The organism is Pseudomonas sp. EggHat1 (genome assembly GCF_014892995.1).
In the GTDB taxonomy this organism is placed as follows: Bacteria; Pseudomonadota; Gammaproteobacteria; order Pseudomonadales; family Pseudomonadaceae; genus Aquipseudomonas; species Aquipseudomonas chaetocerotis.
Genome location: NZ_JACKQK010000007.1, coordinates 172004 through 229674, shown reverse-complemented (window position 1 = coordinate 229674; position 57671 = coordinate 172004). Strand labels below are relative to the sequence as shown.

The following is a 57671-nucleotide window of genomic DNA, read 5'->3' as shown; positions in this document are numbered from 1 at the left end:
TCACCCTGAACACACCAGACGGCACCACGCAGATCGACCACGTATTCCTCTCGCCCTACGGCATCTTCGTGCTGGAAACGAAGAACATGAGCGGCTGGATCTTCGGCAGCGAGAAGCAGGCACAGTGGACGCAGAAGCTCTACAAGCGCACGTTCAAATTTCAGAACCCGTTGCGGCAGAACTACAAGCACCTCAAAGCCCTGGAAGCCACCCTTGGCATTGATCCCGCGCACCTGCACTCGGTGATCACCTTTGTCGGCGGCAGCACCTTCAAAACCGAAGTGCCGGCCAACGTGACCCAGGGCATTGGCTTTATCCGCTATATCAAGTCATTCCAGCAGCCGGTATTTAGCGAGGCTGAAGTCGACGCCATGCTGCACGCCCTGCAAACCGGCCGCCGCGCGCCGACCCTCGCCACTCACCGTGAGCATGTGCAAAACCTGAAGCACCGGAGCAATCCGACAGCCGAGAGGCGGTGCCCGAAATGCGGTAGCGCGCTGCTGGTTCGGAGGGTGAAGACCGGACCGAAGGCAGGGCAGCAGTTTTGGGGATGCTCAGCATTTCCCAAGTGCCGGACGATGCAGAGCTTATAGATGCAAAGGAAAGCAGAGAATCATGGTCTGTCCCCAAATACTGGCATTCTTTAATGGTAGGTCTTCAGCGCCCCGCCGCTGCGCTGTAGGTGCTGGCAGTGTAAGATCAGACGCCTAGGGTCATAGATAGCCTCTTTGACCGACCATAATGGCTACGGAGGGCGAAGAATGCTCAGTGTCTTGAAAGCATCACTTGGCGTTGGATGTGGTTTGGGGGCGCTAGCAACCGGTCTGCTCTATTCTTTCTATCGCGAATGGATTAAGTCAGATCTTTTAAATCACCTACCCCCTGAGCTGCTGTACAAGTCGTATATCTATAGTCTAGGGGCTACCGTATTCTGTTTCATAGTGCTGATTGTGGCGCATGTAGGATCGAAGTCTAGTGGTGTCACTGCAACTGCTGACAATGGCGGCACCGCTGTCAACTCGACAGGCAAAGGAAGTGTTAACGTAACCGTTAATAGGCCCAAATGAGATGACTGAATCTCAGACAGCCGAAGCAAATAACGGCGGAATAGCAGTAAACAACAATGGTGGTGAAGTGAGCGTCACCATAACCGCCCTCTCAAAAGTAACCTCCATATTAAATCCACTGTTAATTAAAATTATCGAAGCATACAAGCCTGAAGAATCAATCGATGGTGAAATCGTCGACTATCCTGGAGTAGACGAGAAGCTTGAATATAACGCTGTAGCTGCGTATGCGGAAGACATTCGAGAATACAGTGGTTACATGGGCCTGATAGAGGCCTTAATTGAGAGCATTGATAACGAAGACCCAGGTGCGAAGAGCCGGTTTCTCTGGGCCATTCAACAAAAGTACAAGCAAGCAAAGAAAGAACTGCTTATAGAAGGCAGCATTCGCACAACAAACAAAAGCGAAATTTTTGAATTTATTCAAAATAATTCTGACCGAATTCTACTCAAAGTCTCGAAACTTATTGATGAAACTTTTGAAGGCTTTGACGGCGCCACCATTGAGATCGTGCACTCAGCCAAAGAGCTCATAGTTTGCTACGGCTTTATAAATTGCAAAATTTTAGAGCCACCGAAATGATTTTAAGCAATGCACAATCCCCCGCCAAAAGCCTATATATAATAGGCGGACAAATTCTCTCCACCCTTAAAAACAACAACTTTAGCGAGATGAGCCCACTGCTTTTGCATCGTGAGTTCAATCTAGCCTATGACGAAGTCTCTTTTGCATACTTCATGTATGCTCTAGATTGGCTTTTCATCGCTGGATGCATTGAGCTAACTAAATCCGGCGATATTAGTCTATGCAACTGAAGCTACTATCTGTATTCGATGGCGAGAAGGAAATTCGGCGCATTGAATTCAAAGACGGAATAAACATCATCACCAACTCAGGTGCAAACGGAAATCAGGTCGGTAAAAGCAGCTCTCTTAGAGCCATAAATTTTTGCCTCGGCGGATCCCACGACAGCTTTTGGGTTGACCCCGACAATGGCAAAATAAATGAGCAAATAAAAGACTTCCTTACCAAGGGAACAGTTCGATTTGAGCTTACACTTAAGCTTGCCTCCGGCCTACATAAGCTCAGCAGAACTCTTTTCGCACAAGCTCAAAAGAATCGCGACGTAATAAAGAGCCAAAATTTTATCAATGGCGCTCCTTTCCACGGCAGCGAAAAATACAAAAATGAGGTCGCAAAATTATTTGGCTACCACCGAAGTCAACCGCCTTACGGTGCCATTAAGAATAAATTCTTCAGAATTAATCGCCAGACATGCAACAGCTCAATCAAATATTTGACCGCCTACACAAGCGACAATGAATACTCATTGATATATTCATACTTGTATGGATTTGACGGAATCAATAGTATTCAGGATCTAAACCTTATTGATGACGAAATCATATCCGAGAAAGAGCGCATTAAGGCGCTGCTTGGCGGCCATAAAATCGAAGCTTTAGAATCCACCCTTAAAGAAATTGACTCCCAAATTTCAGACTTAGAATCCCGCGAGGATGACTACGACATTGTTGACAGCCAAAACCATGCAATTTCGAATCTGAAGCAATCCAGGCAGGATGTGGCACTAATTTCTACAAAAATTGCCAACTTAGAAACAAAATTATTTTACAATCAAAAAACAATCGAAAGATATAAGCACAACATTGTTGAAGCTGATATTAATGCGATCTCTGCACTTTATAACGAAGCAAAAGCAGTAATCCCCAACCTAACTAAAACCCTTGAGCAGACTATTGAATTCCATAATTCGATAATGCTTAGGAAAGCGCAATACGTTGAAGAACTGAGCAAAGCGGTTAGAGATGAAATTTATGACTTAAAAACTGAGCTCGGGAATAAGCTTGATACCGAAAAGAAGGTTGTCAAAGATATTTCAAGGGATAGCCAGTTTAGCGGATTTATCCTAATCGAGAAGGAAATTCAAAATAAGCGCGAGGAGCGAGGAAGAATAACCTTCATTGTTGACGAAGTAAGAAACTCAGAAAAAACAATAAAAGAAAAGTCAAAAAAACAAGAAGACATTCGTAAAGATATTGCATTAAGGCATACGGACTTCGATGCCAAACTAGCAGCATTCAATAAAAGCTACCGTTTCATAACCAAGAAAATATTCGGCTCACATTATAATGAGCTGTTAGCAAGTGACGACGGCTTCGGAAAGCTACGATTCTCCATCAAGAATGAAGAGCTAAACACTGGTGACGGCGCACCAAGAGCTGCCGCGATGGCGTTTGATATGGCTTACGTTGACTTTGGCAATAAAAGAAGCTCAAGATTTATCTCGTTTACAGTCCAAGATTATCTAGAGTCGGCAGACGAGGAGAAATTAAAAACGCTCTTCATGATTGCAAATTCGAGAAAGATCCAAACAGTCGTCTCGATCCTTAGTGATAAATTATATGGCTTGAGCAAAACCTTCCTGAAAGAGAATGTAGTGCTCACGCTTTCTGCTGATGACAAATTTTTCAAGATCAAATAATTTAAATGATTCTCTTTACCATATATCGTACCTAGCAAACATTAAACCCTCCTCAATATCCATGCCTTTATATCTAGCGGGACGCTAGCCCACAAAACTGGAACCAATGTGTAGTGGGTTACACATAGTGTTCAAAGCGAGGGGATTGCGCGCAACCTTGCTCCATTCGCATACTTATTCACCGAAATCGGGGACAGATTTATTTTCCTCTGATAGTGGTGCATCACTACCCGTCGCTCTGGCTCTTCCTTTTGTCCCGGCCATCATTATTGCCAGCCAACTCATCCTCAAAGCGCTGCACAAAGCTGCTCAAGCTGATGCCCAGCACCTGACAAATATCCCGGAGCTGGATCAGATCCAGCCGGCGCAGCCCACGTTCAACGTCGCTGACAAACGACTGTGGGCGGTCAAGCGCTTTGGCGAAGTCGTCCTGGGTCAGCCCTGCCTCGACCCGACACTGTTTGAGCAATTTCAAGAAAACCAGGTTTTCGTCTCGATAAACCGACTTTTCCACAGGAGGCGCATCCGTCCGTTGACAGGACAGTCACGGTATATCTACTCTCCAGATATCTGATTTTCAGATATAGAAAACCAAGTAGCCGGGAGGCCTTATGGAAGATGCCTTTATCCCCATCGTACTGATGCGGCACAACCGCCCGCTGCGCGGGGTGATGATCGACCGCCAGCCATGGGTCTGTGCCAGGGAGTTTGCGCGGTTGCTGGGCCATCGCCACCCAGAGCGCATCTGTCGGTTGATGGATGCCGACCAGGTGCGGACGGTGCATTTCCAGCTGGCCAGTGGGCAATTGGAGACGGTGGAGGTGCTCAGTGAGTCGGGCATGTACAGGGCGTTGTGGCGCTTCTCGCATCCGGAGAACCGTCATCTGCGTCGCTGGCTTAGCCATGTGGCCTTGCCGGCGCTGCGCGACAGTGCGGCGCGGGCCGATCATGAGCCATCCCGCTGTCTGATGGCCTGGGACAATCAGCAGGTCAATCTGCTGGAGTGGCAGGGTGAGCTGTGGATCGCCCTGGGCGAGTTGCCGCGCTTCCATCGGCAGCCCCACTCAGCAGCGCGCGAGCCTCAATCGTGGTTGGCGCGCTGGTGGCGAGGGCGTTTACGAGCCGGGGCAGCGCGCGGATCACCGGTCAAGTGGTGACAGCGCAGCGCCTGATCGCCGCCATCAGGATGGCGCGCATGGTGCGATGCGTTTCGGACCCCTGCCATGTAAACGACACACTTTTCCTTGAACCTTTGCCCTTATTGGCCAGTCGGCTTTTAGAACCGTCGCGCTTCGCGGCGCCAGCAAAGGATGCGTGTTATGCGAGACCGCACCAGCAGGATCGCCGTTTCACCACCGCACCTCGAACAGCTATGGCAGCGTTATCAGCGGGTGCGCGCTGCCAGCGAGCGGCTTTGCGAGCCGCTGGAGGCCGAGGACTACGTGATCCAGAGCATGGCGGACGTCAGCCCGCCGAAATGGCATCTGGCGCATGTCACCTGGTTCTTCGAGGCCTTCGTACTGCAGCCCTTCTTGCCGGGCTATCGTCCGCTGGATGAGCGCTACGACCATCTGTTCAATTCCTATTACAAGACCCACAGCACGCCCTTCGAGCGGGCGCGGCGCGGGTTGTTGTCGCGGCCGACGGTAAGCGAGGTGTACGCCTATCGCAGCCATGTCGACCTGGCCATGGCGCAGTTGCTCCAGTCAGGCAGTGAGCTTGCCGACGAGGTGCTGCAGCGGGTCGAGCTGGGGCTGGAGCACGAACAGCAGCATCAGGAGCTGCTGCTGATGGATATCAAGCACATCCTGGCGCAGAACCCCTTGCGCCCGGTCTATCGTCACGACCTCAAGCCGGGCGGCACGGCGGCCGGCGAGATGCGCTGGATCGAGTTTCCCGCCGGGCTGCGCCATGTCGGCCATGCCGGCGATGGCTTTGCCTTCGACTGCGAGCGACCGCAACACCGGGTGTTCGTCGAGGCCTTTCAGCTGGCCAGTCGGCCCGTGAGCAATGGCGAGTACTTGGAGTTCATCCGCGATGGCGGTTATCGCAGCACGGCGCTGTGGCTGGCGGACGGTTGGGACCATATTCAGCGCGCTGGCTGGCAGTCACCGCTGTATTGGCTGCGTGAGGGCGATGACTGGCTGGAGCTGACCCTGGGCGGCCCGCGCGAGCTGGATCTGGATGCGCCGGTTTGTCACCTGAGCTACTTCGAGGCCGAGGCTTTCGCCACCTGGGCGCAGGCGCGTTTGCCACGCGAGGAGGAATGGGAAGTGGCTGCGCAGGACGAACCGCTGTGGGGCAATTTCGTCGAGAACGATCACCTGCAGCCGGTGGCGGCGGGCGCGGGTGATGGCCTGCAGCAGCTCTATGGCGATGTCTGGGAATGGACGGCCAGCGCCTACCGGCCCTACCCCGGCTTTCGGCCGCTGGGCGGCAGCCTGGGTGAGTACAACGGCAAGTTCATGTCAGGGCAGATGGTGCTGCGCGGCGGCAGTTGCGCCACGCCTGAAGACCACGTGCGCCCCACCTATCGCAATTTCTTCTACCCCACGATGCGCTGGCAGTTCTCCGGCCTGCGCCTGGCCAGGGAGCTCTGAGCATGGCATTGGCAATCCGTACCCACGAACAATCCATCAGCCCGGAACTGGAGTCGTTGCGCGAAGAAGCGCTGCGCGGCTTCGCAGCCAGCCCGAAGGCGATGTCGCCGAAGTTCTTCTACGATCATCGCGGCTCGCAGCTGTTCGAGCTGATCTGCCTGCAGCCGGAGTACTACCCGACGCGCACCGAGGAAACCATTCTGCGCCTGGCGGCGAGCGATATCGCCGAGCTGGCCGGGCGCAACGCCAGCCTGGTGGAGCTGGGCAGCGGTGCCAGTCGCAAGATCCGCCTGCTGCTCGAAGCCCTGCGCCCGGCGCGTTACCTGGGCATCGATATCTCCCGCGATTTTCTGCATGGCAGCACCCGCCGCCTGGCGGCCGACTATCGCTGGCTCGACGTGCACGCGCTGTGCGCCGACTTCAGCCAGCCCTTGAAGCTGCCCACCGAGGCGCTGGGGCAACGGCCGCTGGCGTTCTTTCCCGGCTCCAGCATCGGCAATTTCGACCCGGACGCGGCGCGCGCCTTTCTGCGCAACCTGCATCAGGCCCTGCCGGCCGGCAGCGGCTTGCTGATCGGCGTGGATCTGGTGAAAGACCACCAGGTGCTGGAGCGCGCCTACAACGATGCGGCCGGGGTCACTGCGCTGTTCAACCTCAACCTGCTCGAGCGCATCCGCAATGAGCTGCACAGCGATATCGACCCGCGTCGCTTCCAGCACCGGGCCTTCTACAACGAAGCCGAGTCACGCATCGAGATGCATCTGGTCAGCCGGCAGGCGCAGCGGGTGCGCATCGAGGATCGCGTGTTCGAGTTCGCCGCTGGCGAAACCCTGCACACGGAGAACTCCTACAAGTACACGCCGAGCGGCTTTCGTGATCTGGCGGGCGCATGCGGCTTCGCCTCGGTCGCCATGTGGCGCGACCCGGCGCAGTTGTTCAGCGTGCACTTTTTGCGGCGGGAATGAGGGGGCTTCGCCAGGGGCGAGATAAGCAAATTGCTGCGTGATCTTCTGCCCTCTCCCCCGGCCCCCACCCTGTGCCCCAGCCCTTCGCAGAGCTCAGGTCGCAACAGCGGGCGAAGCGGTGCTTCGCTGTTTCCGCTGTAGCCCCATGAATGGGAGAGGGGAGCGAAGCGCTTTCGACATTAGTAGGCGAGCGCGCTCGGGACAGGCCTCAGTAGCGTAGGGTGGGTTAGCGGCGCCGAATGCCGAGTCTTGCAGACGCAGATGAAGGGGGTGCGCCGCGTAACCCACCAGACGATGGACGGCGTTGCGCCGATGGTGGGTTACGCCGCAGCCGGCACTGCGAGTCGATCGGCAATGTCACAGGCGGCTAACCCACCCTACGAGAGCAGCGCTCGGCGCCGCTTGCCCAAACACATCAGCCAATAGGGCCTCAGCGTTTGGCGATGATGTACACCGCGTGCACGATGCCGGGGATGTAGCCGAGCAGGGTGAGCAGGATGTTCAGCCAGAACGCGCCGCCGAAACCGACCTGGAGAAACACGCCCAGCGGCGGCAGCAGGATGGCGATGAGGATACGGATAAGGTCCATGCGGTACTCCTTTACATTCCATAAGGGGTACCTGAACAGACTGCGGCTGACGCCTTGCAGTTCACTAGGGGCGACCAAGCCAGCGGTAATACTGAGAACCTGCCACTGGCGCCGCCAGGGATATGACTCTAGTCTGGCGCCAATATGAAGGCGCCCAGCATGTCTGAACAGTCACCACACGAACGCATCATCGTCGCCGACGATCATCCGGTTTTCCGCGATGGCCTGTGTCGTATCGCCCAGCGCGTCTTCCCCCAGGCATGCATTCTCGAAGCCGGAGACATGGATGAGGTGCTGAGCCTGGGGCACGCTGGCACGGCACCGAGCCTGTTCATGCTCGACCTGCTGTTCCCCGGCCAGTCGCCGCAGGCCATCAGCGCGCTGCGCCAGACGTTTGCGCGCAGCTCGATCGTGATCGTGTCGATGGTCGACAACCGCGAGTTGATCGATGAAGTGATGGCGGCAGGCGCGGACGGTTTCATCGGCAAGGCGACGCCGCCGGATGAGATCGCCGCTGCCTTGCTGGCCGTGCGCGCCGGGGAGTTCGTCCTGACCCTGGGCCCATCCGGCGTGCCGGCCTTCGCCGAGGACCGCCATCTGCTGGAGCAACTGACGCCACGTCAGCAGGAGGTCTTGCGGCTGGTGGTGCGCGGCCTGTCGAACAAGGAAATCGCCCGCGAGCTGGCGATCTCGCCCTTCACCGTACGCATCCATGTTTCCTCGCTGCTGCGCACGCTGGACGTCAGCACCCGCGCCGCAGCCGCCGCCAAGGGAGCCAAGGCCGGGCTGGTGTGAGCATCACGCAGCCTTGAGCTGGAGTTTCAACGCCACCAACAGCGAACGCAGCTCGGCGGGCTGCACCGGTTTCGACAGGATTGGAATATCGCTGTCGCCCACCTGCTCCTGCACACGACGCACGTCGTGCCCGGTCATGATGATCGCCGGCACCTTGCGCCCACTGCTGCGCCGCACGTGCTGGATGCAGTCGGCCCCCGACGCTTCGGTGCCGAGGTCGAAGTCCGTCACCACCAGATCGAAATGCGCAGAGGCATCGGGCAGCGTGCTGAAGGTGGCGACTTCGCAGCCCCATTTCTGCAGCAAGGTGGCGGTGGCCATAAGCACGTTCTGGTCATCCTCGATCAGGCACACGCGCAAGCCATCGAGCATGCGCGGCGCCTGCAGGCTGCTACCGTTGGCTGAGGACATCGCGCGCGGCGCCTCGACGCGCTGCAGGCCGTCGATCACCGCCCGCGTGCCGCGTGCCTCCACGGAGCGAATGCTCACGCGCATGTCCATCAACGCTCCCAGACGCCTGACGATGGCCAGGCCGAGGCCCATTCCCTCGACATCGCTGTCTCGCTCCTGACGCACGCGGTAGAACTCCTCGAAGATGTTGTCGAGATGGCCGGCGGCGATGCCGCGCCCTTTGTCGTAGACCTCGATGGCAACGCCTGCCCCCCGGCGACGACAGGCGATCAGCACTGGTTTTCCTGGCGCATATTTCAGGGCATTGGACAGCAGGTTCTGCAGCATGGTGGTGAGCAACACCGGGTCGGCGCGCACATGCAGCGACGGGCAGCGCAGGCGCATCTCGACTCCGGCCCAGCGCGCCGCCTCGGCATTCTGCTGGATGAGTTGCTGCAGCAGGCCACGCAGCTCCAGCGACTCCAGTTGCGGCACCACCTTGCCGCTGTCGAGCGAGTACATATCGAGAATCGTGCGAAACAGACGTGCAACGCTGTGCAGAGATTTGTCGATGTTCTCCACCAGGTGCCGCTGCTCGGTGCCCAGGCTGCTGTCGCGCAGGCAGGCGGTGAACAGGCTGATGGAATGAATGGGTTGTCTCAAGTCGTGGCTGGCCTGGGCGAGAAACTGCGACTTGGCCCGATTGGCAGCCTGCTCGGCCTCGGCCGCCTGGCGCGAGCGCTTGAGCAGCACGTGCATGTAGGCCGGCGCCATCAAGGTGGTGAGCAGCAGCGTGACGATCAGGTAGGGCTGCGATTGCCAGTACGCCGACAGGCTGGCGGCCATACTCAGCGACAGCAGCGCCAGCAGGGTGGCCAGCAGCAGGTAGCCGGAACCGTAGCGCAAGCCATAACCGATGGTGACCCAGATCAGGATCGCGTAGACCGGCAGCATGGCCGCGCCGCCGCATGCCAGGACCACCGTGATGCCGGCATAGTCGGTGAGCATGGTGATCAGACGGCGCCCGCGATAGCTGCCCGGACGACGTCGGATATCGAACCAGATCAGTGTGGCGGCGACGCTGAAGACACCCTCCAGAAGAAAGACCTTCCATACCAGCGCCGGATCGATCAGCGCGAGATGGTAGAGGATCACGATGTAGCAGGCGGCGACCGACATGAAGATCATCCGCACCCCGGCCTGGGCGCGTTCGGTGTCGTAAACGGTGGAGGCGTTCCGGTACATGACATTTCCCTGCTGATGACAGCGCATGTGGTCGTATCGGCACCTTAGGCCGGAGCCTGCAGCCAGCGCAAGGAGCTGCCTGGTAGGCACAACGACACTAGTACACCCGTACTATTTCGCGCGTCCCCACCCGTTCCTAGAATCCGGGCAACGCCTCGGCACAGGGTCGGGGCCCGGTCATAGAAGGGAATGTCTGATGAACACCAAAGGAACCCTGGGTGTCCTGATGAGCGTCGCCGTGCTGGCTTCGCTGAGCGGCTGCCTGGCGCAGAACACGCAAACCCAGGGGCTGCAGAACACCCAGTTGGCCAACGATCCATGCGCGCCGAGCGCGACCAGCAACCTGATCGCTACCGGGCGCAGCCTGCTGGAGATGGCCAACACCGTGCTGGAGACTCAGCAGAGCTTCAATGGCAACTCGGCGACCTATGCAAAGCGCATGGAAGTTGCGGAGAACGCGCAGAAGGTCAACCAGGGCCATAACGTGCTGAATGACGTGGAGAACCTCGCGGGCATAGGCCAGCAGCCCTGCGTGCCCGCTGCATCTAACAGCGCAGCACGCTAGCCGGCACTCAAAGTCGCACGTCGAATTTGTCCAATAGCAGCTCGGTCGGTATGTCGGCGCTGACCAGCTGGTTGCGTCCGCGCTGCTTGCCGCTGTACAGGCGACGATCAGCGGCACGGTAGAGCTCGGCGGCGCTGCGGCCGTCCACGGGCCAGGTGGCCAGGCCGAAGGTGGCGGACAGCGCGATCTGCTCACCGTCGTACTCAAGCGGCTGTTCGGCGATCTGCTTGCGTAGTTTGTCCACCAGCGGGTCGGCGCCAGTGCTGTCGGTATGACGTAGCAGCAGGCCGAACTCCTCCCCGCCCAGGCGACCGAGAAAGTCGGTCACGCGCAGGCGCTGCTGGAGGATCTGGCAGATGTGCTGCAGCGCCATATCGCCCGCCTCGTGCCCCCACTGATCGTTGACCTGCTTGAAGTGATCGACGTCGAGCAGCACCAGTACCAGATGGCCGTTGCTGCGTTCGGCCTCCTGAATGCTGCGTTGCAGGGCGTGCTGGAAGCTGCCACGGCTGGCCACGCCGGTCAGTGAATCGGTCTGCGCCAGGCGCTGCAACTCCTCGTAAGCCTGCATGCGCAAGCCATCGTAGATGTGCACGAACACCAGGATCAGCACGCCGCACAAGGCGGCGTTGCCCAGATCGATCAGGCCGTGTGTATCCAGGGTCAGGTGGTTGTCGGCGAAGTACAGCAAAAGCCCGGCGAACATGAAGGGGGCGGTGAGCAGGAAAGCGCGCTGCTTGCCCAGCAGCAGGTAGGCCAGCAGCGGGATCATGTACAGCCAGACGAACGCCGCCGCTGAGGCGTCCGGCATGACGATGATGTAGAGGATGAAACAGAAGGTCGGGATCAGGTACAGGTAGATCCACAGGTACAGATGACGGGCACGCTCGATGCGCCAGGCGCCGAACAGCAACAGCGCAGTGCACAGCACTTCGACGATGGCGAAGGGGTAGTTGCCGGCCAGGGCCTGCAGCACGGCAAAGCCGCCCAGGGTCAGGCCGGTGGCGAGCAGGATGGTGCGCATCAGCTTGCGCTTGCCCGACTCGCGCAGCCCTTCGCAGTGCCCTGCGCCTACATCCCTGTGATCGTTATAGTTGCCGTCACTCATCTTGGTGCCCAGCGCTGCCGCCCTCAGCGGTGCGCAGCCCCCCGCTGCGCACCATCAGGCAACTATAGACGGCCTGGCCTGTTTTACACCGCATAACCCAGCACGCGCGGCAGCCACAGGGCGATTTCCGGGAAGATCGCCACCAGCAGCAGGGCGCTGGACATCACCACGACGAATAGCGCGGCCCAGCCGACGGTCTGTTCCAGGCGTATCTTGGCGACCTCCGCCGTGACCATCAGGTTGATCGCCACCGGTGGGGTGAACTGGCCGATGGCGATGTTCATCGCCAGCAGGATGCCGAACCACACCGGGTTCCAGCCGAAGTGCTGCATCACCGGAATCAGGATCGGCATCAGGATCAGGTAGATGGAGATGGCATCGAGCAGCATGCCGGCCAGCAGCACGGCAAGCATCACCAGCGCCAGCAGCACCCAGCCGTTATCCGACAGCGAGATCAGCCATTCGGCCAGATGACGGAAGGTGCCGAGCATGGTGCCGGCCCAGGCGAAGATGCCGGCCAGGGCGATGATCAGCATGACCACACCGGAGATCACCCCGGCTTCGCCACACAGGCGCCAGAGGCTGCGCCAGTCCAGTTCGCGGGTGACGAACAGGCCGATCAGCACACCGTAGGTCACGCCGACCACGGCAGCTTCAGTGGGGGTGAACAGCCCGCTGCGCAGGCCGCCGAGAATCAGCACCGGGGCGAACAGCGCTGGCAGCGCCTGCTTGAAGCTCTCGCCCAGCGGCGGACGCTCGCCCTGCTCCGGGGACTCCCAGCCGTAACGGCGCGACAGCAGCCAGGCTGGCAGCAACAGCACCAGGCCGGCCAGGATGCCGGGGAACAGGCCGGCGGCGAACAGCGCACGCAGGTCCACGCCTGGCACCACGATGGAGTAAAGGATCAGCGCGATCGACGGCGGAATCAGAATCGCCGTCGAGGCCGAGGCGGCGATCAGCGTAGCCGAGAAGGGTTTGGGATACCCCGCCTTGGTCATGCTCGGCAGCATCACCATGGCCACGGCGGCGGCATCGGCCGGGCCAGAGCCACTCATGCCGCCCATGATCAAGCACACCAGCACCGCGACCATGGCCAGGCCGCCATGACGCGGGCCGATCACCGCCTGGGCGAAGCGCACCAGGCGCAGCGCGACACCGGCTTTCTCGAACACCAGGCCGGTGAGGATGAACAGCGGAATGGCGATCAGCGGGTACTTGGCCACGCCGTTGTAGGTGTTGGTGCCGAGGGTGGCGAGCATGTCCGGCGACAGGCCGGCGATGATACCGATGGCGCCGGATAGGCCGAGGGCGAAGGCCACCGGCACACCGAGTGCCAGCAGCACGGCGAAACTGAGGATCAGCCAGAGATCAGGGCTCATCACTGATCCTCCCGCGCAGGCGATCGAAGGTCATCTGGGTCAGGCGCACAAACAGCAGCAGCGCCAGGATCGGCAGCCAGATCACGTACCACCAGTTGGGCAGGCCAAGGCCGGGCGACTCGGAATCCCACTGGAATTCCTCCCAGGCGAACTGGCCACCGAACCAGCACACCAGCCCCAGCACCAACACGCCGGCCAGCCACTGCAACAGGATCAGCGGCGTGCGCAGACGCGGGAACATGCGCTCCAGCAGGCCGATACGAATGTGCCGGTTGCTGCGCATGGCCACCGAGGCGCCGGCGAAGGTGAGGATGACCAACAGGAACACCGAGATTTCCTCGGTGAAGGCAAAGGATGCATCGGTGAAATAACGCACCACGACGTTGGCCAGGCTGATCAGACTGATGATCACCAGGGCCAGGGTGGCGAGCACGCGCTCCAGCGGCGCGTCGATTGGCTTGCTCATAAGAACCTCGAACGACCGACTTGGCGTTGTTCTACAGAAGTACCGCTGGCCCTCTCCCCCAGCTCCCACTCTGTGCCCCAGCCCTTCGCAGAGCTCAGGTCGCGACAGCGGGCGAAGCAGTGCTTCGCTGTTCCCGCTGTCGCCCCATAAATGGGAGAGGGGAGCGGATCGGTGTCGCGCGACAGACTTGCAGCATCACGCTCCGAAGCCCTTGGGCTTCCGGTCAGATAAAACGAATCAGGGCTGGGCCACGGCCTTGCGCGCGGCGTCCATCAGCGCATCGCCGATACGCGGTGCCCATTTCTCATGCACGCTGGACGTGGCTTCGACGAAGGCCGCGCGCTCGGCGTCGCTCAGTTCGATCACTTCCACGCCGCGCTCACGCACGTCGACCAGGCGCTGCGCCTGGGCGCCGCGCGACAGTTCGATCTCCCACTTACCGGCGTCGATGGCGGCCTGGCTGAGCAGCTCGCGATCTTCTTCGGGCAGGGATTTCCACACGCGCTGGTTGACGGCGAACACCAACGGGTCGGCCATGTAGTCCCACAGGGTCAGGTACTTCTGGCCCACCTGGTCGACACGCGCCACGTCGAATACCGACAGCGGGTTTTCCTGGCCATCCACCGCGCCGGTGGTCAGTGCCGGCTTGGCGTCGGCCCAGCTCATTTGCGTGGGGTTGGCGCCGAGGGCGGTGAAGGTGTCCTGGAACAGCGGCGAGCCGACCACGCGAATCTTCAGGCCAGCCATGTCAGCCGGGCTGCGCACCGGCTTGGACGAGTTGGACAACTGGCGAAAGCCGTTCTCACCCCAGGCCAGCGGCACGATGCCGCGTTGCTCGATGGCAGCGAAAGCCAGCTTGCCGGCTTCGCCCTGGGTGATGGCGTCGAGGTCGGCATCGTTCTTCATCAAAAACGGCAGGGAGAACAGGTTGAGTTCCGGCACCTGCGGCGACCAGTTGATGGTCGAGCCCACAGCCATGTCGATCAGGCCGGAGCGCATCGCGGAGAATTCCTTGGTCTGGTCACCGGCAACCAGCTGCGCATTGGGATACACGCGCAGGGTGATGCGCCCCTCGGAGCGCTCGTTGACCAGATCGGCCCACTTCTGCGCGGCCTGTCCCCAGGGGAAGGCGTCGGAAAGTACAGTGGAAACGGAGTATTCACGCGCCTGCGCGGTGGCGCACAGGGCCGTCAGCGCAGCGCCGGCGGCGAGCGCGGAGAAGAGTCGCTTGAGTTTCATCGGGGCGTCCTTGTATGGATCTTGGTCATTGTCGTTGTGGCACCGGCAAAGCGGTGCGGATCCAGCGGCGGGCGGATGGCTCGCCTGGCGCGCCTGGTCGGCACGCGAAAGGGACACGGCAGGTGTCACGGCTGCCGGGCAGGCCTTGTGGGCGATCGGCAGGTGCCGGCGGGTTACGCGCGGCCGCCCAACTATTCCAGAAGCGCGCAGCGAATGCCATTGTCCGATGACTGTTGACGTTGCCCGGCCTGATCGGCGCTGCCCATAATCACCGGCATCTCACTTCCGGACACTCGCCCATGGCCATTTCCCGCGACGACCTCGACCAGCACGGCCTGATCATCGGCGTGTCGCCCGAGCGCTTTCGCGCGGTGGCCATGCCGCTGCTGTTCGATCACCTCGATGCGCAGTGCGAAGGCACCATCGCGGTCAATCGCCAGGCACGCATCGTCTGGATCAACGACAAGTACGCGCAGAAGGTCGGCATCGCCGATGCGCGCACGGCGCTGGGCAAGGAGATCGAGGAAGTGCTGCCGGCCAGCCGCCTGCGCGAAGTGGTGGAAAGCGGCCAGCCGAGCATGCTCGACCTGATGGCCTTCGGCAGCGAGCACTTCGTGGTTACCCGCATTCCGCTGCGCGACGAGGACGGCACCCTGGTCGGCGCGCTCGGCTTCGTCTTGTTCGACCGAGCCCGTCATCTCAAGCCGCTGATGGCCAAGTACGCCAACCTGCAGACACAACTGCTCGCCACCCAGCATGAGCTGGCCAAGGCACGACGGGCGCGCTACACCATCGCGGGTTTCATCGGCGCCAGCAGCGCGGCCAGCGAGGTAAAGCGCCAGGCACGCCGCGCCGCGCAACTGGACGCGACGGTGCTGATCCGCGGCGAAACCGGTACCGGCAAGGAGCTGTTGGCGCAGGGCATCCATAACCTGTCGCCGCGCGCCAACGGCCCATTCGTCGCCGTCAACGTCGCGGCGATTCCGGAAACCCTGGTCGAGGCCGAACTGTTCGGCACGGCACCCGGCGCCTTTACCGGCGCCGACCGCAAGGCACGCATCGGCAAGTTCGAAGTGGCCAACGGCGGCACGCTGTTTCTCGACGAGATCGGCGATCTTCCGCTGCCGCTGCAGGCCAAGCTGTTGCGCGTGTTGCAGGAACAGGAGGTGGAGCCGCTCGGCTCCAATCAGGTCAAGCCGCTGAACGTGCGGGTAATCGCCGCCACCCATATCGACCTGGAGGCCAAGGTGGCCGCCGGGCAGTTTCGCGACGACCTCTACTATCGCCTCAACGTGCTGGCCCTGCGCGTGCCGCCGTTGCGCGAACGCGCGAGCGACATTCCCGCGCTGATCGAGCATCTGCTCGATGACCTGGCCAACCGCTCCGGCCTGGCGCCCATGGAACTGACGGAAGATGCCCTCGCCCTGCTCTGCGCGCAGCCCTGGCGCGGCAACGTGCGTGAGTTGCGCAACCTGCTGGAGCGGGCGCAACTGGCGGTCGATGGGCGACTGGATGGCGAAGCCTTGCGTGGCTTGCTGGTCGACCCGGTGACGCCGAGTGCACCGACGCCCGTTGCGCCGGTAATCACTGGTGCAGCGCAGTCGTTGGCCGAACAACTGGCGCAAGCCGAGCGCCAGGCGCTATTGGCGGCCTTGGCAGCAACGGATGGCAATCGCCAATTGGCAGCCGAGCGCCTGGGGATTTCCCGTGCCGGTTTCTACGCCAAGCTGGCACAGCACGGGCTGGGGCGGCGGGGCTGAGCGCCTCACCCTGTAGGAGCCGGCTTGCCGGCGATGCGCCACCCGCAACGCTTCCCCATAACAATCGCGGCTAAAGCCCCTCCCACAAAAAGCGTGGCGGGCCGCAATTGCGTAGCCCGGATGAAATCCGGGATCAGGCGCCCACAAAAGCCCGGATTGCATCCGGGCTACCCGCGCCATCGCTTGCGTAGGAGCTGGCTTGCCGGCGATCCCTCAATGTCCGCCTGCCGATCTGATCGCGAGCAAGCTCGCTCCTACAGGACGACGCGAATCACGCACCCAGACGTCTAGAAATCTGGACAAATTATCGACCAAATAATCCATTAATCTGGACAAATTCCATATTTATGGACAAGCGATTCACCACCCCCAGCCTCACGTACGTACCCAAACCAGCCCGAAAACCCCGTCGGGAGCGGCTTCCCGCCCTATCGACCAAAGTCGTAACGCCGCCTGGCACGACTCTGGCTCTATAACCGGCAAAGGCACGCTGCCGCATCCGCGCCTTCCGATAAAACGGCCTCGAGCCGCTAGAACAACAACAAAAGGAACCACCCATGGGTACCCTCGGTATTCTGATTTCCCTCGCATTGTTGATGTACCTCGCTTATCGCGGCATCAACGTCCTGATCCTCGCCCCGCTGCTGGCCCTGCTGGCGTTGCTGTTCGCCGGCGATATCGCCCTGCTGCTGCCCACCTACACCCAGGTGTTCATGAAGGCCATGGGCGGCTATGTGATCCAGTTCTTCCCGCTGTTTTTGCTCGGCGCCTTGTTCGGCAAGTTGATGGACGACTCGGGATCAGCGCGCGCCATCGCCCACGGCATCGTCGCCAAGGTCGGCAGCGAGCGGGCGATTCTGGCCATCGTGCTGGCGTGCGGCATCCTCACCTACGGCGGCGTTTCGCTGTTCGTGGTGGCTTTCGCCGTGTACCCGATCGGCGCCGCGCTGTTCCGCGAAGCGGGCATTCCCAAGCGCCTGATCCCCGGCGCCATCGCCCTCGGCTCGTTCACCTTCACCATGACCGCGCTGCCCGGCACCCCGGCGATCCAGAACGCCATTCCCAACCCCTTCTTCGGCACCGACGCATTTGCTGCACCGGGCCTGGGGGTAATCGCTGGCCTGATCATGTTCGGCCTCGGCACCTGGTGGCTCACTGCGCAGTCGCGCAAGTTGATGGCGGCGGGCGAAGGTTACGGCGAGCACCGCGACGACCCGGTCGTCGAAGAGCGCCGCGACATTCCCGGTTTCTGGCTGGCGCTGCTGCCGATCTTCGTGGTCATCGGCCTCAACTTCCTGATGGCCAAGCAGATTCTGCCGAGCGTCGACACCAGCTACCTGGCAAAGCCGGAATACGGCGGCCTGCAGGATGCCAAGTCGCTGATCGGTATCTGGTCGATCATCGTCGCCCTCAGCGCGGCCATCGTGCTGCTGATCGCGATGCACTGGAAGCGCTGGATGGACCTGAAGAAGAGCGTCAACGACGGCGCCTTCGGCTCCATGCTGCCGATCCTCAACACCGCCGCCGAGGTGGGTTACGGCACCGTGATCGCATCGTTGGCCGGCTTCGTGATCATCCGTGACCTGGTACTGGGCGTCTCCAGCAACCCGCTGATCTCCGAAGCGGTGGCGGTGAACATCCTCGCCGGTATCACCGGTTCGGCCTCCGGCGGTATGTCCATCGCGCTGAAGACCCTCGGCGCGCAGTACCTGGAAATGGCCAACGCCGCCGGCATCAGCCCCGAGCTGCTGCACCGCGTCGCCGCCATGGCCTCGGGCTGCATGGACACCCTGCCGCACAACGGCGCGGTGATCTCGCTGCTGGCGATCTGCAAGCTCACCCACCGCGAGTCGTACAAATTCATCTTCGTCAACACCGTGGCCTTCCCGATGGTGGCGCTGGCCGTGGTTATCACGCTGGGCACGCTGTTCGGCAGTTTCTGACAGGACACTGCAAAGCTGCTGCGCTCGGTCATACGGCGTTGCACTCAGGCTCGGATTGCTCATGTACTTCAGTACACTGCGCATCCTCGCCTGAGCGCGCCTTGTCTGACCTTCGCTCGCTACGCTTTGAAGCGCCCTGTACTCAGTTTCGTTCAATCGCTTTCGAGTCCCCACCATGAGCAAGATCATGACCGCCGCCGAAGCCGTGGCGCGCATCCCGGACAACGCCAACCTGGCCACCGGCGGCTTCGTTGGCATCGGCTTCGCCGAGCAGATCGCCATCGCCCTGGAGCAACGTTTCGTGGCTGAACAGGCGCCGCGTGACCTCACCCTGGTGTATGCCGCTGGCCAAGGCGACGGCAAGGGTCGCGGCCTCAACCACCTGGCCCATGAAGGCCTGGTGCGCCGGGTGATCGGCGGTCACTGGGGCCTAGTGCCGGGGTTGCAGAAGCTGGCGGTGGACAACCGCATCGAGGCCTACAACCTGCCGCAGGGGGTGATTTCCCAACTGTTTCGCGACATCGCCGCCGGCAAGCCGGGACAGCTGTCACGCGTTGGCCTGGGCACCTACGTCGATCCGCGCCATGGTGGCGGCAAGCTCAATGCGCGCACCACTGCCGATCTGGTGCGGCTGATGCCCATCGACGGCGAGGACTACCTGTTCTACCCAACCTTCCCGATCAACGTCGGCATCGTTCGCGCCACCAGTGCCGACCCTGACGGCAACCTCAGTTTCGAGCGCGAGGCGCTGACCATCGAGAGCCTGGCCATCGCCATGGCTGCGCGCAACAGCGGTGGCCTGGTGATCGCCCAGGTCGAGCGGGTGGTCGAGCGCGGCTCGCTCAACCCACGGCAGGTGAAGATTCCCGGCATCCTGGTGGACTGTGTGGTAGTGGCCGAGCCGGCCAATCACCAGCAGACCTTCGCTACCGCCTACAACCCCGCCTTCGCCGCCGAGACCCGCGTACCGGTGGACAGCCTGACCCCGATGCCGCTGGACTTGCGCAAGCTGATCGCCCGCCGCGCTGCGCTGGAGCTGAAAAGCGGTGCGGTGGTCAACCTCGGCATCGGCATGCCCGAGGGTGTCGCTGCAGTGGCTGCCGAAGAAGGTGTGATCGAGCGCCTGACCCTGACCGCCGAGCCCGGCGTGATCGGCGGCGTACCAGCCTCCGGCCTGGATTTCGGCGCAGCGAGCAACCACAGCGCCTTGCTCGACCAGCCCTATCAGTTCGATTTCTACGATGGCGGCGGCCTGGACATCGCCTTCCTCGGCCTGGCCCAGGCCGACGCGGCGGGCAACCTCAACGTGTCCAAGTTCGGCTCACGCCTGGCCGGTGCCGGCGGTTTCATCAACATCAGCCAGAACGCCAAGCAGGTCGTGTTCGTCGGTACGTTCAGTGCTGGCACACAGGACATCCGCATCGAAAATGGCCAGTTGCGTATCGTCCAGGACGGCGAGCTGCGCAAGTTCGTCGCCGAGGTTGAACACCGTACCTTCGCCGGCCGCCTGGCCGCCGAGCGCGGTCAACCGGTGCTCTACGTCACCGAACGTTGTGTGCTGCGCCTGAGCCTTGAAGGGCTGGAACTGATCGAAGTGGCGCCGGGCGTGGATATCCAGCGCGACATCCTCGCACGCATGGATTTCGCCCCCATCGTGCGTGAACCGAAACTGATGGATGCACGGCTATTCAAGCCCGAGCCCATTGGCCTGGGGCAGTGCCTACAAAATCTTTGAGCGTGAACTTACGGGCCTAACAGGCCCGATTTTTTGCCGGAATGCTTAAGGTGCTCACGCCTCATCGATCCACCCTGGGCAATCGAGGCGAACGCCCCGAGATAGCACCCCGGATTTCATCCGGGCTACGCCGGTTAGAGCGTAGGGTGGACCACGCTTCACCGGTCCACCATGGGTAACCGACGCGAATACCGCAGGTAGAAATGAACAGCGCTTTCCACCCTAGGTCCTTTCACCCCGCTTATGCCGCGCGGCATACAGGCAGATCATCTCCATCGCCAGGGTGGCGCCGGCCAGTGCGGTGACTTCGGCGTTGTCGTAGGGCGGCGCTACTTCCACCACGTCCATGCCGACCAGGTTGATACCGCGCAGACCGCGCAGGATCTCCAGCGCCTGATGGCTGGAAAGTCCACCGCACACCGGTGTGCCGGTGCCGGGGGCGAAGGCCGGGTCGAGGCAGTCGATGTCGAAGGTCAGGTACACCGGATGCTCGCCCACCCGCGCGCGGATGCGCTCGGCGATCTGCTCCGGCGTGCTGCGGTGCACCTCGCGGGCATCGAGCACCTGGAAGCCCATCACGTCGTCGTTGGTAGTACGCAAGCCGACCTGCACCGAGCGCGCCGGGTTGACCAGGCCTTCACGCGCGGCGTGATAGAACATGGTGCCGTGGTCGATACGCTTGCCCTCCTCGTCCGGCCAGGTGTCGCTGTGCGCGTCGAAGTGGATCAGCGCCAGCGTGCCGTGCTTCCTGGCATGCGCCTTGAGCAGCGGATAGCTGATGAAGTGGTCGCCGCCCAGGGTCAGCAGCGCGCTGCCGGCCTCGAGAATGCGCGTGGCGTGCGCCTCGATCAGCGCCGGAGTGTCCTGCGGCGTGCCGTGGTCGAAATAGCAGTCGCCATAGTCGACGCAGGCGAGCAGGTCGAAGGGGTCGAACTCCCAGGGAAAATGCCGCGCCCAGGCCGACTGGATCGAGGCGGCACGGATCGCCCGCGGGCCGAAGCGGCTGCCGGGCCGGTTGGTGGTGGCGGTGTCGAACGGCACGCCGCTGATGGCCAGGTCCACGCCGGTGAGGTCACGACTGTAACGCCGACGCATGAAGCTGGTGATGCCAGCGTAGGTGGGTTCGGCGGCGGTGCCGTAGAGGTTGGCGCGGGTGATGGCCTGGTCATTGTCGAAGGCTTGGTCCATGGTCGAATACTCGTTTCGATGATGTTCGCGAGCAAAGCTCGCTCCTACAGACTCAGTACTGGCTGCGAAAAGCGGTCCATAGTCGGGTGCGCTGGCGTTGCTCGCGCAGGCTCAGTACCTGCTCGGCGAATAGGCGTGCGCGCACGGCTTCGGGCGGGTAGATGTCCGGGTCGCCGCTCACCGCCTCGTCCAGCAGGGGCGTGGCGGCATGGTTGGCGTTGGCGAAGAACAGTTCATTGGTCAGCTCGGCGATGGCTTCGGGCTGCAGCATGAAGTCGATGAAAGCGCGAGCGTTCTGCGGATGCGGCGCATCGGCGGGAATGGCCATGGTGTCGAACCAGATCAACGTGCCTTCGCGCGGAATGCGGTAGAGCACCTCGAACGGTTGCCCGGCCTCGGCAGCGCGTGCAGCGGCCATGCCGGCGTCACCGGTGTAGGTCAGCGCCAGGCAGGTCTCGCCCTTGGCCAGGTCGTCGATCTGCCGGGCATTGCCGATGTAGCGCAGGTTCGGTTGCAGCGCCGCGAGCAAAGCGCTGGCTGCCTCCAGGTCGTCGCCCTTGGCACTGTAGGGCGGCTTGCCCAGGTAGTTGAGGGCGATGGCGATCACCTCCTGCGGCGAGTCGAGCACGGAGATGCCACAGTCCTTCAGCTTGCTGGCGTACTCGGGCTTGAACAGCAGGTGGAGGCTGTCCAGGGCCACGCCGGGCAGGCGCCGTTCCACGGCCTGTTTGTTGATCGCCAGGCCCACCGTGCCCCAGGTGTAGGGCACGCCGTACTGGTTACCGGGGTCGACGCTGGCCAGCTTGGCCAGCAGTTCGGGGTCGAGGTTGCCGGCGTTTTGCAACGCCCCCACCGGCTGCAACGCCTTGGCCTGGATGGCGCGCGACAGGCCGCTGGAAGCGGGAAAGACCAGGTCGTAGCCGCTGCCGCCGGTCATCAGCTTGCTCTCCAGCACATCGGTACTGTCGAAGGTGTCGTATTTGACCCGGATGCCGGTTTCGGCCTGGAAGCGCGCGAGCGCCTGCGGCGCCACGTAGTCGGCCCAGTTGTAAAGGTTGAGCTGTTTCGGCTCCGCCATCAGGGGCGTGGCGACGGCCAGGAGCAGCAGGCTTGCAGCAAGACGCATGGTTCTATCCTCGGGCAGATGCGGTGGGCCGTGCCTCTTTGCTGGAGGCTAGGTTCTGTACGAAAAGTGCCTGCGCTCGGTGATGCTTCGTTAAAAATGGGTTCGGAATGCTCATTTACAGCTCGTAAACTCCGCTTCCTCACCCATTTTTGCCTCGCCTGACCTTCGCTCGACGACTTTTCGTACAGAACCAGGCATGTCGGCATCCTGCGCCCGGCGTTGCTTCGGATAAATACGAAGTGTTCTACTCCAACATCGATCTTCATCAATGTATGGGGCACGTATGCTCAGCCAATTGCGCGACCTCGACCTGCAACTGCTGCGGCTGTTCGTCACCGTGGTGGAGAGCGGCGGTTTCAGCGCCGCGCAGGGTGAACTGGGTATCGGCCAGTCGACCATCAGCACGCAGATGGCCAAGCTGGAAACGCGCCTGGGCTTTCGCCTGTGCGAACGCGGCAAGGCCGGCTTTCGCCTGACGCCCAAGGGCGAGCAGGTGCTGGTCGCCACGCGCAAGCTGTTCGCCGCCATCGAGATCTTCAAGGGCGAAGCCCAGGGCATGGCCGACAAGCTGCTCGGCGAGCTTCGTATCGGTCTGTCCGAAGCGCTGTCGAACGAAGTGATCGAGCGCATCGGCAAGGCCGTCGGGCGTTTTCGCCAACGCAACCAGGCGGTGCAGATCGAACTGCTCAGCGCCATGCCCGCCGAACTGGAGCGACGCCTGCTGCAGGACCAGCTACAACTGGCCATCGGCTATTTTTCCGGCAGCCAGACGGCGCTGAATTATCAGCCGCTGTTCGACGAGCGCCAGCGCCTGTACTGCGCGCGCCAGCATCCGCTGTTCGACCGGGCAACGCCGAGCGCCGATGACCTGCAGGACTGCGACCGGGTGCTGCATCCCTACCGTTTCATCGCTGCCGACGAGCCCTGGCAAGGCGGCAGCAGCAGCGCCCGTTGCGAGCAGGTCGAAGGCAGCCTGGCGTTCATCCTCTCCGGTGCTCACCTGGGCTACCTGCCCGAGCACATTGCCCTGCCCTGGGTGAATCGCGGCCAATTGCGCGCATTGCCCGGCATCTGGGATTTCACCGTGCAGTTTCGTCTGGCCAGTCACCGCGGCCATCCGCCCAGCGAAGCGCAGCAGGCCTTCAGCGAAGATCTGCTGAACGCGTTCAGCACCTGCTGAAACATCCGGGGTCTATAGTGGTTGTTCCTTCCTCACCACACCCTCTGGAGTACACATGAGCAAGACCTACAACGTCGCCGTGCTGGTCGGTAGCCTGCGCAAAGCCTCCATCAACCGCAAACTGGCCCAGGCGCTGGCTGAACTGGCGCCCGCCTCGCTGAACCTGGAAATCCTCGAGATCGGCGACTTGCCGCTGTACAACGAAGACGCCGACGGCGATACCGCTCCGGCCTCCTATGCGCCGTTTCGCAGCAAACTCAAGGCGGCCGACGCGGTGCTGTTCATCACCCCCGAGTACAACCGCTCGATCCCGGCGCCGATGAAGAACGCCATCGATGTCGGCTCGCGCCCGTATGGCCAGAGCGGCTTCAGCGGCAAACCGGGTGCCGTGCTCAGTGCCTCGCCGGGCGCCGTTGGTGGCTTTGGTGCCAACCATCACCTGCGCCAGTGCCTGGTGTTCCTCGACGTGCATGTGCTGCAGCAGCCGGAAGCCTACCTCGGTGGCGCCGGCAACTTCTTCGACGAGAACGGCGTACTCAGCGACGGCATCAAGCCATTCCTGCAGAAGTTCATAGACGCCTATGCCGTCTGGGTGGCCAAGCAGGCCTGATGCCTGGCGCCGCCCACTGGGCGGCGCTCTGCTGTGCCGATATACCCTCATCTGCGGCTTGAATGACACTGGCGACTAGACCGACCGGTCTACATAATCCAGGCCATGACCAAGACCACTCGCGACAAACTGATCGACGCCATGATCGATGCCCTGCAGCGCAAAGGCCTGCATGGCGTCGGCCTGAGCGAACTGCTGGCTGCCGCCGGTGCGCCCAAGGGCAGCCTTTATCACCACTTCCCGAACGGCAAAACCGAACTGGCGGTAGCCGCCATCGAACGCATCGGCCAGCGCGCCGAGCAGGCGTTCGCCACGCTCTTCGAGCGTCAGTCCGATCCGCTCGATGCGTTGACTATCTGGCTGCAGAGCGCGCTTGGCCAGTTGCAGGACAGCGCCTTCGAACGCGGCTGTCCGTTGGCCACCGTCGCCCTGGAAAGTGGTCCGCAAGATCACGAAATTCGTGCAGCCCTGGCCAATGCCTTCGTCGCCATTCGCCAGGCACTGCAGCAGCAACTGCAGCGCCATGGTTACCCACAGCCAGAGGGGCTCGCTGCCCTGTTCGTCGCGCTCTACGAGGGCGGTCTGCTGCAAGCACGTGTCGCCGGCAGCAGCGAGCCGCTGAAACAGGCCGTTGCCACCCTGCTCCACCTGACCCGCCAGCACCGCATGGAGTCCCCGCCAGCATGAACACAGTCATTCGCAGCGAAACACTGCCCCTGCTCGCCCTCGACGACTACCAGTTGGCCGCCACGCGCTATCACGCCGAGCGACCACAGGCGCAGTTGCTGATCGCCGGCGCCACCGGGGTGCCGCAAGGTTTCTATCGCCGTTTTGCCGAATACGCCGCCAGCCGTGGTTTCAACACCATGACCCTGGACTACCGTGGCATCGGCCAATCCAAGCCAGATAGCCTGCGTGGATTCGAGATGGAGTATCTCGACTGGGCCCATCTCGACCTGGCCGCGGCGGTGGATCAGCACCGGCACGCCGAGCGCCCGCTGTTCATGATCGGCCACTCGTTCGGCGGTCACGCCTTTGGCCTGCTGCCCAATCATGATCAGGTCGCCGGCTTCTACACTTTCGGCACCGGCGCCGGCTGGCACGGCTGGATGCCCAAGGCAGAGCAGGTGCGCGTACTGGCCATGTGGCGGGTGATCGGCCCACTGATGACGCGCTACAAAGGTTATCTGGCCTGGAGCAAACTGGGCATGGGCGAGGACCTCCCGCTGGGCGTGTACCGTCAGTGGAAGCGCTGGTGCCGCTTCCCGCGCTACTTCTTCGACGACCCGCAGATGCCGGGCCTGGCCGAGCGCTTCGCCCAGGTGAGCACACCGATTGTGGCGCTCAACAGCCTGGACGATCTGTGGGCGCCACCGGCCTCTCGCGATGCCTTCATGGCCGCCTATGTGAATGCGCCTTACCAGGCGCGCACGCTCGACTCGCAAGCCGAGGGCCTGGGCACTATCGGTCATATGGGTTATTTCCGTCCCGCCGCACAGCGTCTGTGGGACGAGACGCTGGACTGGTTCGAGCAGATCAGCGCCGGGCGACAGGCCGCCTGATCTCGCAGGGTGCGCTGTGCGCACCAGCCATGGTGGGCGGAGACATCGGTGCGCACGGCGCCCCTACGGAGAGGGTGCGCCGCAGGAATCAGCTGCCGATCACCCCGCCGTCGATGCGGGTCACCAGCACCGTGGTCGAGCGCGGACGGCTACGTCCGTCGCTGGCCGGGTAGCTGATGCCCGGGTGCTGGATGTTGGCCCACATCGCCTTGCCGTCAGGGCTCCAGGCCAAGCCGGTGATCTCGCAGCCGCGCGGGCCGACCATGAAGCGACGCACCTCGCGGGTAACGGGGTCGGCGCAGAGCATCATGTTGCAACCCATGCCCTGCATCGGCGCCTCCTCGTCGTCATAGTCGGTCTGGATCCACAGACGCCCGGCGGCATCGAAAGCCAGGCCGTCCGGTGAAGAGAAGATGTCGCCATTGACGGTGCCGGTGAGGTTGGCCGGTACCGGCTCACCCTCGGCAGTCCGCGCGCCCTTGGCCTCTCCGGCCAGCAGAAACAGCTCCCAGGTGAAGGCGGTGGCGGTCGGGTCGGCGCCCTGCTCTTTGAAGCGCAGGATCTGCCCGTGCAGGTTGTGCGGACGCGGGTTGGCGGCGTCGGTAGGCTGCTTGTCGCCACGGCCATCGTTGTTGGTCAAGGCGACATAGACTTCGCGGGTGCCGGGGTGCACCGTGGCCCACTCGGGACGATCCATCGGCGTGGCGCCAGCACGGTCGGCGGCGGCACGAGCGTTGAGCAGCACCTCAGCCTGGCTGGCGAAGCCGTGCTCGGCGCTCAGGCCGTTCTGCCCGTGCACCAGGGCCAGCCACTGACCGCTGCCATCGGCATCGAACCGTGCGACGTACAGGGTGCCCTCGTCCAGCAGGTCGCGGTTGGCGCGAGGATTGGCGGCGTCGAAACGCCCGGCCGGGACGAACTTGTAGACGTACTCGCCGCGGGCGTCATCGCCCGAGTAAAAGGCCATACGCCCATCTTCGCCAAGCGCCAGTGCCGCGCACTCGCGACTGATGCGGCCGAAGGCGGTGCGCTTGATCGGCTGCGCGCTCGGATCGAAGGGGTCGATCTCGACCACCCAGCCGAAGCGGTGCGGTTCGTTGACGTGGCCGCCGTGGGGCTGGTCGTCATAGGGGGTGGCGTCGAAACGCGGATCGGCGGTTTCCCACGCGTAGTTCTTGCTGGTGCCCTCGTTGGCCAGGCCGTAACGCTTGTGCGACACCCGACGCGGGTAGTCCTGCTTGTCGCGGTTGATGAAGTAGTTGTGCCAGTTTTCCTCGCAGGTGAGGAATGTGCCCCAGGGCGTGACACCGGTGGCGCAGTTGTTCAACGTACCGAGCACCGTCAGGCCTTCGGGATCGCTGGCGGTCTTCATCATCTCCAACCCCGCCAGCGGCCCGGACAGGCGCATCGGCGTGAACATGCTGATGCGCCGGTTGTAGGGCGAATCCAGCACTCTGTGCCACTGGCCGTCCGAGCCCTTCCTCACGTCGATCACCGAGACGCCATGAGCGGCCTGCTCCTTGCGCACCTCGTCCAGCGGGCGCGGCTTGGACTGGTCGATCACCCCGGACGGATGCAGCGGCGGATTGACGTATTCGTGGTTCATCACCAGCAGGCCACGATCCTCTTCGCCCTCGAAGGCGAAGAAGTTCATGCCGTCGTGGTTGTCGCCGGCCTGCTTGAGCTGGGCATGCCAGTCGTCACTGGCATCCGGGCGCCAGTCCGGCGCGCCGGGCTCCACCGCGTCGCCCCAGGAGAAGAACGGCACAGCGCGGTAGCCTGGCGGCACCAGCACCTGATCGAACTGTGCATCGAACTGCAGCGGCACGCTGGTGAAGTTCAGCAACGGGCTGGCCGACGCCTTGCCGCAGGCGGCCAGGCCGCCGCCGAAGAAGCCCAGGGCGGCCAGGCCGAGGCCGCCCTTGAGCAGGTTGCGCCGGGTGGGGTCGATCAGCGTGGCCAGCGGCGCATTGGCGCTGGGGTTGATCGACTGGTCGTCGTGGGCTTCAAGGCGTTGGTGAAAGTCCTGCGGATCGTGCTTCATCGAGCTTCTCTATGCTGGCTGGTGTTCCCGGATTGCATCCGGGCTACGGTTGGATTGAGGAGCAGCGTTATTCGATGCGATAGGTAAAGGTGTTCCTCACGTTGGCCACCGCCACGGCGCGGCCATCGATCACCCGTGGCTGGTAGCGAAAGCTCTTCGCCGCGTTCAGTGAGGGGCGGACGAACAGTGGGTGGCAGTCGGGTTCGGCCTCGGGATTTTCCACCCGGCCCTGCTCATTGACCCGGTAACGCACCGTGCACTGTCCTTCGAGACCCTTGTCCAGGGCGCGCTGCGGATAGGCTGGGGCCTGCTTGGCGATGGGCAGGAACTCGCGACTGGCGGCTGCAGCTGCTTCGGCCTGGCGCGCGCGTTCGGCCGCAGCAGCGGCCGCCTGCTGACGCTCGGCCTGTTCACGCAGCTCGGCCAGACGCTGCTGCTCCAGTTGCTCGCGCACCTCGGCCTCGCGGCGCTCTCGCTCACGCCGCAGCGTCTCGCGTTGGCGTTGCTGCTCCTGCTCAAGGCGCTGTTGCTCGACGCGTTTGCGCGCCAGGGCAGCCTGCTCCAGCCGCTGTTGCTCGATGGCCGGATCGGGCTGGGCCGGCTGCGGTGGCTCGGGAATCACGGCAGGCGGCTGCGGCGGTGCCGGCGGGGTCAGGGTCAGCAGTTGCAACTGCACCGTGCTGACCAGCGGCACCGGTGGTTCGTCAACCTGCCAATGAGTCAGCAACAGCGCGCCCAGCCCCAGGTGCAGACCGAGGGTCGCGCCCAGGGCCACGCAGCGACGACGCCAGTGCAACGACAGCAGTACTGAACGTCGAGCATCGTCTACGGCAGGCATGGCCAGGCTGCTCATTGCGGAGCCTCGGTGACCAACCCCAGGCTGCTCACCCCGCCCTGCTGCAAGGCGGCGATGCCGGCCACCACGCTGGCGTAGTCGGCGGCCTGATCAGCGCGGATATACACCTGGGTGTCGCCACCCTCGGCGACCAGTTGCGCCACCCGCGCACTCATCACCGCCAGGTCCACCGCCTGCTCGCTGGCCGCGCCCAGCTCGGTGTCCAGTTCGCTGCCGAGGTTCCAGTAGTAGCTGCCATCGGCCTGTACCGAGAGGGTCAGGATGCGTTGCTGGTGATCACTGGGCAGCGCTTCGGCGGCGACCTTGGGCAACTCGATCTGCACCCCCTGGGTGAGCATGGGCGCGGTGACCATGAAGATCACCAGCAGCACCAGCATCACGTCGATATAGGGCACCACGTTCATCTCGGCCTTGGGGCCGTGCTTGCTCTGTGGCCTGCGCATGGCTTTCCCCTCAGGCCGCTGCGGCGATGCGGCCGCTACCGGCGTGCAGCTTGCGCTGCAGGCGCCCCTGCAACTCGTTGCCGAAGCCGTAGTAACGCGCGCCAAGGCTGGCTACCCGAGCGGAGAAGCGGTTGTAGGCGATTACTGCGGGAATCGCCGCGAACAGGCCGATGGCGGTGGCGATCAGCGCCTCGGCAATGCCCGGTGCGACGGTGGAGAGGGTCGCCTGCTGCACCTGGGACAGGCCAATGAAGGAATTCATGATGCCCCAGACGGTGCCGAACAGGCCGACATAGGGGCTCACCGAACCTACCGTGGCGAGCAGCGGCAGGCCCTTTTCCAGACGTTCTTCCTGTTCGGCGATGGCCACCAGCAGGCTACGTTCGACACTCTCGACCACCGCCTCGCTGGCGACGCCGGGCTCGCGTTGCAGATGCTGGTACTCGCGGTAACCGGCCTGGAACAACTGCTGCAGGCCTGCATCCTGATCCGCCTCGGCGCCGCACTCGCGCTGCAACTGAGCCAGGTCGGCGGTGCCGCGAAAGCGCTGCAGGAAGCTCCGCGCCTCACGTTCGCTGCGGCGCAGCACGGCGCTGCGCTGAACGATCAAATACCAGCTGGCCAGCGACGCCAGCACCAGGCTGAGCATCACCGCCTGCACCAGCAGGCTGGCCTCGCTGACCAGGCTCCAGACGGTCATCTGTTCGAGTGAACTGTGCATCTCCGACTCCTTGCTTGTCGCGCCCACCATGGGTGGCGAGCGCCATGTCTATTGCGGTTACCGGATCCCTTGCTCCGGGCCCGTAGGAGGGGCTTTAGCCGCGAGCTTCTCGCCCCGTCTGTAGTGCCCGGTGCTTCGCTGCGGCGGACTGTTCGCTGCGCTCCTGAGTCCGCCCTACGAACGCCCCCTAGCCGGACGAAATCCGGCCGTGAAACGCGGTTATTCCAGGCCCAGGGCCTCGGCCACTGCGCGCCAGGGCAGGTACTTGTAGTTCTGCCGGCCTTCGGGCATGCGCTTGCGGCCGTCCTGCACCACCAGCATCCCCTGGCTCCAGGGGCCACCGAGGTTGGCCGAGGTCACCTCCAGGCCATCGGTCTCCGACACACCGTCGATGCCGCGCTCTGCATCCAGACCGATACGGAAGGCGCCGCGCACCGCATAGGGCGCCTGGCCGTCGAGCACCACATAACTGTCGTTGCCCTGACTGGAGACCACCAGGTAGTCGCGCTGCTCGCCCTGGTAAAAGGCCAAACCCTCGATATCGGCGTGCACCACGTCGCCGACGCCGATTACCTGCTGCAGCTCGGCCGGCACCTCGGCGCGGGCATCCAGGGCCCACACCGCGACATCCTCCTCGCCGACGAACAAGCGCTTGTTACGGTCATCGGCGACGCAGCCTTCCGGCTGGCTGGCGACCTTGAACTGGCGCGCCAGGGTGGTCTGCACGAGGCCGCTGGAACCGTCGAGGCGGTACTGCAGGAAAGTGCCGTCCTTGTCGTTGGCAATGGCATGGATGGCGCCATCGGGCTCCTGGAACAGGCACAAGCCGTAGATATCGGTCAGGGTGGTCGGCGCCTGGCCGAGGTCGCTGAGCTCGCCGCTGGCGCGGTCGATGGCGAAGAACTGCAGGGCGTTGTTGTCGCGATGGCTGGCTACGGCCAAGTCCACCGTGGCACTGCCGAGGCGAAAGCCCGGGCGCAGGTCGACGTTGTTGACGCGGCCGACGCGCAGGTCCTGAAGTTGCTTGCCTTGCAGGTCGTAGACCAGCAGGCCGCCCTGCTTGTCGGTGCCCAGTACGCGACTGCGGCTCGGCTCATCCGGGTGCAGCCAGATCGCCGGGTCGTCGGCGGCGTCGCCCAGGCTCGGTACCTCGTCGGTCTGTACCAGCGACGTCAGCACCGGCAGCGCTCTGATCGGCGCCGGTGGCTCCGGCAGCCAGTCGAGCTGAGCACGGTGCAGGCCACGGTCGTCGCCGATCAGCAATTGCAGACCACCCTCGACCACCCGCGCACCGAGGCGCTCAGGCTCATCCAGCCCAGCCAGCGGCAGCGGCGCCTCGGCGCGCCAGCCTTTGCCCTGGCGGCTGTAGCGGTGCAGCACGCCGGCCTCGGGGTCGAGGGCAAGCACGCCAGCAGGAATCACGGCCATGCCGGCCATGGCCTCGGCGATATCACCGAACGGCTGACGCAGGCCCACTGGCTGGCGGGTCAGGTCGGCCTCGGCGTGGGCGGTGTAGGCCCACAGGCCGACGTTTTCCTCGTTTACGTAGAGCAGCTCGGCAGCGTCATCGACGCGGCAATGCTCGCTGGCCGGCGGCAGGCTCAGGCGCCGCACCAGGCGCGGCTCGGCCAGCGGCTGCAGGCCCTGGGCCACCAACCACTGTTCGCCCATGCCCTCTTCGCCAACCAGGAACAGGAACTGGTTGTCGGCCTCGTCGCGCGACAGGCATAGGCCGTCCACCTTGAAGCTGGCGCGCGGCAGATACACCGGCGCCCCCCAGCGCCGCTCGGCACCGCGCAGCGCCACCAGCACGGGCTGCTGACGGTCGATGTCGACACTGGCCAGCAGCAGGCCCTCGGCATCGACACGCTGATCCAGGGCGCCGAAGCGACCGGGCAGATGAGCCAGCTTGGCGCCCTGTTCATCGAGCAGGTAGAGGCCCTGCTTCTCGCTGCTGAGCAGGTAGCGCGCACCCGGCCAGAACGTGGTGTCGGTCAGCAGTTGCAGGTCTTCGACAGCAATCTCGGTGGCAGGCTGCCAGGCCTGTGGTGCCAGCGGCGCAGCCTCGTTCGCAGTGGTCTGGGCCTGGACGGCCCGCGCCTGTGGCTCACAACCAGCGAGGAGCAGGACACTGGCGAGTAGAGCGAGAGCCAGGGGCGAAGGGGTAAAAACACGGTTCATTTCAGGGGCGATCCTTGTACGGGTCGCCCTGCGCTGCCCGGCGGGCGCGCAGGGCAGAGATTTTAGAAGTGGGTAAAGGTCAGGCCGAGCGTGTAGGTCGGGCCGTATTCCTCGTACTGGGCGTTGTAGCGACGGTTGCCGGTATAGAGGTAATAGGACTCGTCCGTGATGTTCTGCGCCTCGAACTTGAGCTGCAGGTTGTCGCTGAGGAAGTACCCGGCGCTGAAATCGACGAACAGTTGAGCATCGGCATAGAGGTCATGGACCTTGTCGTCCACAGCCGCCACCTCGGCCAGGTACCTCGATTTGTAGTTGGCCGCCAGGCGCAGACTGAGCTTGTCGTTCTCCCAGCCCAGGGTCAGGTTGCCGACCTGGTCGGACTGGTTCGGCAGGTCGATGCTGCGCTTGCTGCCCTGGCCTTCAATGCGCGCATCGGAGCGGCTGAAGGTGGCGTTGGCGCCCAGCAGCAGGCCGTTCCAGGGTGCCGGCAGCCACTCGAACTTCTGCGAGTAGGCCAGCTCGATGCCGTAGAGTTTGGCGCTGGTGCCGTTGGCGAAGGTATTGGCCTCGCTGAAATCGGCCCAGGCGCCGCTGCCGGCCAGGTCCGTGGCATAGACGAAATTGTCGATATCCTTGTAGAAGGCGAAAGCCGAGACCACCCCGGCGCGGCCCAGGTAGCGCTCGATACCGAGGTCGAAGTTGCTCGACTCCAGCGGCTTGAGGTTGGGGTTGCCGAAACTGGCCTCGTCACCGTCAATGACGAAACCCGGCGCCAGCTGGCCGAAGGTCGGGCGCACCACCGAGTTGGTCCAGGCGGCGCGGATCTGCGTGCTGGCATCGAGCTGGTAGCGTGCGTGCAAGCCCGGCAGCCAGTGGTCGTAGCGCTTGCGGCTGCTGATCGACTCGTAGGCATCGTCGCGCAGGCCGGTGCCCTTGGCCTCGAACTCGGTGCCCTCGTAGCGCATCCCGGCGATAAAGCGCCAGTCGTCGATGTCGACGCTGTTCATCAGGTAGGCGGCGTTGATGTCCTCGCGCATCGAGAAGTCGTTGATGCGTGATTCTTCCTCGTCATAGAAGTCGGCTTTGTTCAGCCCGGCGAGCAGACGCTCGATGGCCTTCGCGCTGATGCCCGGGCCGAAGCGGCCGAGACCGTAGTCGACCTCGCCCTTGACGAACTGGCCGAGGTTGAGCTGCTCGTCCGTCAGGCCGAAGTCGCCCAGATCCTCGTAGACCCAGGCCTCCAGGTCGTTGTCCTTCTTGCGCCGGCTGAGCTTGCCACCGAACTTGGCCTGTGCCGCATAGCCACTTAGCTCGTAGTCGCGGGCCAGGTCGAGCTTGATGTTCTTTTCGGTGTCAGTGGTCTTCTGCTTCTCCCACGCCACTTCGTCGAGGGTGAAGTTGGCCGGGTCGTAGAAATCCGAACCGATGTTCAGCTTCGGCTTGCGCGTGCCGCCGAAGCCGACATCGGCAAAGTCGTCGTTGCCCTCGAAGGTGGCGCCGGCGATGCCTTCCGGGGTCTTCTCGCTGGCCTTGCTGTAGCCAAGCTGGCCGCTGACCGTCCACAGGCCCAGGCTGCGCTCGCCGCCGAACACGTAGGACTGGATCTGCTGGGTTTCTTCACGGCTTTTCAGCTCACGCCAGCCTTCGGCCTCGCCGGTCTCACCGGGCAACTGCGCGTCGGCGAACCCAACGCCGGCGGCGTTGCGCGTTTCCGTGTCCTTGTAGCGACTGTAGAGGGTACGCAGGTAGTAACTGGAGACGTCGTCCGGCTTGTAGTCGAAATTCAGACCGAAGCCGGTGCGCTCGCGGCGGATGTCGTAGGCGCGCTGTTCCAGCTCTTCGAGCCTGGCACCGTCGCTGAAGTCCCAGGCACCGCCGGTCTCCACGTTGTCCGAAGCGAAATCACGTTTTTGCCAGCTCAGCGCCGCGGCCACACCGAAGTTGTCGATACCGTCGCCGAGACTGAAGCGCTCGCTGATCGCGCCGGAGAATTTCGGGCTGGTCTGGCTGCTGTTGTCGTCATGGCTAGCCTCGCCGCTGAGGGTGTAGAACAGGCCGTCGTGGTCGAAGGCCGACAGGCTTTCCACTTGCACGGTGCCACCGAGGGAGTTGGCGTCCATGTCCGGAGTCAGGGTCTTGACCACCGACAGCGACTGCACCAACTCGGACGGCAGTACGTCCAGGGCCACCGCGCGGCGGTCGCTCTCCGGCGAGGGCACCAGGGTGCCATTGATGGTCACGCTATTCAGGTCCGGGCCGATGCCGCGCACGCTGACGAAGCGGCCCTCGCCCTGGTCGCGCTCCACCGACAGTCCGGGAATACGCTGCAGCGCCTCGGCGGCGTTGTCGTCCGGCAACTGGCCGATGCCGTCGGCATGCACCACGCTGGTGACACTGTCGGAGCGGCGCTGATCCTGCAACGCCTTGTCGATGCTCACCGCCTGGCCGACCACCTCGACGTGTTCGAGCAGCACCGGCTCCTCGGCCAGGACGACGGTACTGGCGGCGATGGCCAGCGCCAGGGTGCTGATACGAAAGCCCGCATGGCGGGTGCTGCTGTGACCTAGGCGCATGGCCTGCTCTCCCCAAGAGTGAAAACTACCGGCACGGGGCCGGCTCGCTGGAGGCGCAAGCTAGGTGGGGCGAATGACGCTTCTGTGACAGACCTGGAGCGAACAGCGCAAATACCCGGGTTTTAGCGGCACTATCGGCGGCAGATGAGCCGAAATGACCTGACGCGGCGCGCCTCGACGGCGGGCTGCCTGCTCGTGGCGAGTGGTGTGTGGCGCCTGAACGGCCGCGGGGTTGGTGCGCGCGGCGCACCCTACGGCCGTGCGCAGCAAAAAATCGTGCAACTGCCCTGAGCCGAATCGACCTCCCCGGCTGCAACCAAAGTGTCATGGGCATCTGTTCTGCTGCCGCCATCGAAGCCTGCGGAGCACCGCCGATGCCACCCCTGCTGAAACTGCATGCCTGGAAACTCGCCGGCCTCTTGCTGCTGGCCAATCTCGGCCTGCTTGCTCACCTGATCGCCGGCCATATCAAACCCGTCAGCGAATGGAACTGGACCGATATCCTCGGCGAAGGTGGTTCGGCGCTACTGGTGCTGCTGTGGATCGGCCTGTTGCTGAAAAGCCGCCCGGCCGGCCGGGTGACCAACCTGCTGTTCTGCGGCCTGGCCTGCCTGTTCTTCTCGCTGTGGATGGACTCGGTGGACGAGTTCGTGCAACTGCCGGCCAGCGCCAACTGGGACAAGTGGCTGGAGTCCGGGCCGATGCCGGTAGGCTTCATCCTCATGACCCTGGGCATCTACCACTGGCACCGCGAGCAGCTGGCGATCAGCGCGCAGATGGAAAAGCGCGAGCGGCTGTTCCGTGAGCACCGCCTGTTCGACAAGCTCACCCCACTGGGCGGCGCCGAGTACCTGCGCCTGCAAGTACAGCAGGCGCTGCAGCAAAGCCGCGCCGAAGGCCAGCCGCTGGGCCTGGCGATCCTCGACCTGGATGGCTTCGGCCGCCTCAACCGCGAGCACGGCCACGCCGAGGGCGATCGGGTGCTGCAGAGCCTGACCCAGTTGCTGCTGCTCAACCTGCGCCGCCAGGACCTGCTCTGCCGCCTGGCCGGCGACCGTTTCGTCGTGCTGCTGCCAGGCACCGGCGCGCAACAGGCGCAACAGATCGCCATCGAGCTGCAGGACGCCGTACGCCACCTTGCCTACCGCAGCAGCCGCAACGGCGAGCGCCTGCAGCTGTCGGCCAGCGTGGCCAGCGTGCTGGCGCAGGACGAGGACGGTGACAACCTGCTCAAACGCGTCAACCTGGCCCTGGCACGGACCAGGCAAGCGCCTGCCATCAAACGGGCCTGAGGAAGACGCCATGGCCATCAAGGGCAGTTGGTACGAACGCGACAGCCGCTTCATCGCCGCCCACCACCAACCAGCGTTGCTGCTCGATCTGGCTCTGGCCCGCGAGCTGGACAGCCATCGCCTGCTGCGCGGCAGCGGCCTGTTCCACGAAGACATTCTCAGCGGTCAGGCGCGCATCAGCCCACAGCAGTTTCTGCAACTGATCGACAACGCGCGGCGCCTGCTGGACGCCGACGACAGCAGCTTCCTGTTCGGCCAGCGCCTGCTGCCTGGCCACTACGGCGCCGCCAGCCAGGCCCTGCAGCAAGCCGGCAACCTGCAGCAGGCGCTGGAGTTGCTGACACGTCTGCGCGCCCTGCTCAGCCCGCTGCTAGCGCCGCGCCTGCTGCTCGACGAACAGCGCATCTACATCGTCTGGCTGGATGCCTGCGGCTGCGGCGAGCAACGCCGCTTTCTGCTCGAGGCGAGCATGACCGCCCTGGCCTCCTGCAGCCGCTGGCTGGCTGGCGAACGCCTGCCCTGGCAGTTCGAATTCGCTCACGAGCAGCCACGCTACATCGAACAGTATTGGGTGCACCTGGGAGAGGACGTGGCGTTCGCACGCCAGGTGGACATGATGAGCCTGCCGCGTGAATACCTGGCCCGCCCCTGGCCAGGCGCTTCTCTCACCGCCGGACAGGTGGCCGAGCAACAGAGCCTGACGCAACTGGAGGCGCTGGGATTCTCCGCCAGCCTGCTCGATCGCCTTTACGATCACCTGCACGAGCAGATTCGCGAGACGCCTAATCTGGACAAGGTGGCGCACACCTTCGCCATGAGCCCGGCCACTCTCAAGCGCAAGCTGGGCAAGCACGACAGCCACTTTCAGGAGCAACTCGATCTGGTGCGCAAGCACGTGGCGCTGTACCTGTACCGGGTCAAGGGCTACAGCAATGACGAAGTGGCCGCCTACCTGCAGTTCCACGACAGCACCAACTTCCGCCGCTCGTTCAAACGCTGGACCGGTCTGTCCCCCAGTGCGCTGCGTCAGTTGCTGGGTTGATGGCGCGCATCCTGTTGAGGAGATTCGGAGGGGATCGAGCGGGGATGGGCGAACGCCCCAAAAAAGAAAACCCCGCGTTCGCGGGGCCTTGCAGACTGTAGTCCTGACATCCTTGATCTGCTCACCATCCTGGCGGCTGTCCAGCGTGTCCTTGTTCGTCTAGGCGCTTCCTGCGCTGAATCCATAAGCGGCATAGTACGCTCGTACCTGATCGACCGACAGTGGCAAAACACGTGACATCGTGTAAGCAATGGCTTACACGAGCTCTCCCTCTTTCAGCCGCTCGACTTTGCTGTGGCGGTCCTGGGTTGGGAGAAAGCATTTAGCCATGTTTTTTGCGACGTGCGTCTTGCTAGACTCCATCTTGTCCTACAAAAACAACAGACTCCGACAACGGTGGTCACTGGGGCTAGAGTATGCGCGCAGTCACCTTGCTTCTCGGTTGCCTGGCAACCTGCATCAGCACGTTCTCCCTGGCCAGTGGCCAGACCCAACTGGGCGATGTCAAACAGGCCATCGATCAGGCGTTCTGGCAGGATCTCTACGGTAATGGCGGCACCACGCTCTATTGCGGCCAGACCTTCGCACGCGAAAGCGGCACCCTGACTGCCAGCCCAATCTACAGCAGCAAGCAGCTCAAGAGCGCGATGCGCTGCGTCACCGACCGCCAATGCACCATCATGAACCCGCGCTATCCGTATATTTCCGCCGACCTGCATAACTACTACCCGGCGCTCAGCCGCGTGGAGCTGGCACGACGCAACGCCCAGTTCGCCGAACTGGCCGAAGACGTACCGAGCAAGTTCGCCGACATCGGCTGCGATATGAAAACCAGCTTCCAGCTGGTGGAGCCGCGTGACGAAGCCAAGGGCAACATCGCCAGAGCGATCTTCTACATGCATGTCGAGTACGACCTGCCCATCGTCGGCCTGGTGCCGATGTACAAGACCTGGCACCGCATGGACCCCCCGGATGCCGAGGAAAAGGCCCGCAACGACAAGATCGAGGTGCTGCAGGGCACCCGCAATCGCTTTATCGACGATCCCGCGTTGGTGGATCAACTGATCCGCGATTGACCCTGCTCACTGTGGGAGGGGCTTTAGCCGCGACGAAACCACTGCGGATCGCCGGCAAGCCGGCTCCTACGGTTTGTGGACAGACTACCCTCTGCGCTTGTGCAACGAACGCAGCTTATAGCGGTCACCGGGATGGATCAGCCGCGCATAGCTGATCAGGTGATCGTCCGACCAGGTGCGGCGAATCACGCTCAGGCAAGGCATGGCCGGGTCGATCTGCAGCAGGTCAGCCGTGCGCGCATCCACCAGCACCGCTTCGACCACATGCTCGACATCCGAGATCGGGCAACTGGCGACCAGCACCTCGTTGGGCGTGACCTGGGTGAAGTCGCTCTGCAGGTAATGCGGTACCCAGCGCGGGTTGACGAAGCGGTCCTCGAGCTGGATCGGCAGATCGTCCTGCAGGTGCACGAGGATGCTGTGAAACACCTCCCCGCCCAGGCGCAGCCCAAGACGCAGGGCCACCTCATCATCGGCGGCGATGGCCTCGCAACGCACCACGGTATTGCTGTAGGCATGGCCGCGACCACGCACTTCGCTGGCGATGTTCATCACCTCGTGCAGCGGCGACTCGGCCTTGCGGTCGGTGACGAAGGTGCCAAGCCCGGCCTGACGCACCAGGTAGCCCTTCTGCACCAGATTCTGGATCGCCTTGTTGGCGGTCATGCGACTGACGGCGAAGTCGCGCGCCAGCTGTTCCTCGGGCGGAATCTGATGATTGACCGGATAGGCACCGCCGTGAATGCGCTCGAGGAGAAAATCCTCGATGGCCTTGTAGCGCGGGGTGGGACTGGTCACGACTGCTCCTTGGAAATGCCCGGTGCGGGGATGATAGCGGAGCGAACCACTCCGCTCCCAGCGCCGTAGCCCGGATGAAATCCGGGAGCCCCGAAACCAGGACCCCGGATTGCGGCTCAGTCTACCGAAGGCAACATGCCGGCCGGCAGCAGCGGCGTCAGCACGCGCTCGGCGAGCAGTGCATCGGCGGCGGCGATGTCGGGGGCGAAGAAGCGGTCTTCGACGTAATACGGCACCTTGGCGCGCAGCGCCTGACGGGCCTGTTCCAACGCGGGGGTGCTCTTCAGCCCTTCGCGGAAATCCAAGCCCTGGCAGGCGCCGAGCCATTCCACGGCAAGCACGCCACGGGTGTTGGCGGCCATGTCCCACAGGCGCTTGCCGGCAGCCGGGGCCATGGAAACGTGGTCTTCCTGGTTGGCCGACGTCGGCAGACTGTCGACGCTGTGCGGGTGGGACAGTGCCTTGTTCTCGCTGGCGAGGGCCGCAGCGGTGACCTGGGCGATCATGAAGCCGGAGTTCACGCCGCCATTGGCCACCAGGAACGGCGGTAGTTGCGACATGTGCTTGTCCATCATTAGCGATACACGGCGCTCGGACAGCGAGCCGATCTCGGCGATGGCCAGGGCGATATTGTCGGCGGCCATGGCCACCGGCTCGGCGTGGAAGTTGCCACCGGAAATCACTTCGCCCTCGGCGGCGAACACCAGCGGGTTATCCGACACGGCGTTGGCCTCGACGCCGAGCACTTCTGCAGCCTGACGCAGCTGGGTCAGGCAAGCGCCCATGACCTGCGGCTGGCAGCGCAGCGAATACGGGTCCTGCACCTTGTCGCAGTCGACGTGGGAGCGTCCGATCTCACTGCTGTCGCCGAGCAGGTGACGGAACGCCGCCGCCGCGTCGATCTGCCCGCGCTGACCACGGGCAGCATGAATGCGTGCATCGAAAGGCGAGCGCGAGCCCAGCAGCGCCTCGACGCTCAGCGCGCCGCAGACGCTGGCAGCGGCGTACAGGTCTTCGGCCTCGAACAGTCCGCGCAGGGCGTAGGCGGTGGACACCTGGGTGCCGTTGAGCAGGGCCAGGCCCTCCTTGGCGGCCAGGGTCATCGGCTCCAGGCCGGCGATGGCCAACGCCTCGGTGGCCGGCAGCCATTGGCCCTTGTGCCGCGCCTGGCTTTCGCCGAGCAGTACCAGCGACATGTGCGCCAGCGGCGCCAGGTCACCGGAGGCCCCGACCGAGCCTTTCAACGGAATGTGCGGGTAGACCTCGGCGTTGACCAGGGTGATCAGCGCGTCGATCACCTTGCGGCGGATACCGGAGAAGCCGCGCGCCAGGCTGTTGATCTTCAGCAGCATGATCAGGCGCACCATGGCGTCATCCAGCGGCTGGCCGATGCCGGCGGCGTGGGACAGCACCAGCGAGCGTTGCAGCTTTTCCAGGTCGTCGTTGGCGATGCGGGTCGAGGCCAGCAGGCCGAAACCGGTGTTGATGCCATAGGCGGTGCGGCCCTCGGCGATGATCTGGTTGACGCAGGCGACGCTGGCGTCGATGGCCTCGTGGGCGCTGGCGTCCAGACGCAGTTGCACGGGGGCCTGGTAGGCAGCGCGCAGGTCGGCCAGGGTCAGGTGGCCGGGTTTCAGGTTCAGGGTGTTCATGAGGTGTTCTTCCAAAGAGCGTGTTCAAAGTCTCGCGAGCTAGAGCCAAACGGTGGCGCAAATGGCTGAGGACGCGGAGTTTACGAGCTGTAAATGAGCAGTCCGAAGTCGTTTGCAACGCCGTTTGGCCGACGCGCAGCAGACTTTGGACATGCTCTCAGCCGATCATCGGCAAATTCAGACCTTGCTCCTTGGCGCAATCGATGGCGATCTGGTAACCGGCGTCGGCGTGACGCATCACACCGGTGCCCGGGTCGTTGGTCAGCACGCGGGCAATGCGCGCGGCAGCTTCGTCGGTGCCATCACAGACGATGACCATACCCGAATGCTGGGAGAAGCCCATGCCCACGCCACCGCCATGGTGCAGCGAGACCCAGGTCGCACCGCTGGCGGTGTTGAGCAGGGCGTTGAGCAGCGGCCAGTCGGACACGGCATCGGAGCCATCCTGCATCGCTTCGGTCTCGCGGTTGGGACTCGATACCGAGCCGCTGTCCAGGTGGTCACGGCCGATCACGATAGGCGCACTCAGCTCACCCGAACGCACCATCTCGTTGAACGCCAGGCCGAGCTTGGCGCGCAGGCCCAGGCCGACCCAGCAGATACGCGCCGGCAGCCCCTGGAACGAGATGCGCTCGCGGGCCATGTCCAGCCAGCGGTGCAGGTGGGCATCGTCCGGGATCAATTCCTTGACCTTGGCGTCGGTCTTGTAGATGTCCTCGGGGTTGCCGGACAGCGCCGCCCAGCGGAACGGGCCGACACCGCGGCAGAACAGCGGACGGATGTAAGCCGGGACGAAACCGGGGAAGTCGAAGGCATTGCTCACGCCCTCTTCCTTGGCCATCTGGCGGATGTTGTTGCCGTAGTCGAAGGTCGGCACGCCCATCTTCTGGAAGTCGAGCATGGCCTGCACGTGCACGGCCATGGACTGCTTGGCGGCCTTGACCACGCCAGCCGGATCGGTGGCTGCACGATCCTTGTACTCGGCCCAGCTCCAGCCGATCGGCAGGTAGCCATTGAGCGGATCGTGGGCGCTGGTCTGGTCGGTGACCATGTCCGGGCGCACGCCACGGCGTACCAGCTCCGGCAGGATTTCGGCGGCGTTACCCAGCAGGGCGACGGAGATGGCCTTGCCTTCAGAGGTGTACTTGGCGATGCGCGCCAGGGCGTCGTCGAGGTCAGTGGCCTGTTCGTCGACGTAACGGCTGCGCAGGCGGAAGTCGATGCTGGTCTGCTGGCACTCGATGTTCAGCGAGCAGGCACCAGCCAGGGTCGCGGCCAGCGGCTGGGCGCCACCCATGCCACCCAGGCCTGCGGTCAGCACCCAGCGGCCTTTGAGGTTGCCGGCGTAGTGCTGGCGACCGGCTTCGACGAAGGTTTCGTAGGTGCCCTGGACGATGCCCTGGCTGCCGATGTAGATCCAGCTACCGGCGGTCATCTGGCCGTACATGGCCAGGCCCTTGGCGTCCAGCTCGTTGAAGTGCTCCCAGCTGGCCCAGTGCGGCACCAGGTTGGAGTTGGCGATCAGCACGCGCGGGGCGTTGCTATGGGTCTTGAACACGCCGACCGGCTTGCCGGATTGCACCAGCAGGGTCTCGTCGTCATTCAGGTTGGTCAGGCTCTCGACGATCTTGTCGTAGCACTCCCAGTTGCGCGCGGCGCGGCCGATACCGCCATACACCACCAGCTCCTTGGGGTTCTCGGCCACGTCCGGGTCGAGGTTGTTCATCAGCATGCGCAGCGGCGCTTCGGTCAGCCAGCTCTTGGCGGTGATCGTGGTGCCGCGCGGGGCGCGGATTTCGATGTCGCGGTACTTGGTGGTCACAGCGTTTTCCTCTTGTTGTTCGGTGCTCAGAGGCTGAGCAGATGAATCAGTCGCGCCGCCACCTTGGCGGTACGGTTGTCGATGTCGTATTGCGGATTGATCTCGGCCAGGTCAGCCAGGCGCAGCTTGCCGCTGGCCTTGAGCCGTTCCAGCAGCGGCTCGAGCAGTTCCAGACGCACGCCACGCGCGGCTGGTGCGCTGACGCCCGGCGCCTCGCAGGCCGGCAGCACGTCTATGTCGAGGGTCAGGTAGAGCGCGTCGCAACTGGCAGCGAAGGCGTCCAGGTCGGCGCCGATAGCATCGAGGGTCGATTCACGAATCTCGTGATCCTCGCGCACCAGCACGTCCAGTTCGGCGGCGCGGGCGAACAGCGCGCGGGTGTTGCTGGCGCGGCTGACGCCCAGACAGGCATAGCGGAACGGCCAGCCGCGCGCCGCGCACTGTTCGGCGATCTGTGCGAAGGGGGTACCGGAGGAATGTACGTGGGCCGGGTCGCGCAGGTCGAAGTGCGCGTCGAAGTTGACGATGCCGATACGTGGGGCGGCCTGCCCGCTCAGGTGTTCGGCCAGTCCCGACCAGCTACCGAAGGCCACCTCATGACCGCCGCCGATAACCACGGGCAGGTGGCCGGCATCCAAAAGCGCGCAGACATTGCGACCGAGGCGAGCCTGTGCTGCCTCCAAGTCACCATCCTCACAGACGACGTCGCCAGCATCGTAGGCCGGCGCCTGACGGTGCCAGGCCAGGTTGGCCAGCGCCTTGCGCACGCCCTGGGGCGCAGCGGCAGCACCGACGCGGCCATGGTTGCGGCGCACACCCTCGTCGCAGGCGAAGCCGAGCAGAGCCAGGCCCGGCTGGCTGTCTTCAGTGAGTGCGCGGATGCGCTGGTGCCAGCGCGCGCTGTCGCTTTCCGGGTCGGTACGACCGCTCCAGGCGGCCATGGAGTGATGATCAGCGAGCATGAGTGATGACCCCTTTGTCATAGCTGATGGCTCCATTGAACACGCGCTGACGCAGGCGCCCGGCCTGCACCGCGTAGGCCAGTTCGGCCGGTTGCTGGATATCCCACAGGCACAGATCCGCCGGCGCGCCGACCACGATGCGGCCCAACTCGGGCAGGCCGAGGGCGCGGGCCCCATGGGCGGTCATGCCGCTCAGCGCTTCGCGCGGGGTCAGCCGGAACAGGGTGCAGGCCAGGTTGGCCATCAGCGTGGGCATGCAGATCGGCGAGGTGCCGGGATTGGCGTCGCTGGCCACGGCCATCGGCACGCCGTACTGACGCAGCAGCTCGATGGGCGGCAGCTGAGTTTCGCGCAGCACGTGGAAGGCGCCGGGCAGCAGCACGGCAACGGTGCCGGCCTCGGCCATGGCGCGCACGCCGGCCTCATCCAGGTATTCGATATGGTCGGCTGACAGCGCGCCGTAACGTGCAGCCAGGGCGCTGCCACCGAGATTGGACAGTTGCTCGGCATGCGCCTTGATCGCCAGACCATGCGCCTGAGCCGCCTGGTAGATGCGCTCGCACTGCGCCGGGGAAAAGCCGATGCCCTCGCAGAACACGTCCACTGCATCAGCCAGCCGTTCGCGGGCGGCAGCCGGAATCATCTCGTTGCAGACCAGGCTCACGTAGTCGTCGGCGCGGCCGGCATATTCCGGCGGTAAGGCATGGGCACCGAGCAGCGTGGTCAGCACACGCACCGGGCGCAGCTGGCCGAGGCGGCGGGCCACGCGCAGCATCTTCAGTTCATCAGCGACGGTCAGTCCGTAACCGGACTTGATCTCCAGCGTGGTCACACCATCGGCCAGCAGCGCATCGAGGCGCGGCAGGCTAGTAGCGATCAGTTCGTCCTCGCTGGCCGCGCGGGTAGCGCGCACGCTGCTGAGAATGCCGCCACCGGCGCGGGCGATCTCTTCGTAGCTCGCGCCTTCAAGGCGCTGCTCGAACTCGACGGCGCGGTTACCGGCATAGATCAGGTGGGTGTGGCAGTCAACCAGGCCAGGCGTCATCACGCCGCCGCGCCCAGCTTCGACAGCGTCCTGAGCCTGCATCTCGTCGAAACTGCGCGACGGCCACAGGCCGGCAATGCGGCCGTTCTCGACAAGCACGGTCATCGCCTCGTCCAGCTGCATCAGCCCATCGAAGAGCTGCACGTCACGCCACAACAGCCGTGAATGGGAATGCACTGACATGGAAGTCTCCACCTGCAATTTGTATATACAATATGAGGCAGGACAGACGCCGTCAAGCCCCTCCCAGTCCTTAAGACCGGAATCAGACAGAACCGGAACACGAAAGCCTGCTGAGACTTGGGGAAGGTATGAGAACTATCCATATTGTATATACATAACGCCTTGTCGAATCGTCCGGACGGAGGTCGAACAAGGCGACGGCGCCGGGGCGGCGCCGCGAAACGGAGGAGAGGGAGGGGAGCAGGTCGGCACTCAAATGCACCGCCCCCTCCCATCAACGCACTCAGAAGGTCAGGCGCATGCCCAGCGTCAGGTTGCGACCGGGTAGCAGCACCTCATCCTTGATGAACGAAGTGTGTTCACGGGCCTTGCTGTCGAGCAGGTTGTCACCGCGCAGATAGACCTTGTAGTCGGTCCGGCCGAGGTTACCGCGATAGCCGACGCCGGCACCGAGCATGTTATAGCCGCCGGTATCACCCTCGTAGTCCGCGCTGTCACTCTGGCGCTGCACCCGATAGAACTCCAACTGACCGTCGATGGCCGAGGTGAACGCCTGATCCAGGCGCACACCAAGGCGGTCTGCCGGAATACGTGGCAGGTCACCGCCACCCTGACGCAACTTGCCACGCACGTGATCACCGAACAGGGTCATGGCAAAGGCATCAGTGGCCTGGAAGCGCACCTCACCTTCGGCACCGGTCAGCACTGCGTCGTGTTGCCGGTACTCGATTTCGCGATAGCCGGCACCGGGTGAATGACCGCTGTCTGCCGCGTAGATATAGTCGCTGACCTGGTTGCGATAGACGCTCAGGCTAAAGGTGGTGCGCCCAGCGAACTTACGCAGGGTCAGCTCGGCGTTGTGTGCAGTTTCTTCATCCAGGTCCGGATTACCCAGCTCAATGGTGCGCGTCGCCGCGTGCGGCCCATTGGCATACAGTTCCTCGGCGGTCGGCAGGCGCTGCGAGCGCGACAGCGAGAAGCCCAGCGAGTACTGCGGCGCGAAGGTCCAGACCGCGCCAGCGGAAATAGAGGTGCCACGGTGACGGGCATTGGACTGGTCGCTGTCGACGTCGATGCGCTGCCACTCGTGACGCAGCCCCAGCTCATATCGCCAGTCATTCAGGCTGTATTCCTCGAGCAGGAACAGCGCGTGATTTCGAGTCAGTGTCGGCGGCACATAGGCCTCTTCGCCCAGCGCCTCGAAGTCACGGCGCAGGGTCTGCACACCCATCACTCCACGCCAGCCGAACACCGGCGCGTGGGTCAGCTCGACACGTGCGTCGGTGGCCTTGTTGTTGAAGGTCGTCGACGCAGTGCCCCCCTCAATTTCGCGGTGCTCGTAATCGCTGTGGCCGACACGCAGGCGTGCGCTTTCGAAACCAGCAAACGGGTCACTGAGCTCGCCACGCAGGTCCCAGCGTTTCTGATCCATGTCGATATAGGGCACGCCTTCGCCATGGTCGTCGTGGTCGTGGTCGTCGTGGCCCCCGTGCCCGTGATCATGGCCATCCACGCAGTGCCAGTTACCGGGGCCATGGGTGTGGCAGTCGGCATGCTCGTGCGCCAGCAGTCCGTAACGATTCTTCTGCCAGGTGTGCGCCAGCCCCAGATAGCCACGCTCACCGACCCAACTGCCGCCGAGCGTGCCCGTTTCGGTATCGTTGTAGGAACCGACCTGTTTGTTCGAACGAGGATCACCCTCGGCACCGGGAATCTCGTATTCGTCGGCATTGCGCTTGAGGCCCTCGACACGCGCCGCGAAGTTGCCGCTGCCGACCGTCAGACCGAACACGCCGGCACTTTCGTTGGCCGCCGTATTGCCGCGCCACTCCAGCTCGCCTTCATAGCCATCAGCCGGAACCTGCGTCGGGATTTTCTTGTCGATGACATTGACCACGCCACCGATGGCACCACCGCCGTAAAGCAGGGTGGCCGGCCCCTTGAGCACCTCGATACGCTCGATCAGCATGGGCTCGACAGTGACCGCATGGTCCGGGCTGATGGTCGAAGCATCGAGCACATCGACGCCGTCGGAAAGCACCTTGACCCGCGCACCATCCTGTCCCCGGATCACCGGACGACTGGCGCCCGCGCCGAATGAACTGCCGCGCACACCGGGCAGCAGGTCCAGCGTACCGCCCAGCGTCGCCTGACGCCGCTCGATCAGCTCGTCGCCTTCAAGCACGGCGGCCGGCGTGGTCATTCGGGCGGCGGAACCCGCCAATGGGCTGGCACTGATTACGGTGGACTCCAACTCGACCGGCTGATTAGCAGCAAGAACTGGAACAGCAGGCAACAGACCGACAGCAACGGCCCAAGCCAATGGATGGCGGGACACCTTCATGAAAACCTCTGGGCAGATCAAATAATGCGCGCGCTGACGCAATGGCGTGTCGAACGATAAACACTCGATAAGCAACGTTATACCATAACGCTTACAGGTCATTATCGAGAATGCAATCGAGCCTGCCAATGACTCCTTTCGTATTTGCTTCTGAAACAAAAACCCCGGCACGCTGGCCGGGGCTTTCATCGAACGATGACTGAACGTCAGAACTGCGCGGCGTCCAGCAGATACAGCGACTCGCTACCGGCCTTGACCGACGCACTCAGCGAATGAATGCGCGGTAGTAGGCGAGCGAAGTAGAAGCGCGCGGTACCCAGCTTGCTGGCGTAGAACTCGTCCTGCCCTTCCTTGCCCAGCGCAGCACGTGCCATCAAGGCCCACATGTAGGCATAGGCGGTGTAGCCGAACACCTGCAGGTACTCCACCGAGGCCGCTCCGATCTCGTTGGGGTTGTTCTTCGCACGATCCAGTACCCAGGCAGTCAACTCATCAAGGTTCTGCACGGCGGCTGCCAACGGCTTGGTGAACTCGTCGAGATTGGCATCGGCCGCAGCGATGAAGCCTTTGATCTCGTCGGCCAGATGCTTGTAGAAGCTGCCACCGCTGCCAACGATCTTGCGCCCCATCAGGTCCAGCGACTGGATGCCATTGGTGCCTTCGTAGATCTGGGTGATTCGGCAGTCACGCACCAACTGCTCCTGACCCCACTCGCGGATGAAGCCGTGGCCACCGAAGATCTGCTGGCCATGCACGGTGGTTTCCAACGCCATGTCGGTGAGGAAGGCCTTGGCCACCGGGGTCAGCAGCGCCACCAGCTCATCGGCGCGCTTGGCGGTTTCCTTGTCCTCGCTGTACTTGGCGGTGTCCAGCTGCATGGCGACATAGCTGGAGAAGGCCCGGCCGCCCTCGTTCAGCGCCTTCATGGTCAGCAGCATGCGGCGTACGTCTGGGTGCACGATGATCGGGTCGGCCGCTTTGTCCTTGGCCACCGGGCCGGTCGGCGCGCGGCTCTGGATGCGCTCGCGGGCGTATTCGATGGCGCTCTGGTAACTGCGCTCGCCCAGGGCCAGGCCCTGGATGCCAACGCCCAGGCGCTCGTAGTTCATCATGGTGAACATGGCGTTGAGGCCCTTGTTCACTTCACCAACCAGGTAACCGATGGCGCCGTCGAAGTTCATCACGCAGGTGGCTGAGGCCTTGATGCCCATCTTGTGCTCGATGGAGCCGCAGCCCAGCGCATTTTTCTCACCGAGGGAGCCGTCAGCATTGACCATGACCTTGGGCACGATGAACAGCGAAATGCCTTTCGGCCCCGCCGGCGCGTCCGGCAGCTTGGCCAGCACCAGGTGGATGATGTTTTCGGTCAGGTCGTGCTCGCCACCAGTGATGAAGATCTTGGTGCCGCTGATCTTGTAGCTGCCATCTGCCTGAGGTTCGGCCTTGGTGCGGATGATGCCGAGGTCGGTGCCGGCGTGCGGCTCGGTCAGGCACATGGAACCTGCCCAGACACCGGCGTACATGTTAGGCAGGTACTGCTGCTTCAGCTCTTCGCTGGCGTGGTTAAGGATCGACAGGCAGGCGCCGGCGGTCAGCATCGGATACAGCCCGAAGGACAGGTTGGCCGAATTGACCATCTCCTCGACCTGGGCGCCGATCACCTTGGGCATGCCCATGCCGCCGAACTCCGGCGAACCACCTACGCCGACCCAGCCACCCTCGGCGTAGGTCTGGTAGGCCTCGGGGAAACCGGCCGGGGTTTTCACCGCACCGTTGTCCCAGGAGCAACCTTCTTCGTCACCGCTGCGGTTCAGCGGGGCGATGCTGCCTGCGGTGACCTTGCCAGCTTCTTCCAGGATGGCGCTGGCGGTATCGGCATCGACCACCTCGGCCAGGGCCGGTAGCTCGGCCCAGAGCTTGGAGACTTCGAATACTTCATTGAGCACGAAGCGCATGTCGCGCAAGGGGGCTTTGTAATCGGCCATGACACATCCTCAAAAACGGACTTACGTGAGAGGACCGAGTTTACTTGAACAACTTTATAGACACATAGGGTCTTGTTGTGACCAATAGTTCACACCAGGTCACTAACTATCTGATTGACCGAGGACAAGGAAAGCCCCTGCCGACCGCTCGTCTGCCAGCGCCGTTATTCACTCCCGGAGGCCAGCTTGACGGCCCCGCGACGCTGCCCGGAACTACGGATGCAATTGCGTCCTGCGGCCTTGGCGCTGTAAAGCGCCTTGTCCGCCTCCTTGATCACTTCCTGCGGCGTGCGTTGCTCGGCCTGACGCTCGGCGACGCCCATGCTCACGGTCACCGACACCTCGCTGGCGGCCTTGCCGGCCCGGCGCTGCTTGCCCTGCCGATCATCGCGCGGGCGACTTTGCGAGTCGCGCAGTTGCATGCGGTACTGCTCGATGGCCAGACGCACTGCCTCGATGTGCGGCAGGGATTGCTCCACGCTCTTGCCGGGAAACAGCAAGGTGAACTCTTCACCGCCATAGCGATAGGCCTTGCCGCCACCGCCAACCTTGCGCAGCTGACCGGCGACCAGACGCAACACCTGATCACCGACATCATGGCCGTGGGTGTCGTTGAATTTCTTGAAATGATCGACATCGACCATGGCAATCACATAATCGCGCCCCAACCGCTGCAGACGCTCGTTGAGCGCCCGCCGCCCAGGCAGTCCGGTGAGCTCGTCACGAAAGGCCATCTGGTAGGCCTCGTGCGCCACAGCAGCCACCAGCATGAGCATCACCATGCTGATCATCACCTGCAACGCGTTGGCCAGGATGAACACCTGCGGCAACATCCACAGCAGACCGCACAGCCCCACCAATTGCGCCGCGTGCAGCGGCCTGGGCTTGCGCAGGTACTGCACTGATAGAGCGATGAAAGCGAGCAGGAACGCCAGATAGACCAGTTGCGCCAGGTTCATCCAGGCACCATGCAGCGACGGCCAGTGAATCTGTGCCAGCCAGTCGGCGATACCCTGTGGATAACGGCGCGCCAGGCCGAAGGCCACCGCGCTGACAGCCAGCAAGACCAGAGCGCGGGCGAGCATGTCTTGCGCCAGGTGCGAGCGCTCCTCCCAGCAGCCGTAGAGGGCATAGAGCAGTGGTAGCAACAGGCAGATCAGGTGGAAGACCAGAGCCGCGTCGCCCCGTACCTGGCCGTTGTCCCGAAAGTGATCGACCTGGATATCCAGCAGGAAGTAGCCGACATACAGCGCCAGCAGCAGAAAAACTTCCCGTTGGCGGCCATAGACCAGGCAGAACGCGCCACCAAGCAGCAACAGCAGCGTCGGCAACACATTGAACAGGGAGATGAAGAACTCGCTCAGCACTGGCAGCAGAGCAGCAACTATCCCACCGGCCAGCAAAGGCAGCGACGAGAAGAAGTGACTGAGGCGCAAATTGGCCGGACGGATCACGCTGACATCCTGGGTGAGAGATGAAGGCATTCTGCCTGCTTCGCCTGTTGAAAACAGCGACAGGATGCGACATTCCCTTCAGTACCCGGCGCAAAAACGACAACGCCGCCCCGAAGGGCGGCGTTGTCATTCAACCGAACCGGACTCAGAAGCCGAGCGCGAAATGCTCTTCTTCCATCTCCATCAGGTTGCTGGCGCCCGACAGCATGGCTTCGACATGCGTACGGGTGCGCGGCAGGATGCGCGCGAAGTAGAAGCGAGCGGTCTGCAGCTTGGCCTTGTAGAAGGCCTCGTCATCAGTACCGGCAGCCAGCTTCTCGGCAGCCAGACGCGCCATGTCGGCCCAGAAGTAGGCCAGGCAGGCGTAGCCGGAGTACATCAGGTAGTCCACGGAGGCGGCACCGACTTCTTCGCGATCTTTCATCGCGGCCATGCCGATCTTCATGGTGATGTCGCCCCACTCCTTGTTCAGCTTGGCCAGAGGCTCGACGAATTCCTTGACGGAATCGTTGCCTTCGTTGGCCTGGCAGAACTTGTGGACGATCTTGGTGAAGTTCTTCAGAGCGCCGCCCTGAGTCATCAGCACCTTGCGGCCCAGCAGGTCGAGCGCCTGAACGCCAGTGGTGCCTTCGTACATCATCGAGATACGGCAGTCGCGCAGGTTCTGCTCCATGCCCCACTCGCTGATGAAGCCGTGGCCACCGTAGATCTGCATGCCGTGGGAAGCGGCTTCGAAGCCCACTTCGGTCATGAAAGCCTTGGCGATCGGAGTCAGGAAAGCCAGCAGTTCGTCAGCGGCTTTCTTCTCTTCTTCGTCCTGGCTGTGCTGGACGATGTCCACCTGCTTGGCGGTGAAGTAGACCATGGCACGGTTGCCTTCGGCGAAGGCTTTCATGGTCAGCAGCATGCGACGCACGTCCGGATGCACGATGATCGGGTCAGCGGCTTTTTCCGGCGCTTTCGGGCCAGTCAGCGAACGCATCTGCAGACGCTCGCGAGCGTACTTGATGCCACCCTGGAAGCCGACTTCGGCATGGGCCAGGCCTTGCAGCGCGGTACCCAGACGAGCGGTGTTCATGAAGGTGAACATGCAGTTCAGGCCCTTGTTGGCCGGGCCAATCAGGTAGCCGGTGGCGCCATCGAAGTTCATTACGCAGGTAGCGTTGCCGTGGATACCCATCTTGTGCTCGATGGAGCCACAGGAAACGGCGTTGCGCTCGCCTACGCCGCCCTCTGCGTTAGGCAGGAACTTCGGCACGATGAACAGCGAGATACCTTTGGTACCGGCCGGTGCATCGGGCAGGCGGGCCAGAACGATATGGACGATGTTGTCGGCCATGTCGTGCTCACCAGCGGAAATGAAGATCTTGGTACCGGAGACCTTGTAGCTGCCGTCGGCCTGCGGTTCGGCCTTGGTACGCAGCATGCCCAGATCGGTGCCGCAATGCGGCTCGGTCAGGCACATGGTGCCGGTCCACTCGCCGGAAACAAGTTTGGTCAGGTAGGTGTGCTTCTGCTCGTCGGTGCCGTGAGCTCCGATGGTGTTCATCGCGCCATGGCTCAGGCCCGGGTACATGCCCCAGGACCAGTTGGCCGAACCAACCATCTCGCTGATGGCCAGGCCAAGCGACTCAGGCAGACCCTGGCCGCCGTGCTCGACGTCATGCGCCAGGCTCGGCCAGCCGCCTTCGACGAACTGCTGATAGGCCTCTTTGAAGCCGGTCGGGGTTTTCACGCCGGATTCGCTCCAGGTGCAACCCTCGGTGTCACCCACACGGTTCAGCGGCGACAGCACCTGCTCGCAGAACTTGGCGCCTTCTTCGAGGATGGCATCGACCATGTCCGGAGTGGCGTCCTGGCAGCCAGGCAGGCTCTGGTAGTGCGCTTCATAACCCAGCAGCTCGTCACGAACGAAACGAATGTCACGCAAGGGGGCCTTGTAGTCAGGCATAACGGTAAACCTCTGCGGTGGATTCCTAGTAGTTGGGGTGACCGTCTTGGCGGTCGCTCTCGGGATCACTCCCGGCTGCCTGGCCACGAGGCTGCGGCCGAAGCAATCAAACAGGCGTTTGAAACATACGTTTACGCCAACCCCTTGTCAAGCGCTGCCAATCGGCCGGCTACGCGACCAGATCGATGCGAGGCTCCGGCGCTGGCAACTCGCCCAGACGCCGATACAGATCAAGATTAGGCGCTGGTGGCAGAGCCTGCTGCGACTGCTCGGTGGGCTGCTCATCCACTTGCCTGGCTTGGTCACGCGCCTTGCGCTGTTCGACGGCGCTGATGGCTTCTTCGCGCCGCTGCTCGGCCAGTTCGACGCGCGCCTGCGCCGCCTGCGCCTGAGCCAGAGCAGCTACACGCAGGTCCTGCGGGGAAGGTTCGATGGGCGCGAGTGCTGCGCGCAGGACGATTTCCATCTTGCGCAACGTCGCTTCGGGATCATTGGGAACGGGAGCGGTGTCGATGCTGACTTCGCCCGAGACGGCGTAACGCTGCCCATCGGGGCCGCGCTTGAAGCTATAGGTGGGCGCACCGGCGTATTGCCCACCTACGGCCGCGTGCGCCTGCTCGTGGGTGCGCACCTCGCGGTCACGTTGCACGAGATCGGCGATTTCCAGCTGCTGCTGGCGCTGCTCCTGAGGGCTTGGCTCGGGCTCGCCTGCGCGCGTCGATGAGTTGCTATCGCGATCCGCCTCTTCTCGGCCGGAGGCGGCGGAGTCGGCCTGCTGCTCCTGTGGCGCGGCGACAGGCGCCTGGTCGGCACGGGCAATATCAGGGGAAACATCGGACGACAGCGGTCTCGCCGAACTGGCGGACGGCGCGGGAGTGAAAGGTGGCAGGCTACTGCCGATCTGCATGAGCGCCCTCCTGCCCCGCTGCTGGCCGCATCCGCGCGGCCGCGCTGAGACGACTTAAGCGCGGGTATCGATCAAGGTGCCCAGGACCTCGTCAGCCGTGTCGACGACACGCGCATTGGCGCGCACTTCGTTTTCACCGACGCGCAACGCAACGAGGCTTTCAGTCAGATCGGGACGGCTACGCTCGGAAATCTCTGAGCTCGGGTTGACCTGGTTCTGCGGCGGGGTCTGGGTGGCCTGCTGAGAAGGGTTGATGGTGTTGCTGGCGATACCAGCGGCTGCCTGTTCGACACGGCGTTGCCCGGCCTGAATACCGTTCAAACCCGAATTGAATGCGTTGGCGGAGATTTCCATCGGCAGCCCCCTGAGGGATGTAGAACCTAATGGCGGGTATTGAAGCAGAAAACGGCTAAAAAACGTACAGGCAAAAGGCTATGGTCACTTTACTGTTTATTACCAGTCTGCCAACAACTCGAGATTGAGGTGTTCCGCTACTGCTGCGGCCGTCGCTTTGCCCAGGTGCGGCACCCGCCCCAGGCACGGCGCTGGTAGCCGCTCGCTGAGGGTGGCGAGATTCTCCTCCAGGCGTGAGGTCTTCGGCTCGACGATATTGGCCACCCAGCCGGCCAGCCTGAGCCCGTCCCGCTCGATGGCTTCGGCACTGAGTAGTGCATGGTTGATGCAACCCAGGCGCACACCCACCACCAGAATCACCGGGATACCCAGCGCCATGGCCAGGTCCGACAGGTTTTCCTCGCCGGCCAGCGGCACACGCCAACCACCCGCGCCCTCCACCAGCGAGAAGTCCGCGCCCTTGGCCAGAATCGCCCGTACCGGCGGCAGCAGGCTGGCAACATCCAGTTTGACGTCTACCTCACGGGCTGCCAGATGCGGGGCAATGGCCGGCTCGAAGGCCAGTGGGTTGACCTCGTCGTAGCGCAGCGGCAACGAACACTGGGCGAGCAAGGCCAGCGCGTCGTCGTTGCGCAATCCGTCGGCGGTTCGCATGCAACCGGAGGCGACCGGCTTGGCCGCTGCGGTGCTCAGCCCCCGCTGGCGCGCCGCATGCAGCAGGCCAGCGGCAATAGTGGTCTTGCCGATTTCGGTGTCCGTTCCGGTGACGAAGTAGGCTTGGGTCATCTGGTCCCCCGTGGGAGCGAGCGCTGCTCGCGAAGCTTGTTGGCGAGCGAGGCTCATGCCTATGAAGGTTTCTGCAGCACGCCGTACACCACCTGGTAGGTCGCCGGCAGCCCTTGAGGCTGACGAAAACACTCGTAGGCCTCGATCAGCGCGCGAATGCGTGAGCGTCCGGTCAACCCACCTGGTCGCCCCGGATTGAGGTTGTGCGCGCCGAGGTCCTTGAGCGAGGTAGTCAGGCTGCGCAGATCCGCGAAGTGCAGCACCTCGGCCTGGCGCTGTAGCATCAGCGACTGCAAGCCACTGGCCGCACATATCTGCTGGTAATCCTCGAAGCGGCGAAAACGATTGACGTGGACGAAACCATCGACCGCCAGCCAACTGTCACGCAGCTCCTGCAGGGTGCCGACGCACAGGCTGGAGAACGCCAGCACACCACCGGGGCGCAACACCCGCTGCGCTTCGCTCAGCACACGCGGGAAGTCGGCACACCATTGCAGCGCCAGGCTGGAGAACAACAGCTCGACGCTGTCGCCTTGCAGCGGCAGGGCTTCGGCATCGCCAGCGATGAAATGAGCAGCGCCACCATGAGGCCTGGCGTGACGCAGCATGCCTTCGGCGATATCCACAGCCAGTCCTTCGCCTTGTGCATAACGCTCGGCCAGGGCGCGGGTGAAATAGCCCGTGCCGCAACCCAGGTCCAGCCAACGACGTGGCTGCAGCGAGGCCGGCAAACGCACCAGCAGCTGGGTGCCGACGTTGCGCTGCAACTCGGCCACCGCATCGTAGCTTTCTGCCGCGCGGGAAAACGACGCGGCGACCTGGCGCTTGTCCGGTAACGCCGCATCACCGTAGGGTGCGCTGTGCGCACCAAGGGATTGGTAAAGCGGGTCCGTACCACGTACCCCACGCAGCTCAGACATCGTTGGCCTCGCAGATGAAATCGAGCATCAAGGCCGCCAGAGCATCCGCCTGGTCAAGTACGAAGGCGTGACCACAAGCTTCCAGCATGTCCACTTCACCCGTTGGCAACAGCGCCAGCAGCGCGTCACCCGCCGCAGCCGGCACCAGCGCATCCTGCTCGGCCAGCAGGTGCAATTGCGGCCCGGTGAAAGCCGCCAGCGCCACGCGATTGTCGAGAGTCGCCAGCAAGCGCAGCCCGGCCAGCAAGGATGGCTCGTCGCTGGACGCCAGATGATTCTGCAGCTGTCGTGACAGGCCGCGTGTGTCGGCGCAGCCCTGGGCACAGAGCATGGCGAAGCGCTTGAGGGTCGCGCCAGCATTCTCCTGGCAGCCCTGATAGAAGGCTGCGTATGTCTGCGCCGGCATTGCCGTCGGCCAGGCATCGCTGGCGACGAAACAGGCATTGCTGGCCAGGGTGATCAGGCCACGGCAGCGCTCGCCACGACGTGCAGCCAGGGCAGCCGCCAACATGCCGCCAAGCGACCAGCCGGCCAGCCAGCAGTCATGTGGCAAGCGCGTATCCAGCTCGTCGAGCCAATCGGCCGCCGCCGCACTGCTCAGTCGCGGCAAGGCCGGCACCTGCACCTGCATATCGCTACCCAGCGCCTCGGCCAGCGGTTGCAGTACGGCGCCGCTCAGGCCCCAGCCCGGCAACAGAATCAGCGTCTCACGCATCGGGCTGCACCTGCGGCCAGCACTCGGCCAGCGCTTCGAGCAACAGCTCGAGCTGCACATCGCTGTGCGCAGCGGATAGGGTCACGCGCAAGCGGGCACTACCGGCAGGCACGGTCGGCGGGCGAATGGCGCCCACCAGCAGGCCGCGATCCTTGAGCAGGGCAGAGAGTTTCAGCGCACGCGCGCTGTCGCCCACCAGGATCGGCTGAATCGGCGTGGGGCTGTGCATCAGGCTCAGGCCGATCTCGGCGACGCCCTGACGAAAGCGTGCGATCAGTCGGTTCAGATGCTCCCGACGCCAGCTTTCGCTGCGCAGCAGCTCCAGGCTCTTCAGCGTGGCGCAGGCAACGGCCGGCGGCTGGCTGGTGGTATAGATGTAAGGACGGGCGAACTGGATCAGGGTCTCGATCAGTTCCTCGCTGCCGGCGACGAATGCGCCGGCGGTACCAAAGGCCTTGCCCAGCGTGCCGACCAGTACCTGCACATCATCCTGGCCCAGACCGAAGTGCTCGACAATACCGCCACCGGTGGCGCCCAGCGGGCCGAAGCCGTGAGCATCATCGACCATCACCCAGGCCTGCGTGGCGCGCGCCTCGGCACACAATGCCGGTAGATCGGCCAGATCGCCGTCCATGCTGAACACACCATCAGTGACCACCAGACAGTTGCCCGTCGCCTTGCGCAGGCGGTTGGCCAGGCTGACAGCATCGTTGTGCAGGTAGCGAGAAAAACGCGCGCCGCAGAGCAGGCCGGCATCGAGCAGCGAGGCGTGGTTGAGACGGTCCTGCAGCACGCTGTCGCCCTGCCCGAGCAAGGCGGTGACGACCGCCAGATTAGCCATGTAACCGGTAGAGAACAGCAACGCACGCGGCCTGCCGGTGAACTCGGCCAGTGCTTCTTCAAGTTCATGGTGCGGCGTGCTGTGGCCGATCACCAGATGCGAGGCACCGCCACCGACGCCCCATTTTTCCGCGCCCTGCTGCAGGGCGCGAATCACTTCGGGGTGGTTGGCCAGGCCGAGATAGTCGTTGGAACAGAAGGCCAGCAGTTCCTGATCGTCCGCGCGCACCTGCGGCCCCTGCGGGGTCTGCAATAGCGGGCGCTGGCGGAACAGATCGGCGGCCTGACGCTCGGCCAGGCGGGCGGATAAATCGAAAGGCATATGCATACCCTGTAGGAGCCGACTTGCCGCTGCCCGACGTCTCGGCGATCAACGGCAATCGCCAGCAAGCTGGCGCCTACATAAACAGCGGTTTAGGCCGAAGCGGCGTTGTAGAACAGCTTGGAATCGCGCTGCTCGACCAGCGCCTGCTCGATGGCCGCCTGGTGCACCTCATCGGCATGCTCTTCGCGCTCTTCGGGTTTGATGCCAAGGCGCTTGAACAGGGCCATGTCCTTGTCTGCCTGCGGGTTGGCGGTGGTCAGCAGCTTCTCGCCGTAGAAGATCGAGTTGGCGCCAGCCATGAAGGCCAGGGCCTGCATCTGCTCGTTCATCGCTTCGCGGCCCGCGGACAAACGCACGTGGGACCTGGGCATCATGATCCGCGCC

Annotated in this window: 50 protein-coding genes (2 of these 50 running past the window's edge); 19 read left to right on the top strand and 31 right to left on the bottom strand. The window is 63.4% G+C overall.

The annotated features are described in order from the left end of the window. The 4 genes from INS93_RS13655 to INS93_RS13645 form a co-directional block, all read left to right on the top strand. Positions 1 to 593, top strand: partial view of a nuclease-related domain-containing protein gene (locus INS93_RS13655; protein WP_192982820.1) — the 3' portion only. The gene continues 178 nt to the left of window position 1, outside the view; only the last 593 of its 771 coding nucleotides appear in the window; the start codon falls outside the window, past its left edge; its stop codon occupies positions 591 to 593. Between the two features lie 475 nt (positions 594 to 1068). Beyond that, on the top strand, positions 1069 to 1650 hold the full coding sequence (locus INS93_RS13650; RefSeq protein WP_192982817.1) for a hypothetical protein: 582 nt from the start codon (positions 1069 to 1071) through the stop codon (positions 1648 to 1650). After that, positions 1647 to 1883, top strand: coding sequence for an ABC-three component system middle component 6 (locus INS93_RS24885; protein WP_319017547.1), 237 nt, complete (start codon positions 1647 to 1649; stop codon positions 1881 to 1883). Before INS93_RS13650 ends, INS93_RS24885 begins: the two co-directional genes overlap by 4 nt. Beyond that, entirely contained in the window at positions 1874 to 3571 is a 1698-nt protein-coding gene (locus INS93_RS13645; RefSeq protein ID WP_192982815.1) for a DUF2326 domain-containing protein, read from the top strand. Before INS93_RS24885 ends, INS93_RS13645 begins: the two co-directional genes overlap by 10 nt. 226 nt (positions 3572 to 3797) lie before the next feature. Here the strand turns inward: INS93_RS13645 and INS93_RS13640 are convergent, their stop codons facing one another. Further along, the gene (locus tag INS93_RS13640) at positions 3798 to 4085 is read right to left on the bottom strand and encodes a helix-turn-helix domain-containing protein (protein ID WP_192982813.1); all 288 of its coding nucleotides are present in this window, start codon (positions 4083 to 4085) and stop codon (positions 3798 to 3800) included. A gap of 97 nt (positions 4086 to 4182) precedes the next feature. On the opposite strand from INS93_RS13640, the gene INS93_RS13635 reads away from it, so the two are divergent. The 3 genes from INS93_RS13635 (at position 4183) to egtD (ending at position 7136) form a co-directional block, all read left to right on the top strand. Continuing rightward, positions 4183 to 4728, top strand: a complete 546-nt coding sequence (locus INS93_RS13635; protein WP_192982812.1) for a Bro-N domain-containing protein — start codon at positions 4183 to 4185, stop codon at positions 4726 to 4728. A 162-nt stretch (positions 4729 to 4890) separates the two neighbouring features. Beyond that, on the top strand, positions 4891 to 6171 hold the full coding sequence (egtB, locus tag INS93_RS13630; RefSeq protein ID WP_192982810.1) for an ergothioneine biosynthesis protein EgtB: 1281 nt from the start codon (positions 4891 to 4893) through the stop codon (positions 6169 to 6171). A 2-nt stretch (positions 6172 to 6173) separates the two neighbouring features. Beyond that, on the top strand, positions 6174 to 7136 hold the full coding sequence (gene egtD, locus INS93_RS13625; protein ID WP_192982808.1) for an L-histidine N(alpha)-methyltransferase: 963 nt from the start codon (positions 6174 to 6176) through the stop codon (positions 7134 to 7136). Between the two features lie 430 nt (positions 7137 to 7566). Here the strand turns inward: egtD and INS93_RS13620 are convergent, their stop codons facing one another. Further along, the gene (locus INS93_RS13620; protein ID WP_003084988.1) at positions 7567 to 7725 is read right to left on the bottom strand and encodes a YqaE/Pmp3 family membrane protein; all 159 of its coding nucleotides are present in this window, start codon (positions 7723 to 7725) and stop codon (positions 7567 to 7569) included. 159 nt (positions 7726 to 7884) lie between these two features. On the opposite strand from INS93_RS13620, the gene INS93_RS13615 reads away from it, so the two are divergent. Continuing rightward, positions 7885 to 8520 (top strand): response regulator transcription factor, encoded by a 636-nt coding sequence (locus INS93_RS13615; RefSeq protein ID WP_192982805.1) that lies wholly within the window; start codon positions 7885 to 7887, stop codon positions 8518 to 8520. A gap of 3 nt (positions 8521 to 8523) precedes the next feature. On the opposite strand, the gene INS93_RS13610 is transcribed toward INS93_RS13615, so the two are convergent. Further along, on the bottom strand, positions 8524 to 10155 hold the full coding sequence (locus INS93_RS13610) for a hybrid sensor histidine kinase/response regulator (RefSeq protein ID WP_192982802.1): 1632 nt from the start codon (positions 10153 to 10155) through the stop codon (positions 8524 to 8526). Positions 10156 to 10351: 196 nt separating this feature from the next. Here INS93_RS13610 and INS93_RS13605 point away from each other — a divergent pair, with 196 nt between their 5' ends. After that, positions 10352 to 10720 carry a hypothetical protein gene (locus tag INS93_RS13605; RefSeq protein WP_192982799.1) on the top strand — a complete coding sequence of 123 codons (369 nt, stop codon included), beginning with the start codon at positions 10352 to 10354 and terminating at the stop codon, positions 10718 to 10720. 7 nt (positions 10721 to 10727) lie between these two features. Here the strand turns inward: INS93_RS13605 and INS93_RS13600 are convergent, their stop codons facing one another. From INS93_RS13600 to INS93_RS13585, 4 genes are all read right to left on the bottom strand, one after another. Continuing rightward, positions 10728 to 11828 carry a GGDEF domain-containing protein gene (locus INS93_RS13600; protein ID WP_192982796.1) on the bottom strand — a complete coding sequence of 367 codons (1101 nt, stop codon included), beginning with the start codon at positions 11826 to 11828 and terminating at the stop codon, positions 10728 to 10730. An 83-nt stretch (positions 11829 to 11911) separates the two neighbouring features. Continuing rightward, positions 11912 to 13207 carry a TRAP transporter large permease gene (locus INS93_RS13595; RefSeq protein WP_192982793.1) on the bottom strand — a complete coding sequence of 432 codons (1296 nt, stop codon included), beginning with the start codon at positions 13205 to 13207 and terminating at the stop codon, positions 11912 to 11914. Continuing rightward, complete coding sequence (locus INS93_RS13590) at positions 13197 to 13673, bottom strand: TRAP transporter small permease (protein WP_192982790.1); 477 nt, start codon at positions 13671 to 13673, stop codon at positions 13197 to 13199. Before INS93_RS13590 ends, INS93_RS13595 begins: the two co-directional genes overlap by 11 nt. Before the next feature lie 237 nt (positions 13674 to 13910). Beyond that, entirely contained in the window at positions 13911 to 14912 is a 1002-nt protein-coding gene (locus tag INS93_RS13585; RefSeq protein ID WP_192982787.1) for a DctP family TRAP transporter solute-binding subunit, read from the bottom strand. Between the two features lie 299 nt (positions 14913 to 15211). On the opposite strand from INS93_RS13585, the gene INS93_RS13580 reads away from it, so the two are divergent. The 3 genes from INS93_RS13580 to INS93_RS13570 all read left to right on the top strand — a co-directional run bounded on the left by INS93_RS13580 (position 15212) and on the right by INS93_RS13570 (position 20350). Beyond that, positions 15212 to 16672 (top strand): sigma-54 interaction domain-containing protein, encoded by a 1461-nt coding sequence (locus INS93_RS13580; RefSeq protein ID WP_160019961.1) that lies wholly within the window; start codon positions 15212 to 15214, stop codon positions 16670 to 16672. 557 nt (positions 16673 to 17229) lie between these two features. Continuing rightward, a complete protein-coding gene (locus INS93_RS13575) occupies positions 17230 to 18615 on the top strand; it encodes a GntP family permease (protein WP_160019962.1) in 1386 nt (461 codons plus the stop codon). Between the two features lie 175 nt (positions 18616 to 18790). Beyond that, positions 18791 to 20350 carry an acyl CoA:acetate/3-ketoacid CoA transferase gene (locus tag INS93_RS13570; RefSeq protein ID WP_192982784.1) on the top strand — a complete coding sequence of 520 codons (1560 nt, stop codon included), beginning with the start codon at positions 18791 to 18793 and terminating at the stop codon, positions 20348 to 20350. A 222-nt stretch (positions 20351 to 20572) separates the two neighbouring features. On the opposite strand, the gene speB is transcribed toward INS93_RS13570, so the two are convergent. Together speB and INS93_RS13560 are read right to left on the bottom strand one after the other, a co-directional pair. After that, positions 20573 to 21538, bottom strand: a complete 966-nt coding sequence (speB, locus tag INS93_RS13565) for an agmatinase (RefSeq protein ID WP_192982781.1) — start codon at positions 21536 to 21538, stop codon at positions 20573 to 20575. 52 nt (positions 21539 to 21590) lie between these two features. Beyond that, positions 21591 to 22664 (bottom strand): extracellular solute-binding protein, encoded by a 1074-nt coding sequence (locus INS93_RS13560; protein ID WP_192982779.1) that lies wholly within the window; start codon positions 22662 to 22664, stop codon positions 21591 to 21593. 283 nt (positions 22665 to 22947) lie between these two features. Between INS93_RS13560 and INS93_RS13555 the strand changes: the two genes are divergently transcribed. The 4 genes from INS93_RS13555 to INS93_RS13540 all read left to right on the top strand — a co-directional run bounded on the left by INS93_RS13555 (position 22948) and on the right by INS93_RS13540 (position 26016). Beyond that, entirely contained in the window at positions 22948 to 23844 is an 897-nt protein-coding gene (locus INS93_RS13555) for a LysR family transcriptional regulator (RefSeq protein ID WP_192982776.1), read from the top strand. Positions 23845 to 23899: 55 nt separating this feature from the next. Continuing rightward, positions 23900 to 24454: an NADPH-dependent FMN reductase gene (locus INS93_RS13550; protein ID WP_192982773.1), complete on the top strand. Its 555-nt coding sequence runs from the start codon at positions 23900 to 23902 to the stop codon at positions 24452 to 24454. A 105-nt stretch (positions 24455 to 24559) separates the two neighbouring features. Beyond that, complete coding sequence (locus tag INS93_RS13545) at positions 24560 to 25141, top strand: TetR/AcrR family transcriptional regulator (RefSeq protein ID WP_192982771.1); 582 nt, start codon at positions 24560 to 24562, stop codon at positions 25139 to 25141. Further along, a complete protein-coding gene (locus INS93_RS13540) occupies positions 25138 to 26016 on the top strand; it encodes an alpha/beta fold hydrolase (RefSeq protein ID WP_192982768.1) in 879 nt (292 codons plus the stop codon). Before INS93_RS13545 ends, INS93_RS13540 begins: the two co-directional genes overlap by 4 nt. An 88-nt stretch (positions 26017 to 26104) precedes the next feature. On the opposite strand, the gene INS93_RS13535 is transcribed toward INS93_RS13540, so the two are convergent. From INS93_RS13535 to INS93_RS13510, 6 genes are all read right to left on the bottom strand, one after another. Next, on the bottom strand, positions 26105 to 28060 hold the full coding sequence (locus INS93_RS13535) for a PhoX family protein (RefSeq protein ID WP_192982765.1): 1956 nt from the start codon (positions 28058 to 28060) through the stop codon (positions 26105 to 26107). Between the two features lie 67 nt (positions 28061 to 28127). Next, on the bottom strand, positions 28128 to 28913 hold the full coding sequence (locus tag INS93_RS13530; protein WP_226945516.1) for an energy transducer TonB: 786 nt from the start codon (positions 28911 to 28913) through the stop codon (positions 28128 to 28130). Next, positions 28910 to 29359 carry a protein TolR gene (tolR, locus tag INS93_RS13525; protein ID WP_192982762.1) on the bottom strand — a complete coding sequence of 150 codons (450 nt, stop codon included), beginning with the start codon at positions 29357 to 29359 and terminating at the stop codon, positions 28910 to 28912. The genes INS93_RS13530 and tolR overlap by 4 nt, the downstream gene beginning before the upstream one ends. A 10-nt stretch (positions 29360 to 29369) precedes the next feature. Further along, on the bottom strand, positions 29370 to 30080 hold the full coding sequence (gene tolQ, locus INS93_RS13520) for a protein TolQ (protein ID WP_160019971.1): 711 nt from the start codon (positions 30078 to 30080) through the stop codon (positions 29370 to 29372). 219 nt (positions 30081 to 30299) lie between these two features. Next, complete coding sequence (locus tag INS93_RS13515) at positions 30300 to 32261, bottom strand: phytase (RefSeq protein ID WP_226945515.1); 1962 nt, start codon at positions 32259 to 32261, stop codon at positions 30300 to 30302. A 62-nt stretch (positions 32262 to 32323) separates the two neighbouring features. Continuing rightward, positions 32324 to 34834 carry a TonB-dependent receptor gene (locus tag INS93_RS13510; RefSeq protein ID WP_192982759.1) on the bottom strand — a complete coding sequence of 837 codons (2511 nt, stop codon included), beginning with the start codon at positions 34832 to 34834 and terminating at the stop codon, positions 32324 to 32326. Positions 34835 to 35208: 374 nt separating this feature from the next. On the opposite strand from INS93_RS13510, the gene INS93_RS13505 reads away from it, so the two are divergent. The 3 genes from INS93_RS13505 (at position 35209) to INS93_RS13495 (ending at position 38244) form a co-directional block, all read left to right on the top strand. Further along, positions 35209 to 36126 carry a GGDEF domain-containing protein gene (locus INS93_RS13505; protein ID WP_192982757.1) on the top strand — a complete coding sequence of 306 codons (918 nt, stop codon included), beginning with the start codon at positions 35209 to 35211 and terminating at the stop codon, positions 36124 to 36126. Between the two features lie 10 nt (positions 36127 to 36136). Continuing rightward, the gene (locus INS93_RS13500; protein WP_192982754.1) at positions 36137 to 37168 is read left to right on the top strand and encodes an AraC family transcriptional regulator; all 1032 of its coding nucleotides are present in this window, start codon (positions 36137 to 36139) and stop codon (positions 37166 to 37168) included. Between the two features lie 416 nt (positions 37169 to 37584). Further along, complete coding sequence (locus INS93_RS13495; RefSeq protein ID WP_192982751.1) at positions 37585 to 38244, top strand: endonuclease; 660 nt, start codon at positions 37585 to 37587, stop codon at positions 38242 to 38244. 84 nt (positions 38245 to 38328) lie between these two features. On the opposite strand, the gene hutC is transcribed toward INS93_RS13495, so the two are convergent. From hutC to bioB, 16 genes are all read right to left on the bottom strand, one after another. Next, the gene (gene hutC, locus INS93_RS13490; RefSeq protein ID WP_192982748.1) at positions 38329 to 39042 is read right to left on the bottom strand and encodes a histidine utilization repressor; all 714 of its coding nucleotides are present in this window, start codon (positions 39040 to 39042) and stop codon (positions 38329 to 38331) included. 116 nt (positions 39043 to 39158) lie between these two features. After that, the gene (gene hutH, locus INS93_RS13485; RefSeq protein ID WP_192982745.1) at positions 39159 to 40694 is read right to left on the bottom strand and encodes a histidine ammonia-lyase; all 1536 of its coding nucleotides are present in this window, start codon (positions 40692 to 40694) and stop codon (positions 39159 to 39161) included. A 157-nt stretch (positions 40695 to 40851) separates the two neighbouring features. Further along, positions 40852 to 42516: a urocanate hydratase gene (gene hutU / locus INS93_RS13480; protein WP_192982742.1), complete on the bottom strand. Its 1665-nt coding sequence runs from the start codon at positions 42514 to 42516 to the stop codon at positions 40852 to 40854. 26 nt (positions 42517 to 42542) lie between these two features. Beyond that, complete coding sequence (gene hutG, locus INS93_RS13475; protein WP_192982740.1) at positions 42543 to 43478, bottom strand: formimidoylglutamase; 936 nt, start codon at positions 43476 to 43478, stop codon at positions 42543 to 42545. After that, entirely contained in the window at positions 43468 to 44706 is a 1239-nt protein-coding gene (hutI, locus tag INS93_RS13470) for an imidazolonepropionase (RefSeq protein ID WP_192982737.1), read from the bottom strand. The genes hutG and hutI overlap by 11 nt, the downstream gene beginning before the upstream one ends. A gap of 283 nt (positions 44707 to 44989) precedes the next feature. After that, entirely contained in the window at positions 44990 to 47050 is a 2061-nt protein-coding gene (locus INS93_RS13465) for a TonB-dependent receptor (protein WP_192982734.1), read from the bottom strand. Between the two features lie 206 nt (positions 47051 to 47256). Further along, entirely contained in the window at positions 47257 to 49035 is a 1779-nt protein-coding gene (locus INS93_RS13460; protein WP_192982731.1) for an acyl-CoA dehydrogenase C-terminal domain-containing protein, read from the bottom strand. A 164-nt stretch (positions 49036 to 49199) separates the two neighbouring features. Then, positions 49200 to 50519 carry a GGDEF domain-containing protein gene (locus INS93_RS13455; protein WP_226945514.1) on the bottom strand — a complete coding sequence of 440 codons (1320 nt, stop codon included), beginning with the start codon at positions 50517 to 50519 and terminating at the stop codon, positions 49200 to 49202. A gap of 115 nt (positions 50520 to 50634) precedes the next feature. Beyond that, a complete protein-coding gene (locus tag INS93_RS13450; RefSeq protein WP_108233804.1) occupies positions 50635 to 52440 on the bottom strand; it encodes a phenylacyl-CoA dehydrogenase in 1806 nt (601 codons plus the stop codon). Between the two features lie 169 nt (positions 52441 to 52609). Next, entirely contained in the window at positions 52610 to 53347 is a 738-nt protein-coding gene (locus INS93_RS13445; RefSeq protein ID WP_192982728.1) for a putative metalloprotease CJM1_0395 family protein, read from the bottom strand. Between the two features lie 54 nt (positions 53348 to 53401). Next, a complete protein-coding gene (locus INS93_RS13440) occupies positions 53402 to 53701 on the bottom strand; it encodes a hypothetical protein (protein ID WP_160019984.1) in 300 nt (99 codons plus the stop codon). A gap of 99 nt (positions 53702 to 53800) precedes the next feature. Then, positions 53801 to 54487 carry a dethiobiotin synthase gene (gene bioD, locus INS93_RS13435; protein ID WP_192982726.1) on the bottom strand — a complete coding sequence of 229 codons (687 nt, stop codon included), beginning with the start codon at positions 54485 to 54487 and terminating at the stop codon, positions 53801 to 53803. 59 nt (positions 54488 to 54546) lie between these two features. Beyond that, on the bottom strand, positions 54547 to 55407 hold the full coding sequence (gene bioC / locus INS93_RS13430) for a malonyl-ACP O-methyltransferase BioC (RefSeq protein WP_192982723.1): 861 nt from the start codon (positions 55405 to 55407) through the stop codon (positions 54547 to 54549). Next, a complete protein-coding gene (locus INS93_RS13425; protein WP_192982720.1) occupies positions 55400 to 56122 on the bottom strand; it encodes an alpha/beta fold hydrolase in 723 nt (240 codons plus the stop codon). The genes bioC and INS93_RS13425 overlap by 8 nt, the downstream gene beginning before the upstream one ends. Next, a complete protein-coding gene (gene bioF, locus INS93_RS13420; protein ID WP_192982718.1) occupies positions 56115 to 57284 on the bottom strand; it encodes an 8-amino-7-oxononanoate synthase in 1170 nt (389 codons plus the stop codon). The genes INS93_RS13425 and bioF overlap by 8 nt, the downstream gene beginning before the upstream one ends. 92 nt (positions 57285 to 57376) lie before the next feature. After that, positions 57377 to 57671, bottom strand: partial view of a biotin synthase BioB gene (gene bioB, locus INS93_RS13415; RefSeq protein ID WP_192982715.1) — the end only. Its footprint extends 764 nt past the window's final position; the window shows 295 of its 1059 coding nt (coding positions 765-1059); its start codon lies beyond the right edge, outside the window; it ends in the stop codon at positions 57377 to 57379.

Bases quoted from the DNA above. Each gene is read 5' to 3' on its own strand.
- INS93_RS13650 (WP_192982817.1), top strand. From the start codon at position 1,069: ATGACTGAATCTCAGACAGCCGAAGCAAATAACGGCGGAATAGCAGTA.
- INS93_RS24885 (WP_319017547.1), top strand. From the start codon at position 1,647: ATGATTTTAAGCAATGCACAATCCCCCGCCAAAAGCCTATATATAATA.
- INS93_RS13645 (WP_192982815.1), top strand. From the start codon at position 1,874: ATGCAACTGAAGCTACTATCTGTATTCGATGGCGAGAAGGAAATTCGG.
- INS93_RS13635 (WP_192982812.1), top strand. From the start codon at position 4,183: ATGGAAGATGCCTTTATCCCCATCGTACTGATGCGGCACAACCGCCCG.
- egtB (WP_192982810.1), top strand. From the start codon at position 4,891: ATGCGAGACCGCACCAGCAGGATCGCCGTTTCACCACCGCACCTCGAA.
- egtD (WP_192982808.1), top strand. From the start codon at position 6,174: ATGGCATTGGCAATCCGTACCCACGAACAATCCATCAGCCCGGAACTG.
- INS93_RS13620 (WP_003084988.1), bottom strand. From the start codon at position 7,725: ATGGACCTTATCCGTATCCTCATCGCCATCCTGCTGCCGCCGCTGGGC.
- INS93_RS13615 (WP_192982805.1), top strand. From the start codon at position 7,885: ATGTCTGAACAGTCACCACACGAACGCATCATCGTCGCCGACGATCAT.
- INS93_RS13610 (WP_192982802.1), bottom strand. From the start codon at position 10,155: ATGTACCGGAACGCCTCCACCGTTTACGACACCGAACGCGCCCAGGCC.
- INS93_RS13605 (WP_192982799.1), top strand. From the start codon at position 10,352: ATGAACACCAAAGGAACCCTGGGTGTCCTGATGAGCGTCGCCGTGCTG.
- INS93_RS13600 (WP_192982796.1), bottom strand. From the start codon at position 11,828: ATGAGTGACGGCAACTATAACGATCACAGGGATGTAGGCGCAGGGCAC.
- INS93_RS13595 (WP_192982793.1), bottom strand. From the start codon at position 13,207: ATGAGCCCTGATCTCTGGCTGATCCTCAGTTTCGCCGTGCTGCTGGCA.
- INS93_RS13590 (WP_192982790.1), bottom strand. From the start codon at position 13,673: ATGAGCAAGCCAATCGACGCGCCGCTGGAGCGCGTGCTCGCCACCCTG.
- INS93_RS13585 (WP_192982787.1), bottom strand. From the start codon at position 14,912: ATGAAACTCAAGCGACTCTTCTCCGCGCTCGCCGCCGGCGCTGCGCTG.
- INS93_RS13580 (WP_160019961.1), top strand. From the start codon at position 15,212: ATGGCCATTTCCCGCGACGACCTCGACCAGCACGGCCTGATCATCGGC.
- INS93_RS13575 (WP_160019962.1), top strand. From the start codon at position 17,230: ATGGGTACCCTCGGTATTCTGATTTCCCTCGCATTGTTGATGTACCTC.
- INS93_RS13570 (WP_192982784.1), top strand. From the start codon at position 18,791: ATGAGCAAGATCATGACCGCCGCCGAAGCCGTGGCGCGCATCCCGGAC.
- speB (WP_192982781.1), bottom strand. From the start codon at position 21,538: ATGGACCAAGCCTTCGACAATGACCAGGCCATCACCCGCGCCAACCTC.
- INS93_RS13560 (WP_192982779.1), bottom strand. From the start codon at position 22,664: ATGCGTCTTGCTGCAAGCCTGCTGCTCCTGGCCGTCGCCACGCCCCTG.
- INS93_RS13555 (WP_192982776.1), top strand. From the start codon at position 22,948: ATGCTCAGCCAATTGCGCGACCTCGACCTGCAACTGCTGCGGCTGTTC.
- INS93_RS13550 (WP_192982773.1), top strand. From the start codon at position 23,900: ATGAGCAAGACCTACAACGTCGCCGTGCTGGTCGGTAGCCTGCGCAAA.
- INS93_RS13545 (WP_192982771.1), top strand. From the start codon at position 24,560: ATGACCAAGACCACTCGCGACAAACTGATCGACGCCATGATCGATGCC.
- INS93_RS13540 (WP_192982768.1), top strand. From the start codon at position 25,138: ATGAACACAGTCATTCGCAGCGAAACACTGCCCCTGCTCGCCCTCGAC.
- INS93_RS13535 (WP_192982765.1), bottom strand. From the start codon at position 28,060: ATGAAGCACGATCCGCAGGACTTTCACCAACGCCTTGAAGCCCACGAC.
- INS93_RS13530 (WP_226945516.1), bottom strand. From the start codon at position 28,913: ATGAGCAGCCTGGCCATGCCTGCCGTAGACGATGCTCGACGTTCAGTA.
- tolR (WP_192982762.1), bottom strand. From the start codon at position 29,359: ATGCGCAGGCCACAGAGCAAGCACGGCCCCAAGGCCGAGATGAACGTG.
- tolQ (WP_160019971.1), bottom strand. From the start codon at position 30,080: ATGCACAGTTCACTCGAACAGATGACCGTCTGGAGCCTGGTCAGCGAG.
- INS93_RS13515 (WP_226945515.1), bottom strand. From the start codon at position 32,261: ATGAACCGTGTTTTTACCCCTTCGCCCCTGGCTCTCGCTCTACTCGCC.
- INS93_RS13510 (WP_192982759.1), bottom strand. From the start codon at position 34,834: ATGCGCCTAGGTCACAGCAGCACCCGCCATGCGGGCTTTCGTATCAGC.
- INS93_RS13505 (WP_192982757.1), top strand. From the start codon at position 35,209: ATGCCACCCCTGCTGAAACTGCATGCCTGGAAACTCGCCGGCCTCTTG.
- INS93_RS13500 (WP_192982754.1), top strand. From the start codon at position 36,137: ATGGCCATCAAGGGCAGTTGGTACGAACGCGACAGCCGCTTCATCGCC.
- INS93_RS13495 (WP_192982751.1), top strand. From the start codon at position 37,585: ATGCGCGCAGTCACCTTGCTTCTCGGTTGCCTGGCAACCTGCATCAGC.
- hutH (WP_192982745.1), bottom strand. From the start codon at position 40,694: ATGAACACCCTGAACCTGAAACCCGGCCACCTGACCCTGGCCGACCTG.
- hutG (WP_192982740.1), bottom strand. From the start codon at position 43,478: ATGCTCGCTGATCATCACTCCATGGCCGCCTGGAGCGGTCGTACCGAC.
- hutI (WP_192982737.1), bottom strand. From the start codon at position 44,706: ATGTCAGTGCATTCCCATTCACGGCTGTTGTGGCGTGACGTGCAGCTC.
- INS93_RS13465 (WP_192982734.1), bottom strand. From the start codon at position 47,050: ATGAAGGTGTCCCGCCATCCATTGGCTTGGGCCGTTGCTGTCGGTCTG.
- INS93_RS13460 (WP_192982731.1), bottom strand. From the start codon at position 49,035: ATGGCCGATTACAAAGCCCCCTTGCGCGACATGCGCTTCGTGCTCAAT.
- INS93_RS13455 (WP_226945514.1), bottom strand. From the start codon at position 50,519: ATGCCTTCATCTCTCACCCAGGATGTCAGCGTGATCCGTCCGGCCAAT.
- INS93_RS13450 (WP_108233804.1), bottom strand. From the start codon at position 52,440: ATGCCTGACTACAAGGCCCCCTTGCGTGACATTCGTTTCGTTCGTGAC.
- INS93_RS13445 (WP_192982728.1), bottom strand. From the start codon at position 53,347: ATGCAGATCGGCAGTAGCCTGCCACCTTTCACTCCCGCGCCGTCCGCC.
- INS93_RS13440 (WP_160019984.1), bottom strand. From the start codon at position 53,701: ATGGAAATCTCCGCCAACGCATTCAATTCGGGTTTGAACGGTATTCAG.
- bioD (WP_192982726.1), bottom strand. From the start codon at position 54,487: ATGACCCAAGCCTACTTCGTCACCGGAACGGACACCGAAATCGGCAAG.
- bioC (WP_192982723.1), bottom strand. From the start codon at position 55,407: ATGTCTGAGCTGCGTGGGGTACGTGGTACGGACCCGCTTTACCAATCC.
- INS93_RS13425 (WP_192982720.1), bottom strand. From the start codon at position 56,122: ATGCGTGAGACGCTGATTCTGTTGCCGGGCTGGGGCCTGAGCGGCGCC.
- bioF (WP_192982718.1), bottom strand. From the start codon at position 57,284: ATGCCTTTCGATTTATCCGCCCGCCTGGCCGAGCGTCAGGCCGCCGAT.